The following is a 57,003-nucleotide window of genomic DNA, read 5'->3' on the forward strand; positions in this document are numbered from 1 at the left end:
TCTTTTTCCGAACACCTGGCCTGGTCCAGCCACGGCCCGGTGTTTCTCAACGACTTGCTGCCCCTGGCCTACGACGCCTGCACCCTGGAGCGGGTATGCGAACACGTGGATCAGGTACAGAGCACGCTCAAGCGGCCGATGCTGTTGGAAAACCCCTCCACTTACCTGCAGTTCCAGCGCTCTACCCTGGACGAAACCGACTTCATCAGCCAGATAGTCCGCCGTACCGGTTGCGGCCTGCTGCTCGACGTCAACAACGTCTACGTGTCCTGCATCAATCATCAGCGCGACCCGCTGACCTACATCGATGCCTTGCCATTGCACGCAGTGGGTGAGATTCATCTGGCCGGTTTTGCCGAAGACACCGACAGCCTGGGCGACCGCCTGCTGATTGATGACCACGGCGCGCCGATCGATAACGCCGTGTGGCAGCTTTACGCACAGGTACTGGCGCGGACCGGAGCGGTGGCGACGCTGATCGAGCGGGATAACCAGGTGCCCGCGTTCAGCGTGTTGCAAGCAGAGGCCCGGCAGGCCGAATGGTATTTGTCGCAGGTGGCCCGATGAGCATTCAGCAAACATTCGCCGAGGCTTTACTGGCCCCGCAAGCAGCCTGCCCCGAGGGCGTGTTCAGCAGCAACGGTGCTGAACCGGCGAGCCGCTTTGCGGTGTATCGAAACAATGTCCATAGCGCTTTGATCAATGCTTTGGCAGCCGCCTACCCGGTGGCGCGGCAACTGGTCGGCGATGAGTTTTTCCGCGCCATGGCCGGCCTGTATGCCCAGGCCCACCCGCCCACCAGCCCCTTGATCAATGAGTACGGCGGCACGTTCGCTGACTTTATCCAGGGTTTCGAACCAGCCTGGAGCGTGCCCTACCTGGCCGATGTCGCCCGGCTGGAACGCTTGAGGGTCCGCGCTTATCACGCGGCGGATTGCCAGGTTCTGGATCAGCACAGCGTACTTCGGCAACTGCAAGGTTGCGCGCAACTGGGGCAACTGCGTGTAGGACTGCATCCGTCACTTGCCACGCTGGAATCTTCCTACGCGGTGGTATCGGTTTGGGCGGCGCACCAGGCCGACGGGGCCATCGCCAGCTTGAACCCCTGGCATGCCCAAGGCGGGCTGGTCTTGCGCCAAGGGTTGGTGGTCAAGGTATTCGCCATCGACCGCGGGTCTGTGACCTTTATCAACCGACTCAACCAAGGCGCAGGGCTGGAAATGGCCATAGCTGATGCCCTGAAAGCCTCTGACGAATTCGACTTGCACCTATGTCTCACGCTGTTGATCAGCCACGACGCCATCACCCATTTGCATCTGCAACCAGAGGTATCGCCATGAACTTTCCCGCTCCCTGCCTGGTAAAACGAACCGTCGCACTGTTTGAAAAAATCCCCTACAGCCTGATCGCCTTTATCGCGCGCTTCTCCATTGCTGCGGTGTTCTGGAAGTCTGGCCAGACCAAGGTCGAAGGCTTTGCCATTGACCTGATCAGCGGCACCTTCCAATGGGGTGAGCCCAAACTCGCCGCCTCGACGCTCTTTTTGTTTCGCAGCGAATACCAATTGCCTCTGCTGTCGCCAGAGGTGGCCGCGCACCTGGCAACCTTTGCCGAGCACTTTTTTCCGGTATTGATTCTGCTGGGGTTCGCCACGCGCTTCTCGGCCCTGGCCTTGATAGGCATGACCTTGACCATCCAGCTGTTCGTCTACCCTGACGCCTACCCCACTCACGGCACCTGGCTTGCGCTGTTATTGTTGTTGCTTGCCAAAGGCCCCGGGTGCCTGTCCATCGACCACCTGATTGCCCGTCGTTATCGCTGAAGCCGATCCAGCGCTTCGCCGCTGCGCTTGAACCAGTCCACCAGGTAGTCGGCCAACACCTGGGTACGCCGAGGCAAACCGCCTTGGTAGGGATGCACCAAGTACATCGGCATGCTGCGTGTCTGATAATCGCGCAGCAGCCAGCGCAATCGGCCGTCAGCCAGCTCCGTGGGTAGAACGTAGGACGGCAGGCGGGCAATACCGGCGCCGACCAACGCTGCTTTTTTCAACAGGTTGTAGTGGTTGGAGGCGAAGGTGCCGCTCACCTTTACCCGCAGCAATTCGTGTTGCTGGTGGTACAACCACTCCTCGCGGCCACTGTAATGACTGTTGAGCAAACAGCTGTGCGCCGCCAGGTCCGCTGGGGTCTGCGGCTCGCCATGCTGTTCCAGATAAGCCGGGCTGGCGCAGGTCATCTCATGCCAGGCCAGCAAAGGTTTAGCCACCAAGCGTTCATGTTCGATGGCGCCCGACCGTACCCCCAAGTCAAAACCATCCCGTGCCAAGTCTCGGTAGTTGTTATTGAGCTCCAGCTCGATCTGCACCTGCGGGTATTGCTTGGAGAACTCCATCAGCAAGCCATCGAAGAAGGTTTCACCCAACGACACTGGAACGGTCATACGCACAGGGCCAGCCAAATCATCTTTGAGCCGCGCCAATGCCTGGCGGGCGCGTTCCACCTGCACCACCAATGCTTGTGCCTGGGGCAGCAACGCCGCGCCGGCAGCAGTCAGGCTCAGCTTGCGCGTGGTGCGGTGCAGCAAAACCACGGCAAACTGCGCTTCCAACTGGCTGATGCGCTTGGACAACTGCCCTTTGCTGCAGCCCAATTGTGCGGCCGCCACGGTGAAACTGCCGGCTTCGATCAGCACGGCGAACGCCGCCAGGTCATCCATTTCGCTCATGGACTGTTTCCATTTGAAAACCAAAGGTTGCCTATTAGCACGTTTATCCAATTAAAAAGCCACACTAGACTGAACGCAAATCCCAACCCCTGTAGGAGCGAGCTTGCTCGCGAAGAACGTCAACGATCACGCGGTAAGCCTGACTACACGCCGGCGACCTTGAGTTTTTCGCGAGCACGCTTGCCCCTGCAGGAAATCAGCCCCAGAGGAACTGCACGATGAAAATCCTATTGATCGGTGCCAGCGGCACCATCGGTTCAGCGGTCAAGGCGGAACTGGCCCAGCGCCACGAAGTGATCAGCATCGGCCGCACCAGCGGTGACTTCCAGGTGGATATCAGCGATAGCGCCTCGATCCGTAAGCTGTTCGAGCAGACCGGTAAGTTCGACGCCCTGATCTGCGCGGCAGGCAGCGTCAACTTCGTGCCCCTGGCAGACATGAACGACAGCGATTTCGAACTGGGCCTGCGTGACAAGCTGATGGGCCAGGTCAACCTGCTGTTGATCGGCCGTGAGTACGCCAACGACGGTGCTTCGTTCACGTTCACCAGCGGCATCCTGAACCGTGATCCGATCCGTACCGGCGCTTCGGCGGCCTTGGTCAACGGTGCTCTGGACGCCTTCGTCAAAGCGGCGGCCATTGAATTGCCTCGCGGCCTGCGTATCAACTCGGTCAGCCCGACGGTACTACTGGAAGCCATGGGCAGCTATGCCCCTTATTTCCGTGGCTACAAACCTGCCCCCGCCGCCGATGTAGCGCTGGCTTACGCCAAAAGCGTCGAGGGCCTACAAACTGGTCAGACCTTTATCGTGGGGTGAGGGTGAGTGCTGTAAGAAACGCCTGAAGCTGGCAAGCGGGCTTGTGATGCACGGCCAGCCTGCGTAACGTGGCGGCACTTGCCTGGAGACCCGATAATGCGCGCCGCCCGTACCCTCGTCCTGTTTGCCTTGCTTCCTGTATTCGCCGCCTGCCAATTGTTCGAAAGCGAGCCGGCCAAGCCATCGACTGTCGGGCTGACCCGTATGCAGGGTGAGTTGACCGCGGTGGACGGCAAACTGCTGTTCCAGCCGTGCGGCGACCAGCGTAGCTACGTGGTCAACGACACCGGCGGCACCAGCGTCCTGCAGGAAGCCGCCTCGCTGGCCGGCCAGCAGGGCAAGCTGTTTGCCGACCTGCGCGGCAAGTTTTCCGGGGTCGCCAGCGGCACCCAGGGTTCAGTGGACCTGCAACAGCTGTATCGCGTCGAACGCTCGGCTTCAGCGTGCTCCGACCCGGACTTCAAGCGCATGATACTGCGGGCCAACGGCCATAAACCCGCCTGGGCAATGAATGTCACGGCCAAGGGTATGGTGCTGGAACGCGAAGGCCATCCACCTTTGGCAGTACCCTACGTCGAGGAACAACTGGGCGACGGCCGCTTCAATCTGATGACTGAAGCTAACAACCAGCACATCGAACTGTGGGTGGCGCCCCAGCGCTGCGTCGACAGTGTGAGCGGCAGCCTGCAACACATGAGCGCCGAGTTGCGCGTGAACGGCCAGGTGCAGCGTGGTTGCGCAGCATTCGGCGGCTCGCGGGACGACTGATTAGGCCCTGTGCTGTTTTAACCTGACGGAAACTTGCCATTGGGGCTTATAATCGCCGGTTTGCAAAACAGCCGGCCTCCTTGCCCGCCGCCTACCGGATCCTGTCATGTTACGAATCACCGAACTCAAGCTGCCCATCGACCATCCCGAAGAAGACCTGCGCACTGCCATCGTGCAGCGCCTGGGCATCGCCAGTGATGACCTGCTCGATTTCACCCTGTTCAAGCGCAGCTACGATGCGCGTAAAAAGACCTCTGAGCTGTGCTTCATCTACACCGTCGACCTGAACGTGAAGGGTGAAGCCGCGCTGCTGCTCAAGTTTGCCGACGACCGCAACGTCAACCCGGCACCGGATGTCAGCTACAAGGTGGTGGGCCAGGCGCCGGAAGGCCTGGCTGAGCGGCCAATCGTGGTGGGCTTCGGTCCCTGCGGGATCTTCGCCGGGCTGCTGCTGGCACAGATGGGCTTCAAGCCGATCATCCTCGAGCGCGGCAAGGAAGTGCGCCAACGCACCAAGGACACCTGGGGCCTGTGGCGCAAAAGCGTGCTCAACCCCGAGTCCAACGTGCAATTCGGTGAAGGCGGCGCAGGCACCTTCTCCGACGGCAAGCTGTACAGCCAGATCAAGGACCCGAAATTCCACGGTCGCAAAGTGCTGCACGAGTTCGTCAAGGCCGGCGCGCCGGAAGAAATTCTCTACGTCAGCAAGCCCCACATCGGCACCTTCCGCCTGACCGGCGTGGTGGAAAACATGCGCGAGCAGATCATCGCCCTGGGCGGTGAAGTACGCTTCGAGCAGCGGGTCACCGACGTGTTGATCGAAGACGGCCAGTTGAACGGCGTGGTCATCGACGGCGGCGAGCAGATCCTCTCCAAGCACGTGATTCTTGCCCTGGGCCACAGCGCCCGGGACACCTTCCGCATGCTCCACGACCGTGGCGTGTACATGGAAGCCAAGCCGTTCTCGGTGGGTTTCCGTATCGAACACCCACAGTCGCTGATCGACGCCGCACGCCTGGGTAAATACGCCGGCCACCCGAAGCTGGGTGCTGCGGACTACAAGCTGGTGCACCACGCCAAGAACGGCCGTTCGGTTTACAGCTTCTGCATGTGCCCGGGCGGCACCGTCGTGGCTGCGACCTCGGAGCCCCATCGCGTCGTGACCAACGGCATGAGCCAATACTCGCGTAACGAGCGCAATGCCAACTCTGGCATCGTGGTAGGCATTACCCCCGAGGTGGATTACCCGGGTGGCCCGCTGGCCGGTATCGAGTTGCAGGAGCGCCTGGAGTCCCACGCCTACATCCTCGGCGGCAGCAACTACGAGGCCCCGGCGCAACTGGTGGGCGACTTCATCGCCGGCAAACCCTCCACCGCGCTGGGCAGTGTGGAGCCGTCCTACAAACCCGGTGTGTCGCTGGGTGACCTGGCCCTGGCCCTGCCGGACTTCGCCATCGAAGCCATCCGCGAAGCCTTGCCGGCGTTTGAGAAACAGATCAAAGGTTACTCGCTGCACGATGCGGTGCTGACCGGCATCGAGACCCGCACCTCATCGCCCTTGCGCATTACCCGCAACGAGTCAATGCAGAGCCTGAACGTCAAAGGCTTGTTCCCGGCCGGAGAAGGCGCGGGGTATGCCGGTGGGATTCTGTCGGCGGGTGTCGACGGGATTCGGATCGCCGAGGCGTTGGCGCGGGATATGCTCGGCATCCACGATTGAAGCTTCGAATTGTAAGCTTCAAGCCACAAGCTAAAAACAGGTATGCATCCTGCTTTTCTTGTAGCTTGGAGCTTACAACTTGGCGCTGCTTGTCAGATATTAGCGCGCAGGATGTTAGCGGGTAGCGCCTCACCGCGCTCGACACTCGCCGCAACCGCCGCGATCAACCCTTCCAGCTCATAGCCCTGCCCCGCCAGCCAAGCTTGATCGTAATAGGTCGTGGCATAGCGCTCACCACCATCGCACAAGATCGCAACGATCGACCCCGACTCCCCCGCCGCTTTCATCTGTTGCGCCGCCATCAGCGCACCGATCAGGTTGGTCCCGCTGGACCCGCCAACCCGTCGTCCCAAATGCTCAGCCAGGTAATGCATGGCCGCCAGGGACAATGCATCCGGTACCTTGACCATGGCGTCAATCACCGCCGGCAGAAACGAGGCCTCCACACGTGGGCGACCAATCCCTTCAATCCGTGAGCCACAGTCCAGGCGCAGGCTGGCGTCACCACTCTGGTAGAAGTCGAAGAACACCGAGCGTTCGGCATCGGCACACAACACCCGGGTGCAATGCTGGCGATAACGCACATAGCGGCCCAGGGTCGCGGTGGTGCCGCCGGTGCCAGGGCTGGAAATCAACCAACTCGGCTCCGGGTGCTGTTCAAAGCGCATCTGCTGGAAGATCGATTCGGCGATGTTGTTGTTCGCCCGCCAGTCGGTGGCACGTTCGGCGTAAGTGAACTGGTCCATGAAGTGACCACCGCTTTCCTGGGCCAGGCGTTCGGATTCGGCGTAGATCTGCGTCGGGTCCTGGACCAGATGGCTCTTGCCCCCATAGAAGGCAATCTGGGCGATCTTCTCTTGGGACGTGGTAGCGGGCATGACGGCAATGAACGGCAAGCCGAGCAAGCGCGCGAAGTAGGCTTCCGAGATCGCGGTGGAGCCGCTGGACGCTTCAATAACGGGGGCGCCAGGCTTGAGCCAACCATTGCACAGCGCATACAGGAACAACGAGCGCGCCAGCCGGTGTTTCAGGCTGCCGGTGGGGTGGCTGGACTCATCCTTGAAGTACAACTCGATGCCTGGCAAACCCGGTAATGGCAGCGGGATCAGGTGGGTATCGGCGCTCCGCTGGAAGTCCGCTTCAATGATACGAATGGCTTCGCGGGCCCAGGTACGGTGGTCGCTCATGGTGGCTTCTCTAAAGGTTTTCAGCGGTGATCTTAGGATGTTTCCCACGCTTCACACAGATACAGTGACGACGCAATTGGACACACAATTGCTAGTCTTTAACCCACCGATGTTCCGGCCAACCACTTATAACAAATAAGAATATAACTTTTGTTTTAACAACTAACGGTACGGGTTAGGGTACCCACCTATTGAACCTGGATTGGAGAGCATCCCTTGCCTCTGCGTAGCACTTTCACCCGTTTCTTCCAGCTGGAAGCCGCCAGTGGTCTGTTGTTGATCGCCGCTGCCGCTTTGGCGCTGATTATCAACAACTCACCGTTGTCGCACCTGTACAACGCCTTTCTCGACACGCCGGTGGTGGCTCAGGTTGGCGCGTTGAAAATCGCCAAGCCGGCGCTGCTTTGGATCAACGATGGCCTGATGGCCCTGTTTTTCCTGCTGATCGGCCTGGAGGTCAAGCGTGAGCTGCTGGATGGTCACCTGTCCAAGCCTTCGCAAGTGGTGCTGCCTGGCGCAGCGGCCATCGGCGGCATGGTTGTGCCGGCGCTGATCTACTGGGCGCTTAACAAGGACAACCCGGCCGCCCTGGCCGGCTGGGCGATCCCCATGGCCACCGACATTGCCTTTGCGCTGGGCGTTCTGGCCCTGCTGGGCAAGCGCGTACCAGTGTCGCTGAAGCTGTTCCTGATGACCCTGGCGATCATTGATGACCTTGGCGCCATCATCGTCATTGCCTTGTTCTATTCCGCTGACTTGTCCACGGCATCCCTGGCGGGCGCGGGGGCGTGCTTGATTGCGCTGATTGCGATGAACCGCCTGGGCGTGATCAAGCTGGGGCCGTATATGATCATCGGCCTGATCCTGTGGGTGTGCGTGCTCAAGAGCGGTGTGCATGCGACCTTGGCGGGTGTAACCCTGGCGTTCTGCATTCCACTGCGCACCAAGAATGCCGAAACCTCACCGCTGCTGAGCCTGGAACATGCCCTGCACCCCTGGGTGGCCTACGCCATCCTGCCGCTGTTCGCGTTCGCCAATGCCGGTGTGTCACTCACCGGTGTCAGCCTGGAGAGCTTCACCCACTCCGTGCCCATGGGCATCGCCGCGGGCCTGTTGATCGGCAAGACAGTCGGTGTGTTCGGTCTCACCTGGCTGGCGATCAAGACCGGCATCGCCTCACTGCCCAGCGGCGCCAGTTGGGGCCAGGTACTGGGCGTGGCGATCCTGTGCGGGATCGGCTTCACCATGAGCCTGTTTGTCGGCTCCCTGGCGTTTGTGCCGGGCGCCAGTGAGTTTGCCGGTGAAGATCGCATGGGGATTCTGACCGGGTCGATCCTGGCGGCCTTCATCGGGTATGCGGTGACGGCGATGGCAAGTCGCAAGAAAGCGGCCGTTGAATGATTGAAGTCAGTCAGTTGTAGGAGCGAGCTTGCTTGCGAAAAACTTAGAGGCGCCGCGTTCATTCATTGAGCACGCGTTATCGTTAACGTTTTTCGCGAGCAAGCTCGCTCCTACAAAAAAAACCCCCAACCGGTCACCCGGTTGGGGGTTTTTCTTCGCCTGTAGCTCAAGGCTTAGCGAGTAACGCGGCTGGTACCGTCGACGGTCATTATGCGTACGCGGTCACCAATGCGGAAGATTTCATTTTCCTGCACGGCTTGTACGTAGGCACGCATGCTGCCGTCGTCTTCGCGCACGGTGATTTCCACGCCCTGCGTACGGGTCAGGCCTTCTTCGGTGGCCGAGCCCAGCAGGCCGCCCGCAACTGCGCCGATCACAGCAGTAACGATGCTGCCACGGCCGCCACCGATGGCGCTGCCGCCAACGCCGCCGATGACTGCGCCCGCGGCGCCGCCGATTGGGGTCTTGGTGCCTTCGATCTTCACCGGACGCAGGGATTCGATGGTGCCCATGCGAACGGTCTGTACACGACGCGCCTCATCACGAGAGTACGAGTCGCCGGTCAGACTCGAGGCGCAGCCACCCAACAGCAACGACAGGGTGGTAAAGCAGGCAACTAGTAAAACGGACTTACGCATAGCATCAACTCCAAAGGACAGGTATTCATTAAACGCTGTGGCTTGGCGCGTGTCACGGCGCACCAGGCAGAAACTTGCTTTCATTCAGCCTGAGTACAGACTGCCAGCACCAGAGAACTCGACGAACGGTAACCAAGCCAGGGTACGGAACCATGCCATAACCGGCTCGATCAGTGTAGCCGCACAGCCGAAAGCGTCCGAAGTCTCTTGAACAGAGACTTCGACGCAACGGTGTTGATTCAGGTGGAATGACGAAAGGTGACGCTCAGGGCGCCAGGCGCTCGCGGCACCATTGGCCGTCTTGCAAGCGGTAGTTGAGGCGATCATGCAGGCGGCTGGCGCGGCCTTGCCAGAACTCGATGCGCTCAGGCAGTAAACGGTACCCTCCCCAATGCTCGGGGCAATCGGGCTGGGTATCGCTGAAACGCTCTTCAGTGGCCTTGAGCAGCGCCTGCAGCTCTTCGCGATCACGAATGACTTTGCTCTGCGGAGAGGCCCAGGCGCCCAGGCGGCTGCCCAATGGGCGCACCTGATAATAAGCATCCGACTCTGCAGGCGTGACCTTGGCCACGCGCCCTTCAATGCGTACCTGGCGCTCCAGGGTTGGCCAGAAGAAGGTCATGGCCGCAAACGGCCGCGCCGCGAGTTGTTCACCCTTGGCGCTCTGATAGTTGGTGAAGAAGGTAAAGCCCTGTGCATCCAGGCCCTTGAGCAGCAGGATGCGGCAGTGCGGGCGACCGTCCTGATCCACTGTCGCCAGCGTCATGGCATTGGCCTCCACTGGCGGCTGTTCGGTTTTCACCGCATCAGCAAACCATTGGTGGAACAACGCAAACGGCTCATCCGGGGCCTGGGCCTCGCTCAAACCGTCCCGTGTGTAGTCACGGCGCATATCGGCCAGTGCCTGGGTCATGCGGCTTTATCCTTGTGGTTCAACAGCTCAGTTCTTCGCCTGATCGTTCGAAGCGGGTGCCGCCTTGGCTTTTGCCGTGGCAGGTTTCTTCGCAGCCGGCTTGGCCGCAGCCTTTTTAGCCGCTGGCTTGGCCGCCGCTTTCTTGGCCGTGGCCTTTTTGGCAGGCGCTTTGGCCGCAGGTGCTGGCGCAGGCACATTCTGCACCGCGACCATTTCGGCTACGGGCGGGGTCTTGCCGGAGTTGTACTTGCTCAGCAGTGCCAACATCGTTGTACGCTGAGTGAACATGATTTCCATGCGACGGTTCAGCGCACGCCCCTGATTGCTGTCGTTGGCGGCACGCGGCATAAGGTCGCCCATGCCACGCAGCATCAAGCGATCCTGTTTCAGACCACTCAGGCTGAAAATCGAGGCAATGGACTGCGCACGTTCCTTGCTCAACGCCTGGCTGGCCGGGGCGCTGCCCGTGGCATCAACGTGGCCCAGCACCAGTACGGCGGTCTTCGGGTCAGCTTCAACGGCCTTGGCTACCCGCGTGAACGGGCCCAGGGTCACCGGCAGCAACATGGCCGGACGCTTCGGGTTGTAGGAGCCGTCTACCGGGGCAATCACCACCAGGGTGTTGTCACGGCGCTCCAGTTGCAGGTTGCTGTCCTTGATGGCAGCACGCAGGCGTGGTTCGTATTCGTCCAGCCAGGCTTGGGTGATCTTCGGGTCAGGCATTTGTACATTGGTCACATCGACCTTGGCCAATGGCTTTGGCTTGCTTTCGAACGGCCACCACCAGCGCGGCTCGCTGTCGGTCTTGGCGACGACAGGTGCGGCGTCCGAGGCCGGGGTTGCCGCCTTGAGGTCGGCTTTCAGGTCGGCCTTGGCGTCGGCGGCTTTGTCTTCGGCACTCTTGGTGGAAAACGGCCACCAGCTGTAACCGGTGTCGGCTTTGGCAGCCGGGGCAGCGGCAGCAGCGGTGACAGGCTCAACAGGCTTGGCACCGGCGGCCGGCTTGGCGTCGGGTTTGGCATCCGGCTTGGCGTCGGTCTGGGCCACTGGATCCTTGGTCGCCGTTTTGTCAGATCCAAATGACCACCAATGCCCACCTTCGGCATCATTTTGTGGAGTTTGTGCACAACCCGTAATAGTGAGGCACAGCGCCAGTGCCAAAGACTTGTTCGATAACATGAGATATCCACAAAATGAGAAAAAACCAGAGGGTCGCAGGACCCGTTAAACAGACGCTAAAAGAACATTCAAGTTACAACATGTCGTTCAGCATCTTTTTTATACTTGCCTTTGTAACAAAAAATTGTGAAACAGCAAGGGGTTTATAGACAACCGGCCAATATTCCGACCAACTTCTGTGCCCGCGGGTCCATAAGTACGTAGGGACCCAGGGTATTAGTCACAAAACCGAAGGCTACATCATGTTCAGGGTCGGCAAACCCGACTGAGCCCCCTGCCCCGGGATGCCCGAATGCACGTGGTCCGAGGCCGAACGTGGCATTGGGCAACTGCGGTTGATCCAACATGCAGCCCAGGCCGAAGCGGGTTTGGGTCAATAAGGTTTTATCCAGCCCGATACTGTGCTCGCGGGTCAATTGTTCGAGCATGTCGCTTTCCAGCAAACTACCGTCCAACAAACCACTATAAAACCCGGCCAGGCTGCGCGCATTACCGTGGCCATTCGCCGCAGGCTGCTGCATGCGTCGCCATTCGGGCTTATTAGTGCTGGTCAGAATAGACGGTGGGTTGGCAAAAGCACGGGTAGTCATCGCCGCCGGCTCGCGCATCATTACTTGAAGTAACCGTTGCGCGGCTTCATCCCCCATATTGCCTTTGCTGCGCGCTATATGAGCGACGCGATAAAACTCTTCATCCGCCAGGCCTACATGGAAGTCCAACCCCAATGGCCGTGCCACCCGCGCCACGATCGACTCCCCCGGCCCGCGCCCGTCGGCGCGACGCAACAGTTCGCCAACCAGCCAGCCGTAGGTGATCGCCTCATAGCCGTGGCCCTGGCCCGGTGTCCACCACGGGGCTTCTGCCGCCAGGGTATCGACCATCAATTGCCAGTCGTACAAGGCTTCGGTGGGCAGCATTTCGCGGATGGCCGGCAGCCCGGCCTGGTGGCAGAGCAACTGGCGCAGCGTGATCGCTTCCTTGCCAGCAGCGGCAAACTCCGGCCAGTACTCGGCTACCGGCGCATCGAGCTTGAGCTTGCCTTCGGCCACCAGTTGCAGGGCAGTCACTGCCGCGAAGGTCTTGGTGCAGGAGAACAGGTTGACGATGGTATCGCTGTGCCAGGCCTCGGCACCGTCCTTGTCGGCAGTCCCAGCCCACAGGTCGACGACGGTTTGCCCGCCGATCTGGATGCACAGCCCGGCACCACGCTCCTGAGGATCATCGAACAGGGCGGCGAAGGCTTCGCGCACCGCTTCGAACTGCAGCTCGTAATGACCCTGAATCTGCACCTAAGTCCCCTCGGAAAACACCATGAAAAGTGGTCGCCATTCTTTCAGCCATTGTAGGTTTTGTGAACCCGTCAACGATGAATCAATGACCGTTTCCAGCGTGTCCACCGGCATGCCCAGCGCCCTGCCCCGCGCCTTTGCCGTCGCGCCCCGGCTTGCCGGCGTCACTTTCACGCATCGCTTGGGTGGCCTTGGCTTTTTGCGCCTCACGGCCCAACTGGTCGAGCGCGGCCAGGTTGCTCTTGCGCACCGTCTCGACAAAGCCTTGGAAGGGTACATCGGTGATGCCGACCAGGCCGAAATGGCCGTTTTCACCATCCAGCAGACGCCCGGTTACCGGCTGGTCCAGGTATTGGAACCAATGCACCCCGACAATCGACGGCTCGGCCACTGCCTGCTTGAGGAAGGTGGAGTACGCCGCGCCGCGGTCCTCTTCGCGAGCCAGTTGCGTCACGCCGCCCCAGAACGGGCCGCGGTCGGCGGAGCCAAAGTTGAATTCGGTGATCAGTACCGGTTTGTCCAGCGCACGCAGGGCGGCGAAGTCGTAACCGTCCTGGGGTTTCAAGGTGTACATGTTGAAGCTCAGCACGTCGCAATACTGCGCGCACGAAGCGACGGCCTCGGGCGTGCTCACCGCAAAACGGCCGCCTAGCAACAGCTGGTTGGGTGCGTGCCACTTCAGCGAGTCGGAAATGGTCTTGAAGTAAGCATCGGCGAAGGTCTTCTGGAAATACTTGAAGTCGGCTTCGATTTCCGGGTGTTCAGGGCTGGGCATCGGCGGCTCGAAGCCTGGGTCTTCCATCAGTTCCCAACCAGCCAGTTGAATACCCCAGGCTTTGGAAAGGCCCTCTTCATTGCGATATTTATCGCGCAGTTGCTTGAGGAAGGCGCGCTTGGCCGGCACGTCGGTGGTCATGCGCAGGGTGCCGTACGCCAGGGCGTAGCGAGATTTTGCATCCTCGCCAGGACCGGCCCAGGCCAGTTCGTTGTCGGCAAAGAAACCGATCAGCCAAGGATCGTCACGGTGATCGCGTGCGGCAATAGCCACTGCGCGCTCGGTGGCCATGGCAAAGCGCGGGTCGAACGGATCGGGCATGCCGCCCCACCAGTCGGTGCCGGTGCTGATGCTGGCATAGTCACCGACAATCGACAGCGGCAAGGTGTACGGCACGCGGTCGGCAGTAGCCAGGTCCGGATCGCTCCAGTTGCCGACGGTGTTGAAGCCCCAGGCTTGCAGGCGATCGAGGGTATGGGTCACCCAGCGTGGCTGGTCCAACGCGTCACCGCCGTAAGTGCGCTGCAAGTTGGCCCCATAGAAATCGTACCAACGCCCCGAGCCAAAACCGCGGCCTTCACCGGCGCCGTTGCCGGTGCGGCTGTCGTCGCTGCCGTAGTACTTGTCAAAGGGTTCGCCGGCCTTGGGCAGCGCCGCGAACATCCACTCGCGCCCCGCCACGTAGGTCTGGCTGTTGTCCGGCGCCACGGTGTTCACCCCCAGCGAGTAGAACGGATGCCCCTGCGGCGTCACCAGGTACCAGCGGCCGTCGCGCTTCTGGGTGCGGAAAAAACCGCTGGCATCGAAGGCCGGGCCCTTCTTCCAGCCACCGTATTGATCCAGGGAGGACTTGTCCCGCTCGGCCAGCCAGGTCTTGAGCTGCTGTTTTTCCTTGGCGGCCGATGCCTTGAGTTGCTCGTCACTGCTGACCCTCTCCGGCCAGCGTGCGCGGTTGGATTGGCCATAGGCATCCACCAGTTCAGTGTAGGCAGCCTTCAATACCGGCTCGCTGTCCTGCACGCCAAAGCGCTCCAGCAGGATACTTTGAGCGGCATTGGGCTTGAGCATCGACAGGGTCACCGAGACGACCTGGCTGCGGTCGATTTCTCCGGCGCTGGCGGCCAGCAACACCCGCTGGCCATCCACGGTCATCGGCATCGGCGGGCCGGCCTTCATGCCCTGGCTCAGCGGTGAGTTGGCTTGCAGCGGGACGAGCAGCGTCTGGGCCGGGCCGGCAGGCAGGTCGATGCGGCTGACGAGCGTCTTGCCGTCGGCGCTCTGCACCTTGACGTAAAGGGTCAGTGCCCAGTTCATCGCGCTCTGGATACGCAGGCTCATGGCGCTCGATTGCGACCAGTCCCACGTCCCCGTCTGCGGGCTGAGCACCAGGCTCGGCTCGGCCGCTGGGTTGAAGGTGATGCGGCGCAGCACCTCGCCTTCGGGCGTTTGTTCGGCATTGTATTGCGGCAGGCTGGCGTCCTGGGTCGCCACCTTGACCACATCGGCAGGCCGGACGAAGTTGAACAGCGTTTGTTGCCCCTCGGGCGCCGCCATCAACGGCGCAGCGAACAGCAGGGCAAAAAGAGCGGGCAGCGTGCGAATCATACGAACAAGGTTCTCCCAAACGGCCGATGACTGGCCTGATGATAGTGATGAGATAGACCACAGAGTGGGCGAATCCGCCCACGGTGGCTTAAGAAATTTCGCGCCTGAACGGCGGCAATGCATTGAGGATCGCCTTGCCATAGCGCTGGGTAACCAGGCGACGGTCGAGCAAGGTGATGGTGCCGCGGTCTTCTTCGGTACGCAGCAGACGCCCGCAGGCCTGCACCAGCTTCAGTGAAGCATCCGGCACCGAGATTTCCATGAACGGGTTGCCGCCCCGGGCTTCGATCCATTCGGCCAGTGCGGCCTCGACCGGGTCATCCGGCACCGAGAACGGGATTTTGGCGATCACCACGTGTTCGCAGTAGGCACCGGGCAAGTCCACGCCTTCGGCAAAGCTGGCCAGGCCGAACAACACACTGGAATCCCCACCGTCGACCCGCGCCTTGTGCTTGTTCAGGGTTTCCTGCTTGGACAGGTTGCCCTGGATAAACACCTGCTTGCGCCAGTCGCGGTCGAGGCCGTCGAACACGTCCTGCATCTGTTTGCGCGACGAGAACAGCACCAGGGTGCCGCGGGAGCCTTCCACCAACGACGGCAGATCGCGAATGATCGCCGCCGTGTGTGCCGCAGCGTCCCGTGGGTCGGCCTTGAGGTCTGGCACCCGCAGCACGCCGGCGTCAGCGTGATGAAACGGGCTGGGCACCACGGCGGTAACGGCCTTTTTCGGCAGGCCGGCGCGCATGCGGAAGCGGTCAAAGGTGCCCAGGGCCGTCAGCGTGGCCGAGGTTACCAGGCAGCCGTAGGCGACGTTCCACAGGTTGCGGCGCAGCATTTCAGCGGCGAGGATCGGACTGGCGTTGACCTCGATATCGAACAGCGCACCGCTTTCCGACAACGTCAGCCAACGGGCCATGGGCGGGTTGTCTTCCGGGTCTTCGACGGTGAAGGCGGTCCACAGCTCCCAATTGCCTTGGGAACGAGACAGCAGGCTGCCGAACAAGGGGTACCACTCTTCGGCCTGGTTGCTGGCGATGCCGATATTGACCTCGCCATCCATGCCTTCCTTGAGCAAGTCCGTCAGGCGCGTGAACAGGTCGGTGAGGCGTGAAAAGCCTTTCTTCAGCTCGATGCCCATTTCGCGCATGTGCTCGGGAATCATCCCGCCGACAAAACGGTGACGCGGGCGCTCTCGGCCTTCGACGTCTTCACCGGGCTTGAAGTCCGCCACCTGCTCGCAGGCGCTGAACATGAACTGCTGCTGGGTCTTGATCTCGCGCGCCAGCTCCGGCACTTGCTCGATCAACTTGCCCAGGTCGCCGGGCAACGGGTGCTGGGCCAGTAACTTGGTGAGGTTCTTGGCAGTGGTTTCCAGCCAGTCGGCCGTGGAGCGCAAGCGGGTGTAATGGGCGAAATGGCCAATGGCCTTGTCTGGCAGGTGGTGGCCTTCGTCGAACACATAGAGGGTGTCGCGTGGGTCGGGCAGTACCGCACCGCCACCCAGGGCCAAGTCAGCCAATACCATATCGTGGTTGGTGACGATGACATCTACCTTGCCCATGCCTTCGCGCGCCTTGTAGAAGGCGCACTGGCCGAAGTTGGGGCAATGGCGGTTGGTGCATTGGCTGTGGTCGGTGGTCAGGCGCGCCCAGTCTGAATCTTCCAGGGCGGTGGGCCAACTGTCGCGGTCGCCGTCCCATTTGTTGCCGGCCAGCTTCTCGATCATGCTGGTAAACAGCTTCTGGCTGGCCTCATCCACCTCGATCTTGAAGCCTTCTTCTTCGAACAAGGAGGCAGTGGCGGTTTGGGCGTGGCCTTCCTGCAGCAATACGTCGAGCTTGGACAGGCACATATAGCGGCCACGGCCCTTGGCCAGGGCGAAGGTAAAGCTCAAGCCGCTGTTGCGCATCAGGTCGGGCAAGTCTTTGTAGACAATCTGCTCTTGCAGCGCGACGGTAGCGGTGGCAATCACCAATCGCTTGCCAGCAGCCTTGGCCGTAGGGATCGCGGCCAGGCTGTAGGCCACGGTCTTGCCGGTACCGGTACCGGCCTCGACGGCCACTACCGCAGGCTCACCCTCGCGGCGGCCTTCGTCGTCGGTGTCGATATCCCCGAGGACTTTTGCCACTTCGGCGATCATCAGGCGTTGGCCGTAGCGCGGTTTCAAGCTCTTGGCTTCGAGAAAACGCGAATAGGCGCCCTGGATCGTGGTTTTGAGTTCAGTGCTGATCATGGATAGTCGGGCGCAAAAAACGCTGGATAAATTTTCAGTGGTTCGGATCGGCCGCTATCATACCCCGCTAATTAATCCCGCGCAGAACGGAGTACCACAATGACCGCGTTTAGCCTCGCTTATACCCTGCATGTACTGGCCGCCTTGATCTGGGTCGGCGGCATGTTTTTCGCCTGGATGATCCTGCGCCCCGCCGCCATGGCGGCGCTTGAGGGCCCTGCCCGGCTCAAGCTGTGGGCAAATGTGTTTCAACGTTTTTTTGTGTGGGTGTGGGTGGCGGTGGTGCTTTTACCGATCAGCGGCATCGGTTTGCTGCAACTGCGCTTCAGTGGGTTTGAGACCGCGCCGCGTTATGTGCAGGTGATGATGGGGTTGTATCTGGTGATGACGGCGTTGTTTATCCGAATCCAGGCCTTGAAGTTCCCGGAGCTGAAGGCAGCGGTGGCGGCTGAGGATTGGCCGGCGGGCGCGGCTGCGCTGGGGCAGATTCGCAGGTTGGTGGGGATTAATTTGATCGTGGGGTTGGTGGTGGTGGCGGTGGCTTCGGCTCGGCCGATGTTCTGAGCTGTTGGCTTGCCCTAACGCGTGTAGGAGCGAGCTTGCTCGCGAAAAACTCACAGACGCCGCGTTTATTCAGGAAGCACGCGTTATCGTTGACGTTTTTCGCGAGCAAGCTGGCTCCTACAGCCGCTGGATAGTCACAGACCCCGCAGGCCCAGCCGGCCCCGGTTGCCCCTCCAACCCTGGTCGGCCCTTTTCGCCGCCGTCCGCGCGGTACACCAGGCAGCCCTTGGACTGCCCGCCCTTGCCGGGTTTACCTGCAACACCCGCCAGACCTCCAGCCCCGCCATCGACCCAGACCTTGATCTGTTCGGCCGGGAATTCCTGTGGCAACTCCAGGCGTACCTGGGCGCCCGCTGCCCCTGGCCGGCCATCGCCGCCGTTATCGCCATTAAAGCCGCGCCCGGCTGAACCCCAGGTGCAACCCGGGTCCACGCCGTTGGCACCGTCCAGGCCCGCATATCCTTGGGCTCCAGCGCCACCACGGGCATCCACCGACAGCGCTTCGGCAGTCAGCGAGTTAATGCGCAAGGTCAGATCACGTCCAGCCTTGGCGGGTTTTTCGTGGGTGCCGGGGGCGCCCCGTGAGGTGATCTGGCTACCGTGCTCCAACTGCGCCTCGCGTACCTGCATTTGCAAGGCGGTATTGCCAGGCACAATGGTGATGCGTGCGTCGCGCCCCAAGTGCAGCTCATCCACCGTGACCTGGCTGATGGTGGCCGGAATCAGCAAGGTGCCGTAGTCCGCCACGTCCAGGCGCTCGAGCTGCAACACGCTGGTACTGCTGGGCAAGCGCATCAACGAGTTGGTTTCGACACTGACACTCTGGGCCAGGGCAACGGGGCTGACCAACAGGGCCAACAGAAAAACCTTACGCATCATGGGGCTCCTGAGTGTTTTCAAATTTTTCTTTGAGCGCACAGTAACGACTTCTACCGGCGATTTGCCAGTGAAGGATCAAAAAACTTCAATTCCACCTCGGTGGGTATCGACCGCCGCGCTCTAGGCCCACGCGCCCAGCCGCGCTAGTCTCTACGGTCTTGATGCGAGGATCTGCAATGACCGCTGGAATTTCTGCCCGTACGCCCCAACAAGCCTTGGCGGCCCTGCTGGACCTTCACAGGCCAAAACGCCTGTTGTTAGTGGGCGCCAGCCAATTTCCGGCGCTGGATGCCTTCCGGGCTGCGCACGCGGATACCGAGGTGTTCTATGCCTCGCCAGGGCCGTTGCCGGAAGACCTCGCGGTGCAGCGCTTTGACCTCGCGCTGGTGGTCGACTGCCTGGAGCACCTGTCCAAACCCCAGGGCCTGACCCTGCTCGGAGGCATCCGTAACCTCAACGCCAGCCGCATTGCCGTGCTGGTCGACCTGGGTGCCTGCGACTGGAAGGACACCGACTTTTTCTCCCTGGCCCTGCAAGCCGGCGAACGCTTCCAACGCGATGATCAGGTGCTGACGCTGTTTACCTATGATCTGCTTGACTATAAACAGGTGCCGGACTGGCTCAACGCCCGCTTCTGGGCCAACCCGGAAAACTTCGGAAAGTATTGGTGGTAACCCGATGAGTACATCCATTTGCCCGTGCGGCAGCGGCAATCTGCTGGATGCCTGCTGCGGCCATTATCACGCCGGCCACCCGGCCCCCTGCGCCAGCGCGTTGATGCGCTCGCGCTACAGCGCCTATGTGCTGGGCCTGGTCGATTACCTGGTCGCCACTACGCTGCCTGCGCAACAGGCCGGCCTGGACCGCGACGCCATTGCCGCCTGGAGTGCCCAGAGCACCTGGCTGGGCCTGGAGGTGGAAAGCTCAGAGGTATTCGGCGGCCAGCCTGAGCACGCCTTTGTCACCTTTACCGCGCGCTGGCATGACGCTGCCGGTGAACATAGTCACCGCGAGCAGTCTTCTTTCGTACAGAATGAAGGGCGCTGGTACTTCATCGACCCTACGGTAGAAGTGAAGGCAGGACGTAACGATGCCTGTTTGTGTGGCAGCGGGCAGAAATTCAAGAAGTGCTGTTCCAGCTACTTCTAATCACTCGACGGGGATAGCGCCATGCTTCGGATGTATAGCTTGATGCTGGCGTTGACCCTGGCCCTGACCGGCTGCGCGTCCTGGTTCGAAGACGACGCGCCGCCCCCCCACGTTTCCCTGGTCAAGGTCGAAGTGGTGCGGGCCAAGCTGCTGGAACAGAAATTCAAGCTGTACTTTCGCGTGGACAACCGCGACGACGCCGACCTGACCGTGCGCGGCCTGGTCTACAAGGTCAGCCTGGGCAATCTGGTGTTGACCGAAGGCGAGTCCAACGAGTGGCTGACCGTACCGCCACGCGGTCATAAATTCTTCAAGGTCTCGGTGCGCACCAACCTCTGGCCACAGGTGCGTGAGGTGGTGCAGATGCTGAAAAATCCCGACCGGCCCGTGCCTTATCGTTTAGAGGGCGAACTGAAAACCGGATTATTCATCGGTAATGACGTGCAGGTGGCACACAATGGCGAGATAATCCCCGGCGATTTTATTCCGGAGCAACATCGATGACACAGCAACCCCATGTCCATGGTCCTGACTGCAACCACGATCACGACCACCATGATCATGATCACGACCACGGCCATGTCCACGGCCCGAACTGCGGCCACGCTCATCAAGAGCCGGTGCGCAATGCGTTGAAGGACGTAGGCCGCAACGATCCTTGCCCGTGCGGCAGCGAAAAGAAATTCAAGAAGTGCCACGGTGCTTAAACCGCACGGGTAGGAGCGAGCTTGCTCGCGAAAAACGTCAACGATAGCGCGCGTTTTCTGAGTAAACGCGGCGCCTATGGGTTTCTCGCGAGCAAGCTCGCTCCTACAAAACCTTAAGCCACCTCGATTGGTGGCTGTTTCAAGTTCTCACGCAATTGCCAAAACTCCCGCTTGCGTCGTTTCGCCGCGCTCACTAACGTAGCGCCTTTACTGACGCTACCCCCCCGCAGGAGCTTTGCCATGGCCTCGCCAGCCCTCTTACATTTTCTTCCCCGGTTCGGCGTTGCCGCGGCAGTGGTCAGTGCCTTGGGCCTGGCCGGTTGCCAGCTCCAGAACACCCAGGACACCCTGCCGCCCGTTGCTGGCGTGCAGCCAATCAAGGGCCTGGCACAGAATGTGTCGGTGCGCCGCAATGCCCAAGGCATGCCGCTGATCGAAAGCAACACCTTCCACGACGCACTGTTCAGCCTCGGTTACGTGCACGCCAGCGACCGCATCACCCAGATGGTCACCCTGCGCCTGCTGGCCCAGGGCCGCCTGGCGGAAATGTCGGGGCCGCAAGTGCTGGACGTCGACCGTTTCATGCGGGCGGTCAACCTCAAGAAAAGCGCTGGCGAGTTGTATAGCGCCTCATCGCCGCGCCTCAAACGCTTCTTTGAAGTGTATGCCCGAGGCGTCAACGCCTACCTGTTCCGTTATCGCGACAAGTTGCCGACGGACCTGGCCCAGAGCGGCTACAAGCCCGAGTACTGGAAGCCGGAAGATTCGGCGCTGCTGTTCTGCCTGCTCAATTTCAGCCAGTCGAGCAACTTGCAGGAGGAGCTTTCGTCCCTGGTGCTGGCGCAGAAGGTCGGCGTCGATAAACTGGCCTGGCTCACCCCAAGCGCACCGGACGAACCCGTCCCGCTGGCCGAAGCCGACAAGCTCAAAGGCGTCAACCTGAACCAGATCACCGGCCTCGCCGGGCTGGAGACGGTGGGCCAGCAATTGCGCGACCTCAATGCCCTGGGCGTCACCACCTCAAGCAACTGGGCCATTGGCCCACAACGCAGCCGCAGCGGCAAAAGCCTGTTGGCCAACGATATCGCCGCGCAGCCACAAGCACCGTCGCCGTGGAACTACGTGCAGATTCGTGCGCCCAAATACCAGGCCGTCGGTGCTTCGATTGCCGGCCTGCCGACCCTGCTGGCGGGTTTCAACGGCAAAGTGGCGTGGAGCATGAGCGCGGTCAAGGGCGACACCCAGGACCTGTTCCTGGAGAAGGTCAAACGCCAGGGCAGTGCGCTGTACTACGAGAACAACGGCAAATGGCTGCCGGCCGGCGTGCGCAACGAAACCTTCTTCATCAAGGGCCAGCGCTCGATTCGCGAAGTGGTGTACGAAACCCGCCACGGCGCTCTGCTCAACAGCAGCCAGGCGCTCACCAGCGGTCTTGGCCTGGCCTTGCAAACCGCCGACTTCAAGGACGACAAGAGCCTGGATGCGTTCTTCGACCTGTCCCGCGCACAAAACGCCGGCAAGGCCTCGGATGCTACCCGCGAGATTCGCGCCATCGCCCTGAACATGATCTTCGCCGACGCCAGCAACATCGGCTGGCAGGTCACCGGCCGTTTCCCCAACCGCCGCGAAGGCGAAGGCCTGTTGCCATCGCCGGGCTGGGACACGCGCTTTGACTGGGACGGCTACGCCGACGCGATGCTGCACCCGTACGATCAGGACCCGGCCCAAGGCTGGATCGGCACCGCCAACCAGCGTACCGCTCCGCGTGGCTACGGCATGCAACTGTCCAACGCCTGGGATGCACCGGAGCGCAGCGAGCGCCTGGCGCAACTGGCCAACGCCGGCAAGCATGACAGCCGCAGCCTGATCGCCATGCAATACGACCAGACCACCCTCTTCGCCGCCAAGCTCAAGAACATGTTCCAGGCACCCGGCATGGCCCAGCCGCTCAAGCAGGCCATCGAGGCCCTGCCGACAGCGGAACGTGCCAAGGCCCGCGAAGCACTGGAGCGCCTGATGACCTTCGATGGTCGGCTGGCAACCACCTCGGCTGACGCGGCAATCTACGAACTGTTCCTGCAGGAAAGCGCCCGGCAGATCTTCCTCGACAAACTCGGCCCGGAAAACAGCGCCAGTTGGAAAGCCTTCGTCAGCAACGCCAGCCTGTCCTACTCGGCCATCGCCGACCACCTGCTGGGCCGTGAAGACAGCCCATTCTGGGATGACACGCGTACACCGCAAATAGAAGACAAACCCGCGATCCTGGCTCGCACCCTGGCCGCCGCCATCACCACTGGCGACAGCCAATTGGGCGCCGACCACAAGGCCTGGCAGTGGGGCAAACTGCACAGCACCACATGGAAAAACACCAGCGGCCAGGTCCTCCGCGGCCCCTTTGCCAGCGGTGGCGACCACAACACCTTGAACCCGGCGCCGTATAGCTGGGGCCAGGATTTCAACGCGACCCAGGTGTCGGCGCTGCGCATGATCATCGACTTCGGCCAAGTGGAACCGATGATGGGCCAGGGCGGCATCGGCCAATCCGGCAACCCGGCCAGCCCCAACTATGTCAATGGCATCGACCCGTCGCTGAAGGCGCAATACCTGAGCTTTCCGATGCAGCCGCAGAACTTTGAAAAGGTGTATGGCAAGACAAGGTTGACCCTGACGCCTGGTAAGTAACCGGGCTTCCCTGACGAAACTGGATAACGCTGTGGGAGCTGGCTTGCCTCAATACCAGTCAGTTAAGGGCTTTTTGTAGGAGCGAGCTTGCTCGCGAAAAACTCACAGGCGCCGCTTTCATTCAGCAAGCACGCGTTATCGTTGACGATTTTCGCGAGCAAGCTCGCTCCTACAGTCGGCGATGACCGCTTGACTGACTGGCATTGTGGCTTGCCTGCGATAGCAGCCGACGGTAACCACGATGCGAAGCGAGCCGCTCTTGATCTTGCTCTTGATCTGCTTTTGATCTTGATCTTAGGCGCCCCGTCAAACCACGCTGGCCGGAATTCGACAGTGATTTGGGGGGTAAACCGGCAGGGATGCCGGTTTAGCCGCCCCGCGCCATGGATGGCGCGTGGCGGCGGCCCCCCAAATCACTGGCGAATTACGGGCACACCGAGTCCAAGCGAGGTGCCGAGTGGTGGGGCAAGAGCCTTTTTGGTTACTTTTGGGGCTCTTTTCCAAAAGTGACCCGCTGTAAAAGCGGAACCCTAAGTGGCCGTTACCGCAGAAATGGATATGTACACAGATAACAGCTTCGGCTGTCAGGCCGCCATCGCAGGCAAGCCAGCTCCCACAGTTGGATCGTCGGGTGTCAGGTAGATAGGTGTCGGCTTTCAGACCGTCATCGCAGGCAAGCCAACTCCCACATTTGTACTACCTGCATTCAGATAGAACTTCTGCACCCAGCCCCGCCTCATAACTAACAAGCCCACCGCCCCGGCAACCCCATGGACCTTGTCATCGCCCGCCCCGAAGGCCTCTACTGCCCTGCCGGTGATTTTTATATCGACCCCTGGCGTCCAGTGGAACGTGCGGTCATCACCCACGCCCACGGCGACCACGCCCGCACCGGCAATCAACACTACCTGGCCGCCGCCCCCGGCGAAGGTATCCTGCGCTGGCGCCTGGGCCAGGACATCAACCTGCAAACCCTGGCCTACGGTGAACGGTTGGTGCATCACGGCGTGACTTTGAGTTTCCATCCCGCCGGGCATGTACTGGGCTCGGCCCAGGTACGCCTGGAATACCAGGGCGAGGTCTGGGTGGCGTCCGGCGACTACAAGGTCGAACCCGATGGTACCTGCGCGCCCTTCGAACCGGTGCGTTGCCACACCTTTATCACCGAATCCACCTTCGGCCTGCCGATTTACCGCTGGCAGCCCCAGGCGCAGATTTTTGCCGGGATCAATGACTGGTGGCAGGCCAATATCGCCAGCGGCAAAGCCAGCGTGTTGTTCTGCTACTCCTTCGGCAAGGCCCAACGCATCCTCCATGGGCTGGACGCCAGCATCGGCCCGATCCTCAGCCACGGCGCGGTCGAACCGTTGAACCGGGTGTACCGCGAAGCGGGCATCTACATCCCCGAGACGCTGTATGCCGGCGACTTCAAAAAGACCGACCCACTGCTGCGCCAAGCCCTGATCATCGCCCCGCCCTCCGCTGGAGGCAGTACCTGGATGCGCCGCTTTGGCGACTACAGCGACGCCTTCGCCAGCGGCTGGATGCGCCTGCGCGGTACCAGACGGCGGCGCGGCGTGGACCGTGGCTTCGTGCTCTCGGACCACGCCGACTGGCCGGGCCTGTTATGGGCCATCGAACAAACCGGGGCACAACGGGTGATGGTCACCCATGGCTCGGTCGGTGTGTTGGTACGCCACCTGCGGGAAAAGGGCTTGGATGCCCAAGGCTTCAGCACCGAATACGGCGATGACGAAGAAGAGGCCACGGCATGAAAGCCTTCGCTGAGCTGTACGCCAACCTCGACGCCACCACTTCCAGCAATGCCAAGCTCGCCGCCCTGCAAGCCTACTTTCTGCAGGCGCCGCCAGCAGATGCCGCTTGGGCCGTTTACTTTCTTAGCGGCGGGAGGCCACGACAGCTGGTGCCGACGCGCCTGCTACGGGACATGGCCACCGAAGCGGCAGGTATCGAACCCTGGCTGTTCGAAGAGAGCTACCAGTCCGTAGGTGACTTGGCCGAGACCATCTCACTGCTCCTGCCAGAATCCACCTACACATCCGAAGACGGCCTGGCCGTGTGGCTGGAAGAAAAATTGCTGCCCCTGCGCGGTCTGCCACCCTTGGACCTTGCAGACCGGCTGCCGGCGCTGTGGGCGCAACTGGACCAACCGAGCCTGATGGTGTGCATCAAATTGATCACCGGCAGCTTCCGGGTCGGGGTATCCAAACTGCTGGTGACCCGCGCCCTCGCCGCCATGGCCGATCTCGACAGCAAACGCGTGGCGCAGCGGCTAGTGGGCTACACCGATTTGTCGAACCGTCCCACAGCCGAGGGCTATCTCAAGCTGATCGCCGCCGAATCGTCCGACGAACACGCGCAACGTGGCGGGCAACCCTATCCGTTTTTTCTGGCTCACGGGCTGGCGCAACCGGTGGAGCAATTCGACACGCTGCTCGGTTCACCCGCCGATTGGCAGGTGGAATGGAAGTTTGATGGCATTCGCGCACAACTGGTCAAGCGCGAGGGACGCCTGTGGGTCTGGTCTCGCGGTGAAGAGTTGCTGACTGAACGCTTCCCCGAACTCCATAGCCTGGTCAGTGGCCTGCCCGACGGTACGGTGATCGATGGCGAAATCGTGGTGTGGAAAGACTCGGTGCAACCCTTCGCGCTGCTGCAACAGCGCATTGGCCGCAAGACCCTGAGTAAAAAAGTCCTTGAGGATGCGCCAGTGGCGGTGCTCGCCTACGACTTGCTGGAGTATCAGGGCGACGACTGGCGCAACCACATCCAGGCCGAACGTCGCCCCCAATTGGAACAGGTGATCGCTACGTGCAACCAACCGGTGTTATTGCCTTCGCCCTTGCTGGAAGGCAAAACCTGGGCAGCCTTGGCCGAGCAGCGCGAAGCCTCTCGCAGCCTGGGCGTGGAAGGCATGATGCTCAAGGATCGCAACGGCCTCTACGGCGTGGGCCGCACCAAAGACATGGGCCTGTGGTGGAAGTGGAAGGTCGACCCCTTCAGCGTCGACGCCGTGTTGATCTACGCCCAGCGCGGCCATGGCCGGCGCGCCAGCCTCTACAGCGACTACACCTTCGCGGTATGGGACGGCCCACCGGGAAGCGAGCGCACCCTGGTGCCGTTCGCCAAGGCGTATTCCGGGCTTACCGACGAGGAAATGCGCAAGGTCGACGCCATTGTGCGCAAAACCACGGTGGAGAAGTTCGGCCCGGTCAGCAGCGTGACGCCCAGCATGGTGTTTGAGTTGGGTTTTGAAGGGATTGCCCTGTCCAAGCGGCACAAGAGCGGGATTGCGGTGCGGTTTCCGCGGATGCTGCGCTGGCGCCAGGACAAGGCGGTGGATGAAGCGGACAACCTGGCCACGCTACAAGACTTGCTGACTTGACATAGCCCGCTCCCACATGCCTGGTCTACCTTTGACCCGAAATAGTGCGCTCATTTGCTGACGCCCATTTTTGGGCGCCGCCTACACTTGGAACTGCCTTATCCCACCGTTTAAAAAGCCCATCCGGAACTATGGTGCAGAAATTGCTACTTGTGATGGGTCTGACACCGTTCAGTAACAGTCCTAATCGCGCCACAAGCGCTTATCTTGGTTTTCAGGGATTACCTAATGAAAAAAGCATTGCTGACCCTTTCTGCACTGGCTCTGTGCATGGCTGCTGGTGTTGCTACGGCCAAGGAATACAAGGAATTGCGTTTTGGTGTCGACCCTTCCTACGCACCGTTCGAATCCAAGGCCGCCGACGGCAGCCTGGTGGGCTTCGATATCGACCTGGGCAATGCGATCTGCGCGGAGCTGAAGGTCAAGTGCAAGTGGGTCGAAAGTGACTTCGACGGTATGATCCCGGGCCTGAAAGCCAATAAATTCGATGGCGTGATTTCGTCGATGACCGTGACCCCCGTGCGCGAGAAGGCGATCGACTTCTCCTCCGAGCTGTTCTCCGGCCCGACTTCGCTGGTGTTCAAGAAAGGGGCTGGCTATTCGACGCCAGAATCTCTCAAGGGCAAATCCGTGGGTTACGAGCAAGGCACCATCCAGGAAGCCTACGCCAAGGCCGTACTGGATAAAGCCGGGGTGACCACCAAGGCTTACGCCAACCAGGACCAGGTGTACGCCGACCTGACCTCCGGGCGCCTCGACGCTTCCGTGCAGGACATGCTCCAAGCCGAATTGGGCTTTCTCAAGTCGCCAGCCGGTGCTGGCTATGAAGTGAGCGCCGCTATCGACGACCCGCTGCTGCCATCGAAAACCGCTATCGGTATCAAAAAAGGTAACACTGAACTCAAGGCGCTTTTGGATAAAGGTATCAAAGCGTTACACGATGATGGCACCTACGCCACTATCCAGAAGAAACACTTTGGCGATCTGAACCTGTACAGCGGCAAATAATGCCTGGGGCGCCCTACTTCGGGTGGGGCGCTTTTTTATCGCCATAGGTCCTGATTTATGTTCGAAGATCTGTTGCAAACCCTCGGGCTGAGCGCATTCAGCTTGAAGGGTTTCGGCCCGCTGTTGCTGCAAGGCACCTGGATGACCATCAAGTTGTCGGTGCTGTCCCTGGCCGTCAGCGTATTGCTGGGCCTGCTCGGCGCCAGCGCCAAACTGTCCAGCCTGGCCATTGTGCGTATCCCCGCCCAGCTCTATACCACTCTGATTCGCGGTGTGCCGGACCTGGTGCTGATGCTGTTGATTTTCTACAGCCTGCAAACCTGGCTCAGTGGCTTTACCGACTTTATGGAATGGGAATACATCGAGATCGACCCGTTCAGCGCCGGGGTGATCACCCTGGGCTTTATCTACGGTGCGTATTTCACCGAAACCTTTCGCGGTGCGATCCTCGCCGTGCCCCGCGGCCAACTCGAAGCCGCCACCGCTTACGGGCTCAAGCGCGGGCAGCGGTTTCGCTACGTGACCTTCCCGCAGATGATGCGCTTTGCGCTGCCGGGCATCGGCAATAACTGGATGGTGATGCTCAAGGCCACCGCACTGGTGTCGATCATCGGCCTCGCAGACTTGGTAAAAGCCGCCCAGGACGCTGGCAAGAGCACCTATCAACTGTTTTATTTCCTGGTGCTGGCGGCGCTGATCTACCTGTTGATCACCAGCGCCTCCAACTTTGTCTTGCGCCGACTTGAACGTCGCTACTCCGCAGGCGCCCGGGAGGCAGTGCGATGATTGAGCTATTGCAGGAATACTGGCGCCCTTTTCTTTACAGCGACGGCCAGCACATCACCGGCCTGGCCATGACCTTGTGGCTGCTCAGCGCCTCATTGGTCATCGGTTTTCTGGTGTCGATTCCACTGTCCATCGCCCGCGTTTCGCGCAAGCGCATGGTGCGTTGGCCCGTGCAGTTCTACACCTACCTGTTTCGTGGCACTCCGCTCTATATCCAATTGCTGATCTGCTACACCGGCATCTACAGCCTTGCCGCCGTACGAGCACAACCGGTGCTGGATGCGTTCTTTCGCGACGCGATGAACTGCACCCTGCTCGCCTTCGCCCTCAACACTTGCGCCTACACCACGGAGATTTTCGCCGGGGCAATCCGCAGCATGGCCCACGGCGAAGTCGAGGCGGCCAAGGCTTACGGCCTCAGTGGCTGGAAGCTGTACGCCTACGTGATCATGCCTTCCGCGTTGCGACGCTCGTTGCCCTACTACAGCAACGAAGTGATCCTGATGCTGCATTCGACCACCGTGGCCTTTACCGCGACGATCCCGGACATCCTCAAAGTGGCGCGGGATGCCAACTCTGCCACCTTCATGACCTTCCAGTCATTTGGCATTGCCGCACTGATCTACCTGACGGTGACCTTTGCCCTGGTCGGCCTGTTTCGCCTGGCGGAACGTCGTTGGCTGGCCTTTCTCGGGCCGAGTCACTAAGGAGCTTGCATGCACCATCAGCTACATGACCTGATCGCACCGGTGCCCGGCACGGCGCGGCAGATCCACAGTTTTCACTTCGGCCCGCAGCAGCCCGAAGGCAAGGTGTACATCCAGTCCTCCCTGCATGCCGATGAATTGCCAGGCATGCTGGTGGCCTGGCATTTAAAGGCGCGCCTGGCAGAACTTGAAGCGACCGGGCGCTTGCGCAGCGAAATCGTGCTGGTGCCCGTCGCCAACCCGGTGGGCCTGGAACAGGTATTGATGGATATCCCCTTGGGCCGCTACGAACTGGAAAGCGGGCAGAACTTCAATCGCCTGTTCGTCGACCTCAGCGAAGACGTGGGTAACCAGGTCGAAGACCTGCTGGGCGATGATCCCCAGCGCAATGCCCAATTGATCCGCAGCGCACTGTCCCGCGCCCTGGCCGCGCACACCGCCCAGACCCAGTTGCACTCCCAACGCCTGGTGCTGCAACGCCTGGCCTGTGATGCCGACGTGGTGCTGGACCTGCATTGCGACTTCGAAGCCGTGGCGCACCTGTACACCACGCCCGAAGCCTGGCCACAGGTAGAACCGTTGGCGCGCTACCTGGGCTCGGAGGCCAACTTGTTGGCCACCGATTCCGGTGGGCAGTCTTTTGACGAGTGTTTCACCCTGGTGTGGTGGCAGTTGCAGCAACGCTTCGGCGAACGCTACCCGATCCCCATGGGCAGCTTGTCGGTGACCGTCGAGCTGCGTGGCCAGGGCGATGTCAACCACGGCCTCGCCGCGCTGGACTGCCAGGCCATCATTGATTATTTGATCCACTTCGGCGCCATTCGCGGCAATGCAGCCCCCTTGCCTGCCCTGGCCTACCCGGCTACGCCGTTGGCGGCGGTGGAGCCAGTGACCACTGCAGTGGGTGGCTTGCTCGTGTTCAGCGCCCTGCCGGGGGAATACCTGGAGGCGGGGCAATTGGTCGCTGAAATCATCGATCCCATTACAGACCGCGTGACGCCTGTGCACTGCCAGCACGCCGGGCTGCTTTACGCCCGTTCGCTACGCCGCATGGCCACGGCCGGCATGGTGATCTGCCATGTCGCCGGCACACAGGCCTACCGCAGCGGTTATCTACTTTCGCCTTGAGGATGCATGCCACATGTACAAACTGACCGTTGAAGGCCTGCACAAAAGCTATGGCGACAATCAAGTGCTCAAAGGTGTGTCGCTCAAGGCCAAGACCGGTGATGTGATCAGCCTGATCGGCGCCAGTGGCTCAGGCAAGAGTACCTTCCTGCGCTGTATCAACTTTTTGGAAACCCCCAACGATGGCGCCATGACCCTGGACGGCCAGGCGATCCGCATGGTCAGCGACCGCCATGGCATGCGCGTGGCCGACGACGCCGAGTTGCAACGCTTGCGCACACGGCTGGCGATGGTGTTCCAGCACTTCAACTTGTGGAGCCACATGAGCGTGCTGGAAAACATCACCATGGCCCCGCGCCGCGTGCTGGGTTGCAGTAAAAAGGACGCCGAAGACCGTGCCCGCCGCTACCTGGACAAAGTCGGGCTGCCGGCGCGCGTGGCTGATCAATACCCGGCGTTCCTCTCCGGCGGCCAGCAGCAGCGTGTCGCCATCGCCCGCGCCCTGGCCATGGAGCCGGAGGTGATGCTGTTCGATGAACCCACGTCGGCGCTGGACCCGGAGTTGGTGGGCGAAGTTTTGAAGGTGATCCAGGGCCTGGCCGAGGAAGGCCGCACCATGATTATGGTGACCCACGAGATGAGCTTTGCGCGCAAGGTTTCAAGCCAGGTGCTGTTCCTGCACCAGGGCCTGGTGGAGGAGCAGGGCTTGCCGGAGGATGTGCTGGGCAATCCGAAAAGCGAGCGCCTGCAACAATTTTTGAGCGGCAACTTGAAGTAGGCGCGAGCTTGCTGTGGCGAGGGAGCTTGCTCCCGCTGGGGCGCGAAGCGGCCCCCGCTCTTTGCTCAAAAAGACTGGGACTGCTACGCAGTCCAGCGGGAGCATGCTCCCTCGCCACAGGGCAGCGCTTCTGCTTGACTGAATGGCATTAGGCAGTTGAACGTCGGCGCTGCCTACGGGGTCTTTGAACTAACCCCTCCAGAGCGTCCGCTGCCGCATGGCAAAAACCCACGATTTCGCCAAGCAATGGTTTGCCACCCAAGGCTGGAAGCCATTCGCCTTTCAGAAAGAGGTATGGGCCGCGGTCAAGGCCGGCCAGTCGGGGTTACTGCATGCCAGCACCGGGGCGGGTAAAACCTATGCCTTGTGGTTTGCCGCACTCAACCGTTTCGCCATTACCCGCCCGCCCGCCACAGGCAAACGCAAACCACCTGCCGAGCCGCTGACCGTCCTATGGATCACGCCGATGCGCGCCCTGGCCGCCGACTCCGCACGATCCCTGCAAGCACCGCTGGAGGCCTTGCAGATTCCCTGGAGCGTGGGCCTGCGGACCGGTGACACCAGCAGCAGCGAACGCGCGCGCCAGACCCGTCGCCAACCCACCGCTCTGGTCACCACTCCGGAAAGCCTGACCCTGATGCTGGCCCGTGCCGACAGTGAAACCAGCCTCGCGCACCTGCGCATGGTCATCGTGGATGAATGGCACGAACTGATCGGCAATAAGCGCGGCGTGCAGTTGCAACTGGCACTGGCACGCTTGCGGCGCTGGCATCCTGAGTTGATGGTGTGGGGTATTTCCGCGACGCTGGGTAATCAGGCCCACGCTTTGGAGGTACTGGTTCCACAGGGCGGCGGCATGAATGTACAGGGGCAAACGGCCAAGGCACTGAAAGTCGACACCTTGCTGCCGCCCGTCACCGAGCGCTTTCCCTGGGCCGGGCATATCGGCTTGAAGATGTTGCCGCAAGTGGTCGCCGAGGTAGAGGCCAGCAGCAGTTGCCTGGTATTTACCAACACCCGGGCCCAATCGGAAATCTGGTATCAGGCGATTCTCGACGCCCGACCGGACTGGGCCGGATTAATTGCACTGCACCACGGCTCGCTATCGCGGGAGACCCGGGACTGGGTGGAGCGAGCGTTGAAAGACGGGCAACTCAAGGCGGTGGTGTGCACGTCCAGCCTGGACCTGGGCGTGGACTTCCTGCCGGTGGAACGGGTGCTGCAAATAGGCTCCGCCAAGGGTGTCGCGCGGCTGATGCAACGCGCCGGACGTTCCGGCCACGCGCCAGGGCGGCCCTCACGGGTAACGTTGGTGCCAACCCACAGCCTGGAGCTGGTGGAAGCCGCAGCCGCCCAGGATGCGATCGCCCAACGGCGCATCGAAGCGCGGGAATCACCTTACAAGCCGCTGGATGTGCTGGTACAACACCTGGTCAGCATGGCCTTGGGCGGCGGGTTTACTCCGGCGGCACTGTTGGACGAAGTGCGCGGCGCCTGGGCCTATCGCGACCTCACCGAAGCGGATTGGGCCTGGGCCCTGGGGTTTGTGCGCCATGGTGGCCTGTCACTCACCGCTTATCCGGATTACCGCCGGGTGGAGCCCGATGAGCACGGCATCTGGCGTGTTCCGGATGCCCGCCTGGCACGCCGCCACCGCATGAGCGTCGGCACCATCGTCAGTGATGCCAGTATCCAGCTCAAGTTCTGGAGCAAGGGCGGCGGCGGCAAGAACCTGGGCAGTGTCGAGGAAGGGTTTATTGCAAGGCTCAAGCCGGGGGATGGGTTTCTGTTCGCCGGGCGCTTGCTGGAACTGGTGCGTGTGGAAAACATGACCGCCTATGTGCGCCGCAGCAACGCGAAAAAAGCCGCCGTGCCACGCTGGAATGGCGGGCGCATGCCCCTTTCCAACGAACTGGCCCAGGCGGTGGTCGAGCGTTTTGATACCGCCGCGCATGGGCACTTCGACGGCCCAGAGATGAAGGCGGTGCAACCGTTGCTGCACACCCAATTGCGCTGGTCCGGGCTGCCGACCCGCGAGCATTTGCTGGCTGAAACCCTGCGGTCGCGGGAGGGCTGGCACTTGTTTTTGTATCCGTTCGCTGGCCGCCAAGTACACCTGGGCTTGGCCAGTTTGCTGGCGTGGCGGGTCAGCCAGCAGCAGCCGCTGACCTTTTCGATTGCGGTGAATGATTATGGCCTGGAGCTGTTGAGCGCCACCGAGGTGCAGTGGCCCCAATTGTTGAATACTCGGTTGCTGAGCCCCCAAGGCCTGCTGGCTGACGTAATTGCCAGCCTCAATGCCGGGGAACTGGCCCTGCGCCGCTTTCGCGAGATTGCGCGAATCGCCGGGCTGGTATTTGCCGGCTATCCCGGCGCGCCAAAAAGTACGCGACAAGTGCAGGCTTCCAGTGGTTTGTTCTTTGAAGTGTTCAAGCAATATGACCCACAAAATCTGCTGCTGGCCCAGGCCGGGGAAGAAGTGCTGCGGGACGAGCTAGATATTCGCCGACTGGAACAGACGCTGAATCATCTGTCGACATTGAAGCTAGACCTGCACAGGATCCAGCGGCCCACGCCCCTGGCCTTTCCGCTGCTGGTAGAACGGATGCGCGAAAGCATGAGCTCGGAAAAACTCTCGGAGCGCATCGCGCGGATGGTCAAGGACCTGGAAAAAGTCGCCGATAAAGGGCAAGGCTGATGCATTACCCACTGACGGTTGAAGGCGAAGAACTCTGGCTATTGCCGGACAAGGCCGTGTATTGGCCCGCACGCCGATGCCTGCTGATTGCCGATGCGCATTTTGGCAAGGCTTCGGCCTATCGCAGCCTGGGACAACCGGTGCCACAGGGCACGACTACGGCCAACCTGGAACGCCTGGACAGGCTCGTATCGGCCCTACCGTGCGCGCAGTTGATCTTTCTCGGTGATTTCCTCCACGGTCCCGGCTCTCACGCCAGCGGCACCCTGAACGCAATCAGGGCCTGGCGTGAGCGCAATCGCACATTGGCCTTGACCTTGATTCGCGGCAATCACGACAAAAGCGCCGGCGACCCACCGTTGGATCTGGGCATCGAGGTGATCCCCGAGCCCCTGCTGATGGGCCCTTTCGCCTTGCAACATGAGCCAGACGCCCACGCCAGCCATCATGTACTGGCGGGGCATGTACATCCGGTGTACCACCTGCGCGGCAAAGGGCGCCAGCGGCTACGCCTGCCATGCTTCCAGATCGGCACTCAGGTTAGCCTGCTGCCGGCCTTCGGCGCGTTTACAGGGGGTTATGCCGTGGAGCAGGCCCAGGACCAGCGAATCTTTGTGATTGGCGATCATCAGGTCTGGCCGATTCAATGAATCGACACAGGCCTGCTCAGGTATCAGGCAACGGGTGCGGGTGGCGGCTCGTCCGGTAAGGTCGGCTCACCCGGCTCGGTAGGCTGCGGGTAATCAGGTTCGGGTTGACCTGGGATGCCCCCCGCGTGCGCGGGGTTGGCCATCAAGGACCAGGCCAGAACACCAATCTGGTTGGGTTCAAGCCGGGCGAGTTCTGCGCTGATTCGCGGGTCGATCTTCATAGGGTACTCCTCAAGTATGGCCCGGCGCGTTTCACACGCGCCGAAGCAGTACACCTAGATAGAGTCACTTTCTGCAGACAAATTCCCTTTACCCGTAGGCGCTTTCGATCAAGCGCGTGGGAGAGTGACGCCGCGTTGGCCCTGATACTTGCCCGCACGGTCTTTGTAGGACACTTCACAGGCCTCATCGGACTGCAGGAACAGCATCTGTGCCACGCCTTCGTTGGCGTAGATTTTCGCCGGCAAGGTGGTGGTGTTGGAGAATTCCAGGGTGACGTGGCCTTCCCACTCAGGCTCAAGCGGCGTGACATTGACGATAATGCCGCAGCGGGCATAGGTGCTTTTACCCAGGCAGATGGTCAGCACGTCGCGAGGAATACGGAAGAACTCCACGGTGCGCGCCAGGGCGAAGGAGTTGGGCGGGATGATGCACACGTCGCTCTTGACGTCGACGAAGCTCTTTTCGTCGAAGTTCTTAGGATCGACGATCGCCGAATTGATGTTGGTGAACACCTTGAATTCATCGGCGCAACGCACGTCGTAGCCATAGCTGGAAACGCCGTACGAAATCACGCGCTCGTCGCCTTCGCCACGAATCTGGCGTTCGACGAACGGCTCGATCATGCCGTGTTCCTGCGCCATGCGGCGAATCCACTTGTCCGATTTGATGCTCATGGCGGTGTCCTGAATAGCGAGGCGAAAAAAATCTGTGGGCCATCTTACCGGGGCCGGCGTTGGGGTTCAAAGGCCGCACCGGTTTTCTTGATCAATGCACTGCCAGCTATAAGCCGCAGCCAGCGTGGCCGGGGCCCGGGTGCCCGGCGCCAATGACTGTAAATACCACCGCCAGTCACGAAATTAGAGAAACCTTCGGAAATACCATTGGCACGTTCCTGAAAAAGGGTTAAGGTGGCGCCACTGTGCTGCTTGTGTCACTGAGAATCTCTACACGATATGTTGAATTTCGATCCAACCATCTCCAAGAATTTTTCCTGCTCTTTGCACTCAGTCTCGGCCAGGGCTTTTCCTGAGTCGCAGTTAACTTTGTCCAAGGAGATACACCATGTCTAATCGCCAAACTGGTACCGTTAAGTGGTTCAACGATGAAAAAGGCTTCGGCTTCATCACTCCACAATCCGGTGACGACCTGTTCGTTCACTTCAAAGCTATCCAATCCGACGGCTTCAAAAGCCTGAAAGAAGGCCAACAGGTTTCTTTCATCGCTACCCGCGGTCAGAAAGGCATGCAAGCTGAAGAAGTTCAAGTTATCTAACTTGTACTGACTTAGTCGAAAAAACCCCGCCCTTAAAAGCGGGGTTTTTTTATGCCTGAATTTTGGCTGCTCGTTCCCACGCTCCGCGTGGTAATGCTTTTTGTGACGCTCTGCATCACCCCTGCATGCCCACGCAAAGCGTGGAACGATCAGCACACCGATGTAATGACGGACACAAAAAAATGTGGGAGCGCAGCTGTATGTGGGAGCTGGCTTGCCTGCGATGCTATCGACTCGGTGTACTAGCTATACCGAGTTGATGCTATCGCAGGCAAGCCAGCTCCCACACAAGCCGGCTCCCACATTTTTGTCTTGTGTCGTTTATTGGAACAACGACTCACTCGACAAGCCATTCTTCTCCAGGATCTCGCGCAAGCGCTTGAGGCCCTCTACCTGGATCTGCCGCACCCGCTCACGGGTCAGGCCGATCTCCAGGCCTACATCCTCCAGGGTGCTGCTCTCATGGCCGCGCAGGCCGAAGCGGCGAATCACCACTTCACGCTGCTTGTCCGTGAGCTCTGAGAGCCACTGGTCAATACTTTGGGAAAGATCATCGTCTTGCAGCAGCTCGCAAGGGTCTGTCGGACGATCATCGGTCAGGGTGTCCAGCAGGGTCTTATCCGAATCCGGCCCCAGCGAGACATCGACCGAAGAGACACGCTCGTTAAGGCCCAGCATGCGCTTGACCTCCCCTACCGGTTTTTCCAGGAGGTTGGCGATCTCTTCAGGCGAAGGTTCATGATCGAGTTTTTGCGTCAGCTCACGCGCCGCCCGCAGGTAGACGTTGAGCTCCTTGACCACATGGATCGGCAACCGGATCGTGCGGGTCTGATTCATGATCGCCCGTTCGATGGTCTGGCGAATCCACCAGGTGGCATAGGTGGAGAAACGGAAGCCCCGCTCAGGGTCGAACTTCTCCACAGCCCGGATCAAGCCCAGGTTACCCTCCTCGATCAGGTCCAACAGGGAAAGCCCACGATTGACGTAGCGTCGGGCGATCTTCACCACCAGGCGCAGGTTGCTTTCAATCATGCGCTTACGCCCAGCCGGATCGCCCTTCTGCGACAGACGCGCAAAATGGACTTCTTCTTCGGGGGTCAACAGAGGGGAAAAGCCGATTTCATTGAGGTACAGCTGGGTCGCATCGAGCGCCCGGGTGTAATCAACGTACTTGTGCTGCTTCAACGCAGCAGCATTTTTGGATTTGGTGCGAACTGAAGGTGGTGATACCCCTTCATTATCTGACATCGTTTCCAAATCGATGCCGGTCTCCATAAGGAGAACCTCATCGTCGATGTCAAACTCCGGCACTTCTTTACTGAGAGCCATTGTTATAGTCCTTTGGTGAGTTCGACCTCAAGCTCAAGCGACGCCTCTATCCTTGGCAACGCTGGAGCCTGTTCCTTCTACGTGAGGGAACAGGCTGTGCAACACATCAACGACGGGGCAGGAATTGCAGCGGATCTACAGGCTTCCCTTGGCGGCGAATCTCAAAGTGCAGTTTCACCCGGTCTGTGCCCGTTGACCCCATTTCGGCAATCGTCTGTCCGACCTTGACCTGCTGCCCCTCCCGAACCAACAACCTGCGGTTATGACCGTAGGCACTGACGTAGGTATCGCTGTGTTTGATGATGACCAGCTCGCCGTAGCCCCGCAAACCACTCCCGGCGTACACCACTGTCCCATCAGACGCAGCTAAAACAGGCTGTCCCAAATCCCCGGCGATATCAATGCCTTTATTCAAACTACCGTTTGAAGAGAATTTTCCAATCAACACTCCGTTTGAAGGCCATCCCCATCCGGTCGGCGCAGGCCCGGCAGGTGGCAACGGCGCGGGTGCCGGCTTGCTCGCAACCGTAGGCGTGGCGCTGCCTGCAGGTCGAGTGATGATGGTGGTCTTGCTCGAGGACGATGGCGAAGAACCCGACTTTGTCACAACTGCCGTAGGTGCAGAACCTGAGCGACCATCGAAACGAATGGTTTGCCCGGGATGGATCGTATACGGCACAGGAATGTTGTTACGGGCGGCCAACGCCTTGTAGTCCCAGCCATAACGGAAGGCAATCGAGAACAGTGTGTCGCCTTTGCGCACCACGTATTGGCCGGTGGTGACCGTAGGTCTCTGGGGGGTTGCGCTGGCACGGTCAACGACCCGCGCACCGCCGGATGGCGTGCTCGAGCAGGCTGCCAATAAGGAACTCAAGACAAGGCCAAGCACCAGTCGCTGAAAGCTTGTTTTACTCATTCGCTGCGCAGGACCTGTGAGACTCACCCGCCGCTCCCTTTGTGGTGGCTGAACGTTAACGCCTGTATCAGGCTTGAAATATGACGCAAGTATAACTGGGCATTGGCTTTTTACTGGCACCTGACTGAAAGGAAAAATTCATCATGTTTAATCGTGGCTGCCAGGCATGTTGATTCAATGGACCCCGCCGTAAGACACATCCGCGCTTACAGAATTCACTGCCTGCGAATAAATGATCAGGCCAGCGGGCCGTTGAGCAAGGGTACGAACCGCACGGCACCGAGTACATGCCGGGAAAAACCTTCGTCCTCACGGATAATAAGCATCAACTGTTGCACTTCGCCGGAGCCCACCGGGATGACCAGCCGCCCGCCAGGCGCCAATTGATCCAGCAAGGCTTGCGGCACATCGGTGGCCACGGCGGTGACGATGATACCGTTGTAGGGCGCCAGCGCCGGCCAGCCCTCCCAACCATCGCCCCAGCGGAATACCACGTTGCGCAGGTTCAGCTCCACCAGACGCTCTTTGGCCCGGTCCTGTAGCACCTTGATGCGCTCGACCGAAAACACCCGCTCTACCAATTGCGACAGCACGGCCGTCTGGTAGCCGGAGCCGGTACCAATCTCCAGCACCTTGTCCAACGGCCCCGCCGCCAGCAATAGCTCGCTCATACGCGCAACCATATAGGGCTGAGAAATGGTCTGGTTGTGGCCGATGGGCAACGCTGTGTCTTCATAGGCGCGATGCGCCAGCGCCTCATCGACAAACAGGTGCCGCGGCGTGCGCCGGATCACTTCCAGCACCTGCGCGTTGGACAAGCCTTCTTCATACAGACGCTGGATCAACCGCTCCCGGGTGCGCTGGGAGGTCATCCCGATGCCACGGCGCAACAGGTCGTCTTGTTCACGAGCCATCAACGCAGTCCCTCCAGCCAGCCATCAAGGCCACTGAAGGCATCACTGAAGGTGCGATCAAACAGCAGAGGGGTAACGGAGACATAGCCTTGCATCACCGCATGAAAGTCGGTGCCTTCGCCGCCATCTTCGGCGTCGCCGGCGGCGGCGATCCAATACCCTTCCTTGCCGCGAGGGTCGACCACCTTCAAGGGCGCCGCCGCACGGGCGCGATGACCCAGGCGCGTGAGTTGGATACCGCGAATATGGTCGAGGGGCAAGTTGGGGATATTGACGTTGAGCACCGTACGCGGCGGCAGGTCCAAGGAAGCATGGGCCTCCACCAACTTGCGCGCGTAGTAGGCCGCCGTCGCCAGGTTATCCAGTTGCCGCGAAGCAAAGGAAAAGGCAAAGCCGGTGCGGCCCAGGAAGCGCCCTTCAAGGGCGGCCGCCACGGTGCCGGAATACAGCACGTCATCACCCAGGTTGGCACCCAGGTTGATCCCCGAGACCACCAGGTCTGGCTGGTGCTCCAGCAGACTGTTGATCGCCAGGTGCACGCAGTCGGTGGGGGTGCCGTTAACGCTGATAAAGCCATTGGCCAGGACCCGCGGATGCAGCGGACGGTCGAGCGTCAGCGAACTGCTGGCGCCGCTCTTGTCCTGGTCGGGGGCAACCACCACGCACTCGGCGTAATCCTGCAGCGCAGCATGGAGCGCGGCAAGACCGGGTGCGGTGGCACCGTCATCGTTTGATATCAGAATACGCATGGGCTGTCCGTCTGCCCCACCGGCACCAGATCAACAAGCTCGCGCACCAAGACAGTGGCGAAGCATCCGGCCGGCAGGACGAATTCCAATTGCAGAATGTCAGGCCCGGGATAATGCCACGTCAACCCGCCAATGGGCAGTCGCAGAATGCGACGTTCCTGGCTCATTCCCGCCTTCACCAGCCAATCACGTAGGTCTGCTTCGCCAGCGGCGACAGATTGTTCCAGCTCGTACGTAAGACCTTTCGCCGGCGAGTCGCCTTCGCCCCACTGCGGGCCGGTGGGATGCAGGTCCAGGATCGCCAGGCGCGGGTCACTGCATTCAGCTTCCCCGGCCGGAAAAAAACTGCGACTGTCGGTAAACGCCAGCAGATCGCCAACTTGGGCACGCTGCCATGAACCGTCGGCGACGCGAGCCGCCAACACTTGGTTGAACAGGTAACTGCGAGCCGTGGACAGCAAGCGCGAGCGCACGTTGCGCTGCTCGGGCAGGGCCTTGCGGGCAGCCCACTCGCGAGCATCCACCACATTGCCGCCGTTGTGGCCAAAACGCTGGGTGCCGAAATAATTGGGGATGCCGTGCCGGGCAATCAACTGCAGACGTGCGTCGATGGCAGCGGTGTCGCCGGCCAATTGGGTCAGGCGCAAGGTGAAACCATTGGCCGAATGGGCCCCACGCTGCAACTTGCGCTTGTGACGGGCGGTTTTCAGGATCTTGAGGGTGTCGTTTTCTGCGCCGCTCATGTCCGGGTCGGCCTTGCCGGGCAATTGCACGCTGAACCACTGGCGGGTCAGGGCCTGACGATCCTTGAGCCCGGCATAGCTGACGGTGCGCAATGGCACCCCAGCGGCTTTGGCGATACGCCGTGCGGCTTCCTCAGTGTTCAAGCCGCGCTTTTCCACCCACAGCCACAGGTGCTCGCCATCGCCGGTCAGCGGGATGTCCAGCACCTCATCAACCTGGAAGTCTTCGGCCGTGGCCTTCAGTACCGCGCTGCCCAAGGCCTCGCCATAGGCCCGCGGGCCCAGCAGTTGCAGGTCGTTCATGCGCGCAGCAACAAGGCGACGGAGTGCACCGCAATGCCCTCTTCACGACCGGTAAACCCGAGCTTTTCGGTGGTGGTGGCTTTCACGTTGACTTGATCCAATTCAATTTGCAGGTCTGCGGCGATCACTGCGCGCATCGCTTCAATATGGGGGGCCATTTTCGGCGCCTGGGCGACGATGGTGTTATCGACGTTGCCGACCTTCCAGCCCTTGGCATGGATCAGGCCGACCACATGGCGCAGCAACACACGACTGTCCGCCCCCTTGAAGGTGGGGTCGGTGTCCGGAAAGTGCTTGCCGATATCGCCTAATGCAGCCGCGCCGAGCAAGGCATCGCTCAATGCGTGCAGGACCACGTCGCCGTCGGAATGAGCCAGCAACCCATGGTGGTGTGCAATGCGCACGCCGCCCAGGGTGATGAAATCGCCTTCAGCGAAACGGTGCACATCGTAGCCGTGGCCAATACGCATAAAAAAACGCCCCGATTTAATTCAGGGCGTGATTCTACCTACTTTTGCCTCAGATTAACCGAGCAAAGCACGCCCATGATGACGCAAATGGTCTTCAATGAAGCTGGCGATGAAAAAGTAGCTGTGGTCGTAGCCAGGCTGCAGGCGCAGTTCCAGCGGATGGTTGGCTGCCTTGGCCGCCTGCAGCAGGGCTTCGGGCTTGAGCTGAACGGCGAGGAAATCGTCGCGATCGCCCTGGTCCACCAACAGCGGCAGCTTTTCCGAGGCTTCGCTGATCAGCACGCACGCATCCCATTCACGCCACTTAGAGCGCTCTTCACCCAAATAACGGGAAAAGGCTTTCTGACCCCATGGGCAGTCCATCGGGTTGTTGATCGGCGAAAACGCCGACACCGACAGGTAACGTCCAGGGTTGCGCAGCGCGCAGACCAGCGCACCGTGACCGCCCATGGAGTGGCCGCTGATGCCGCGCTTATCCGACGCAGGGAAATGCGCTTCCACCAAGGCCGGTAACTCCTGTACCACGTAGTCATGCATCCGATAGTGCTTGGCCCAGGGTTCCTGGGTGGCATTGAGGTAGAAGCCGGCGCCGAGGCCAAAATCCCAGGCGTTGTCCGGATCGTCCGGCACACCGGGGCCACGGGGGCTGGTGTCCGGTGCAACGATGATCAAGCCCAACTCGGCGGCCATGCGCTGGGCGCCGGCTTTCTGCATGAAGTTCTCATCGGTACAGGTCAGACCGGACAGCCAATACAGCACCGGTAATTTACCGCCCTGCTCTGCTTGCGGCGGCAGATAGACCGCGAAGGTCATGTCGCAACCGAGCACATCCGAATGATGCTTGTAGCGTTTATGCCAGCCGCCGAAGCTCTTCTGGCATGACAGGTTTTCCAGACTCATGGCCGACCTCAGAAGTGAATGACGGTACGAATGCTCTTGCCTTCATGCATCAGGTCAAACGCTTTGTTGATATCTTCCAGGCCCATGGTGTGGGTGATGAAGGTGTCCAGCGGGATTTCACCGGTCTGGGCCATTTCCACGTAGCTTGGCAATTCGGTACGACCGCGCACGCCACCAAACGCCGACCCACGCCAGACGCGCCCGGTGACCAGTTGGAATGGGCGAGTGGCAATTTCCTGGCCAGCACCGGCCACACCGATGATCACCGACTCGCCCCAGCCTTTGTGGCAGCACTCAAGAGCCGCACGCATCAGTTGTACGTTGCCGATGCACTCGAAGGAAAAGTCCACGCCGCCGTCGGTCAAATCCACGATCACATCCTGGATTGGGCGGTCGTAGTCTTTCGGGTTGACGCAGTCGGTAGCACCCAGTTGCTTGGCGATTTCGAACTTGGCTGGGTTGATATCAATGGCGATGATGCGCCCGGCCTTGGCCTTGACTGCACCGATAATCGCCGACAGACCAATGCCGCCCAGACCGAAGACGGCCACGGTGTCGCCCGGTTTGACCTTGGCCGTATTGATCACCGCACCGATACCGGTAGTGACACCGCAACCGAGCAGGCAGACTTTTTCCAACGGCGCTTCTTTAGGAATCTTGGCCACGGAGATTTCCGGCAGCACGGTGTACTCGGAGAACGTCGAGGTGCCCATGTAGTGGAAAATCGGCTGGCCCTTGTAGGAGAAACGCGTGGTGCCATCCGGCATCAAGCCCTTGCCCTGCGTGGCGCGAATGGCCTGGCACAGGTTGGTCTTGCCACTCAGACAGAACTTGCACTTGCCGCATTCCGGGGTGTACAGCGGGATCACGTGATCGCCCACAGCCACCGAAGTTACGCCCTCGCCGATGGCTTCCACCACTGCGCCGCCTTCATGGCCGAGGATCGAAGGGAAGATGCCTTCCGGGTCAGCCCCCGACAAGGTGTAGGCGTCGGTGTGGCACACGCCGGACGCGACCACCCGCAGCAGCACCTCGCCAGCCTTGGGCATGGCGACATCCACTTCAACAATCTCAAGGGGCTTCTTGGCCTCGAAGGCTACGGCGGCACGGGACTTGATCATCCGGGTTTCTCCATCGGGTTAAAAACTGAGACGGTGAGTGTAAATCATCACCTATTGATGAATAATCCGGACTAAAGCAAAACATTATTGCTGTACAGGGACAATCACCATGCTGGAGAACCGCTGGGAAGGCATTGACGAGTTTGTCGCGGTGGCCGAATGCAGCCAGTTCACGGCGGCGGCCGAACGGTTGGGGGTGTCTTCATCCCATGTCAGCCGGCAAGTGGCGCGCCTTGAAGAACGCCTGCAAACCCGATTGCTGTACCGCAGTACGCGCAAGGTGACTTTGACCGAAGCCGGTCAGACCTTCCTGCAGCACTGCCAACGCCTGCAGGACGGTCGCGAGGAAGCGTTGCGGGCGGTGGGCGACCTGACCAGCGAACCCAAGGGCATGTTGCGCATGACCTGCGCCGTTGCCTATGGCGAACGCTTTATCGTGCCGCTGGTGACACGATTCATGGCGCACTATCCGCAACTGCGCGTGGACATCGAGTTGACCAACCGCTCGCTGGACCTGGTGCATGAAGGCCTCGACCTAGCCATCCGCCTGGGACGCCTGCAAGACTCGCGCATGGTTGCCAGCCGCCTGGCACCTCGACGCATGTACCTGTGCGCGTCGCCCTCCTACCTCGAACGGTACGGTCGGCCACACAGTTTGTCGGAGTTGAGCCGGCATAACTGCCTGATTGGCAGCTCGGATATCTGGCAAATGGCCCAGGATGGGCGGGAATTTTCCCAGCGCGTGCAAGGCAATTGGCGCTGCAACAGCGGGCAAGCGGTGCTGGATGCGGCGTTACAAGGCATGGGCTTGTGCCAGTTGCCGGATTACTACGTGCTGGAGCATCTGCACAGCGGGGCGTTGGTGTCGTTGCTGGAGGCTCATCAACCGCCAAATACTGCGGTGTGGGCGTTGTATCCGCAGCAGCGGCATTTGTCGCCGAAGGTGAGGAAGCTGGTGGACTTTTTGAAGGTGGGGTTGGCGCAGAGGCCCGAGTACAAGCATTGAATTGAGGTGGTCTGCACCGGCCTCATCGCGGGCAAACCCGGCTCCCACAGTTGGACGTGTTGTTTGATGTGGCAGCGATCAAATGTGGGAGCTGGCTTGCCTGCGATGAAGCAGACCCGGTCTGACAGGTTACCGCCGGTTAGCCCAGCGCAACTTCAACCACTCCAGGTCTTCCGGCCGAGTCACCTTGATATTGTCCGAACGCCCTTCGATCAGGCGCGGCGCCTGCCCGGACCATTCCATGGCCGACGCTTCATCGGTGATCACCGCATCGGCCACCAGGCTGTCGGCCAAGGCGCGATGCAAGGCGCCCAGGCGGAACATCTGCGGCGTGTAAGCCTGCCAGATCAGGCTGCGATCAACGGTATCCACCACACGGCCATGCTTGTCGACACGCTTGAGGGTGTCGCGCGCCGGCACCGCCAGCAGGCCGCCTACCGGATCGTCAGCCAGTTCCGCCAACAATTTGTCGAGGTCATCACGGCTCAGGTTAGGCCGCGCAGCGTCGTGCACCAACACCCAGTCGTCATCACTGGCACCCAGGGCGTTGAGTTGCAGCAGCGCATTGAGTACCGAGCCGGAACGTTCCGAGCCCCCGTCGGCACGCTGTATACGCGGGTCAGTGGCGCATGCCAAGGTGGGCCAATAAGGATCGTCAATTGCAAGACTGACCACCAGGCCCTTGAGGCGTGGGTGGTCGAGAAAACAGCCGAGGCTGTGTTCGAGAATAGTGCGCCCGCCCAGTTGCAGGTACTGCTTGGGACGGTCTGCGGCCATACGGGCACCGACGCCCGCGGCAGGAATCACGGCCCAGAAGGCCGGTAAATCGTAGCTCATTGGGCCAACTGGTAGAGGGTCTCGCCCTCCTTGACCATGCCCAACTCATGACGAGCCCGCTCTTCAACGGTCTCCGTACCTTTTTTCAGCTCAAGCACTTCAGCGTCCAGGACACGGTTGCGCTCCAGCAGGCGTTCGTTTTCGGCACGCTGGTCGGCAATTTGCTGGGTCAGCTCTTCCACCTGCGCAAAGCTGCCATTACCGACCCATAGGCGGTACTGCAGGCCAGCCAGCAACAAGAGTAAGACGAGGAACAACCAATTGGGACTGCGCATCGAAATCCGGGTATCCAGTGAAAAAAGACAGTCATGCAAACCTTTTGCAGCAACTGATAGCACAAAGCCTGGAAAAACCAGGCTTGCGCTTGTCAGTCAGCAGATTAGCGCCGAAATTCACACTGACGTGAGATTTCTGACGCAATCCGCCGACTTTTTACCATTTACTGCTTAGCCGCGAAACTCGCCGCGACCGTTGTACTTGGCTTTACCTGCCAATTGCTCTTCGATGCGCAGCAATTGGTTGTACTTGGACACGCGATCGGAACGGCACAGGGAACCGGTCTTGATCTGGCCCGCCGAAGTACCCACGGCCAGGTCGGCAATGGTGGAATCTTCGGTTTCGCCGGAGCGATGGGAGATCACGGCGGTGTAGCCCGCGGCCTTGGCCATCTGGATGGCTTCCAGGGTTTCGGTCAGGGTGCCGATCTGGTTGAACTTGATCAGGATCGAGTTGGCGATCTTCTTGTCGATACCTTCTTTCAGGATCTTGGTGTTGGTCACGAACAGGTCGTCACCCACCAGCTGGATTTTTTCGCCGATCTTGTCGGTGAGGATTTTCCAGCCATCCCAGTCGGACTCGTCCAGGCCGTCTTCGATCGAGATGATCGGGTAGCGCTGGGTCAGGCCCTTGAGGTATTCAGCGAAGCCTTCGGAGTTGAACACCTGGCCTTCGCCGGACAGGTTGTACTTGCCGTCTTCATAGAATTCGCTGGCGGCGCAGTCCAGGGCCAGGGTCACGTCGGTGCCCAGCTTGTAGCCAGCGTTGGCCACGGCTTCGGAGATGACTTTCAGTGCATCTTCGTTGGAGGCCAGGTTCGGCGCGAAACCACCTTCGTCACCAACGGCAGTGCTCAGGCCACGAGCCTTCAGTACAGCCTTGAGGTGATGGAAAATCTCGGTACCCATGCGCAGGCCTTCGGAGAAGGACTTGGCGCCAACCGGCTGTACCATGAATTCCTGGATGTCGACGTTGTTATCTGCGTGCTCGCCACCGTTGATGATGTTCATCATCGGCACCGGCATCGAGTAGACGCCCGGGGTGCCATTCAGATTGGCAATGTGTGCGTACAACGGCAGGTCCTGGTCCTGCGCAGCCGCCTTGGCAGCTGCCAGGGACACCGCGAGGATGGCGTTGGCGCCGAGGCTGCCTTTGTTTTCAGTGCCGTCAAGCTTGATCATCGCGTGGTCCAGGGCTTTCTGGTCCAGCGGGTCCTTGCCCAGCAACAGGTCGCGAATCGGACCGTTGATGTTGGCTACAGCCTTGAGTACACCCTTGCCCAGGTAACGGCTCTTGTCGCCATCACGCAGTTCCAGCGCTTCGCGCGAACCGGTGGAAGCACCGGACGGCGCGCAGGCGCTGCCGATGATGCCGTTATCGAGAAGCACGTCGGCTTCGACGGTGGGGTTGCCACGGGAGTCGAGAACTTCACGACCTTTGATGTCGACGATTTTTGCCATTGTTGTAAACACTCCAAAGTTGACGAAAACGACGCAGCTGAAGGAAATCTTTTGACCGACCGCAAGGGTGGAACAACGGGGCAGGCTTGCAGACGACAAGGCTCAGGCCCGGGGGCCTGAGCGTAAAGCGTGGGAAATTCTACCGGAGAAATGCCAGTTACGCGGTCTCTACCGTCGGAAAACTCTTGACCAGTTCGTCCAACTGCTTGAGTTGGGCCAGGAATGGCTCCAGCTTGTCCAGGCGCAGGGCGCATGGGCCATCACATTTGGCGTTGTCCGGGTCTGGGTGGGCTTCAAGGAACAGGCCCGCCAGGGACTGGCTCATGCCCGCCTTGGCCAGGTCCGTCACCTGGGCACGTCGCCCGCCAGCGGAGTCCGAGCGACCACCGGGCATTTGCAGCGCGTGGGTCACGTCGAAGAACACTGGGTATTCGAACTGTTTCATGATGCCGAAACCGAGCATGTCCACCACGAGGTTGTTATAGCCGAAGCTCGAACCCCGCTCGCAAAGGATCAACTGGTCGTTACCGGCTTCCACGCATTTGCTCAGGATGTGTTTCATCTCCTGAGGAGCGAGGAATTGGGCTTTCTTGATGTTGATCACCGCGCCGGTCTTGGCCATGGCGACTACGAGGTCGGTCTGGCGCGACAGGAAGGCCGGCAACTGGATGATGTCGCACACCTCGGCGACCACGGCAGCCTGCTCAGGCTCGTGGACGTCGGTTATGATCGGCACGCCGAAGGCTTGCTTGATGTCCTGGAAGATCCGCATGCCTTCTTCAAGGCCCGGGCCGCGATAGGAGGTCACGGACGAACGGTTGGCCTTGTCGAAGCTGGCCTTGAAGACGTAAGGGATACCCAGTTTCTGGGTGACCCGCACGTACTCCTCACACACCTGCATCGCCATGTCACGGCTTTCCAGCACGTTCATGCCGCCGAACAGCACCATGGGCTTGTCGTTGGCAATCTCGATGTCGCCTACGCGAATGATCTTCTGGGCCATCAGGTTTACGCCTTCTTCTGATGTTGCGTCAGTGCTGCTTTGACGAAACCACTGAACAACGGGTGACCGTCGCGCGGCGTCGAGGTGAACTCCGGGTGGAACTGGCAAGCCACGAACCACGGATGATCCGGTGCCTCGACCACTTCAACCAGCTTGCCATCACCGGAGCGGCCGGAGATTTTCAGGCCAGCTTCTTTGATCTGCGGCAGCAGGTTGTTGTTCACTTCATAGCGGTGGCGGTGACGCTCGACGATCACATCCTTGCCGTAGCAGTCGTGTACCAGCGAGCCAGCTTCCAGCAGGCAATCCTGTGCACCCAGGCGCATGGTGCCGCCCAGGTCGGACGTTTCGGTACGGGTTTCAACGGCGCCAGTGGCGTCTTCCCACTCGGTGATCAGACCCACGACCGGATGGCCGCTGCTGTGATCGAACTCAGTGGAGTTGGCGTCTTTCCAGCCCAGCACGTTACGGGCGAACTCGATAACGGCCACTTGCATGCCCAGGCAGATACCCAGGTACGGCACCTTGTTTTCACGGGCGTACTGCACGGCAGTGATCTTGCCTTCCACACCACGCAGGCCGAAACCGCCGGGAACGAGGATAGCGTCAACACCTTCGAGCAGCGCGGTGCCCTGGTTCTCGATGTCTTCGGAGTCGATGTAGCGCAGGTTGACCTTGGTACGGTTGCTGATACCGGCGTGGCTCATGGCTTCGATCAGCGACTTGTACGCGTCCAGCAGTTCCATGTATTTGCCGACCATGGCGATGGTGACTTCATGCTCTGGGTTGAGCTTGGCGTCGACAACCGCTTCCCACTCGGACAGGTCTGCACCGCCGCACTGCAAGCCGAAACGCTCGACCACAAAATCATCCAGCCCCTGGGAATGCAGGATGCCCGGGATCTTGTAGATGGTGTCGGCGTCTTCCAGGGCAATCACCGCACGCTCTTCAACGTTGGTGAACTGCGCAATCTTGCGACGCGAGGAAATGTCGATCGGGTGATCGGAGCGGCATACCAGCACATCCGGCTGCAGGCCGATGGAACGCAGTTCCTTGACCGAGTGCTGGGTAGGCTTGGTTTTGGTTTCGCCGGCAGTGGCGATGTACGGCACCAATGTCAGGTGCATCAGCATCGCGCGCTTGGCGCCGACTTCGAAACGCAACTGGCGGATGGCCTCGAGGAACGGTTGGGACTCGATGTCACCCACGGTGCCACCGATCTCGACCATGGCCACGTCGGCATCGCCTGCACCCTTGATGATGCGGCGCTTGATTTCGTCGGTGATGTGCGGGATCACCTGGATGGTTGCACCCAGGTAGTCACCACGGCGCTCCTTGCGCAGCACGTGCTCGTAGACACGGCCGGTGGTGAAGTTGTTGTTCTGGGTCATGGTCGTGCGGATGAACCGCTCGTAGTGGCCCAGGTCCAGGTCGGTCTCGGCGCCGTCGTGGGTGACGAACACTTCACCGTGCTGGAACGGGCTCATGGTGCCCGGGTCGACGTTGATGTACGGGTCCAGCTTGAGCATGGTGACCTTAAGTCCCCGCGCCTCCAGGATGGCCGCCAATGAAGCGGAGGCAATGCCTTTCCCCAATGAAGAAACAACACCGCCCGTGACGAATATGTAGCGCGTCATGAAAAACCCTAGAAGTCTGCGTTAAAGCGGTCCGAGCCGCCGGGGAAAGCGAAGGAAGGCCGAAGCCCCCGATCACCTGCATTAATCACAGTGCACCTTTCAAAAAAACCGCCGCGTTGTGACAGACCAGCAATGAAGCACCGGTACGTTGATCGCTACACATTTTTTGGAATCGCCCAGCAAAGACTGCTTGGTAATCGGCAACGACTGCGATTCAGGCGAATCCACAGAAGTTGTATCAAGAAGGGAGCGTAGTCTACCGGAAAGGCGCTATCAGCTCAAACCTTGATCGCAGGTCTGTGGCAACCAATCCAATTGCACCTCACCCACCGACCTGGACCATGCCCCCGCAACACTTGGCACAGCCAGCAATTGCTCGCCCCGATAGACCAGCGGCAATCTGCCACGGGCGAAGCCCGGCATGCCGCTTTCATTCAGCAGACGCTTGAGATCCCGCCGGCCTCGGCCCGCTACGTCGATGATTTCGCCACCCTGGCGATAACGCACCTGCAGCGGGCCTTCGGGGGCCTTGCCGATAAACCTCAGTTGACCATTGCCCGTTAACTCTAGTGGATCTTGCGGATCGGGCCAGCTCACCGATGCGTCGGAAAACTCCGACCAGGTCGAGGGCAACCACCAGATGCGTTCACCGCTACGCTGCATTTGGCCGTCGGCCAGGCGCCACAGAGGCTGTGCGTCGCTCTTGGCATCGCGCAGGGCATGCCAACCGGCCCAGTGGTCGCTGTCGGGTAAACGGGTCAGTGGCGTGAGCCAATGCCGCAGGGCGTTACGCTGGCGGGCATCGGATAGCTCGCGCAATGGTTCAAGCGCCAGGGACGGCAGAGGCAACCAGGGAAACGCAGAAGGCTGATCGGCGCGCTGCAGGTCCATCATCGCCAATTCGTCGAGCAGCCCTTGCGCCTCAGCCATGTGTTCAGCCGTGCGAGCCAAGTGGGTGATCGCCTGTGGCCAGCGTTTCGTCAGCGTGGGAAGTACGTGGTGACGCAGGTAATTGCGGGAAAACCGTGGATCAACGTTGGAGGGGTCGTCGATCCACTGCAACTGATGCTGATGGGCGTAGGCTTCCAGGTCGCTACGGGAAAATGCCAGCAACGGCCGCACCAAGCACCCCTGCGCCAAGGGGCGATGCTCAGGCATAGCCGCCAGCCCTCTTACACCGGCGCCACGCAGCAGGCGAAACAGCAGGGTTTCGGCTTGATCGTCGCGATGCTGGCCAGTGAAAAGCACCTCCCCCACCCCTAGGACCTGCATGAACGCTTGGTAGCGCGCCTCGCGGGCCGCACGTTCAAGGCTCGCACCCTGACCGACCTGCACGCGCATGACGCGCAAAGGTACGCCCAGGCTGTCGCAGACCGATTGGCAATGAGAGGGCCAAGCATCGGCAGCAGCTTGCAGGCCATGGTGGACATGGACGGCGCTGACAGGAGGCAGATTTTCGATTTTGGCCAATGAGGCCAGGAGGTGCAGCAGAACGGTGGAGTCGAGACCGCCGGAGAATGCGATATGCCAGGCCGGCGCGTTGCGCCAGTCGGCCAGGGTGTGCAGGAGTGTGGCCGGCAGGGTTGGTTTCATCACACGTCACCGCCGCAAAGCTTGAATACGTCCGTCAGCATACACAAAACAAATGTGGGAGCCGGGCTTGCCCGCGATGCAGGCACCTCGAGGTATCAGTGATACCAAGGTGATGCTATCGCCGGCAAGCCAGCTCCCACACAAGCCGGCTCCCGCATTGGGTACAGCGTCGGCTTAGAGGCCGTAGCTCATCAGGCGCTCATAACGACGAGCCAGCAGCGCTTCGTTATCCAGCTTCTTGAGCATCGCCAGTTGCGACCCCAACTCGGCACGGATGGTCGCAGCAGCGGCAGCCGGGTCACGGTGGGCGCCGCCCAGTGGCTCGGCGATGACCTTGTCCACGATACCCAGGCCTTTGAGGCGATCGGCGGTGATACCCATGGCTTCGGCAGCGTCCGGCGCCTTTTCGGCGGTTTTCCACAGGATCGAGGCACAACCTTCCGGCGAGATCACCGCGTAGGTCGAGTACTGCAACATGTTCAGTTGGTCGCAGACACCAATGGCCAGGGCACCGCCGGAACCACCTTCACCAATCACAGTGGCGATGATCGGGGTTTTCAGGCGCGCCATGACGCGCAGGTTCCAGGCAATCGCTTCGCTCTGGTTGCGCTCTTCGGCGTCGATACCCGGGTAGGCACCCGGCGTGTCGATGAAGGTCAGGATCGGCATCTTGAAGCGCTCGGCCATTTCCATCAGGCGGCACGCCTTGCGATAGCCTTCCGGGCGCGGCATACCGAAGTTGCGGCGTACTTTCTCGCGCACTTCACGGCCCTTCTGGTGACCGATCACCATCACCGGCTGGTCGTCCAGGCGAGCGATGCCGCCCACGATGGCTGCGTCGTCGGAGAAGTGACGGTCGCCGTGCAACTCGTCGAACTCGGTGAAGATGTGTTCGATGTAGTCCAGGGTGTAGGGACGGCGCGGATGGCGAGCCAGGCGCGCGATCTGCCAGCTGGTCAGCTTGCCGAAGATGTCTTCGGTGAGCGTGCTGCTCTTGTCTTGCAGGCGAGCGATTTCATCACCGATGTTCAGCGAATTGTCATTGCCGACCAGGCGCAGCTCTTCGATCTTGGCTTGCAGGTCAGCGATCGGCTGTTCGAAATCAAGAAAATTCGGGTTCATAAGCGTCCGTCTTGGGTCAACGGCCAAGGGGTGCCTGGCCAGCCGGTTGTCTATTCGCGCCCTACCTTAAGGGAGAGGCGCGTTTAGGTCGAGATTAAATGTTTAGTCGAGATCAGATCTATATGACCGTCAACGGTATTGGAGGAAGACGTTGTCTCGCCCGAACTGGTCACGCAAAGCTTGAATCAAGCCATCAGCGGGATCAATTCGCCACGTCTCACCAAACTGCAACATGGCCTTGGCATCGCTGCCGGTGTACTCCATGGTCACCGGGCATGCGCCACGATGGCGTTTTAGCAGGTCACCCAACCAGCGTAGCTGATCACCTTTAAGCGCTTCGGTCTTGACCTTCAGGCGCAGGCTTTCGGCCAGGTTGGTGCGGGCGTCTTCCATGCTCATCACGCGCTTGATGCGCAGGCGCAGGCCACCGGAGAAGTCATCATTGCTGACCTCCCCTTCCACCACCACCATGGCGTCGGTCTGCAACAGCGATTGGGCGGAGTGAAACGCGTCGGCAAACAATGACGCTTCGATGCGGCCCGAGCGGTCATCGAGGGTGATGAAGCCCATCTTGTCGCCCTTCTTATTTTTCATCACCCGCAGGGCGATGATCATACCGGCGACGGTCTGGGTATCCCGCGCCGGTTTCAGGTCGATGATGCGCTGGCGGGCAAAACGGCGGATTTCGCCTTCGTACTCGTCAATCGGGTGGCCAGTGAGGTACAGGCCCAAGGTGTCTTTTTCACCCTTGAGGCGCTCCTTCAGAGTCAGCTCCTTGGCCTTGCGGTGATTCGCGTAGACATCCGCATCTTCTTCGACGAACAGCCCGCCAAACAGGTCGGCGTGGCCGCTGTCATGGGTACGGGCGGTCTGTTCGGCGGCCTTGATCGCCTCTTCCATGGCGGTCAGCAGCACCGCACGGTTGCGGTCGATATTGGCCTGGTAAGCCTTCGGCTCATCATGAAAATACGGGCCAAGACGGTCGAGTGCGCCGCTGCGGATCAGGCCATCGAGGGTACGCTTGTTGATGCGCTTGAGGTCAACGCGTGCGCAAAAGTCGAACAGGTCCTTGAACGGCCCGTCCTGACGCGCTTCGGTAATGGCCTCGACCGGGCCTTCGCCCACGCCTTTGATCGCGCCAAGGCCATAGATGATGCGGCCTTCGTCGTTCACCGTGAACTTGAACTCCGAAGCGTTCACGTCCGGCGCGTCGAGGCGCAGCTTCATGGTGCGCACTTCCTCGATCAAGGTCACGACCTTGTCGGTGTTGTGCATATCCGCCGAAAGTACCGCCGCCATGAACGGTGCCGGGTAGTGGGCTTTCAGCCAGGCGGTCTGGTACGACACCAGGCCATAGGCGGCGGAGTGGGATTTGTTGAAGCCATAACCGGCGAACTTTTCTACCAGGTCGAAGATGTTACCGGCCAGGTCGGCATCAATATTGTTGGTGGCGCAACCTTCAATGAAACCGCCGCGCTGCTTGGCCATTTCCTCGGGCTTTTTCTTACCCATGGCGCGACGCAGCATGTCCGCACCGCCGAGGGTGTAGCCGGCCATCACCTGGGCGATCTGCATCACCTGTTCCTGGTACAGGATGATGCCGTAGGTCGGCGCCAGTACGGGCTTGAGGCCTTCATACTGATAGTCGGAATGCGGGTAAGCCAGCTCGGCCCGGCCGTGTTTACGGTTGATGAAGTCATCCACCATGCCCGATTGCAGCGGGCCCGGACGGAACAGGGCCACCAGTGCGATCAAGTCTTCCAGGCAGTCGGGCTTGAGCTTTTTGATCAGCTCCTTCATGCCCCGGGATTCAAGCTGGAACACTGCGGTGGTTTCGGCTTTTTGCAGCAGGCTGTACGTCGGCTTGTCGTCCAGCGGGATAAACGCGATATCCAGCGGCTCTTCGCCGACCTTGGCACGGTCGCGGTTGATGGTCTTGAGTGCCCAGTCGATGATCGTCAGGGTCCGCAGGCCGAGGAAGTCGAACTTCACCAGGCCGGCGGCCTCCACGTCGTCCTTGTCGAACTGGGTGACCAGGCCGTCGCCTTCTTCATCGCAATAGATCGGCGAAAAGTCGGTGAGCTTGGTCGGCGCAATAACCACACCACCGGCGTGTTTACCGACGTTACGCACCACGCCTTCGAGCTTGCGCGCCATGTCCCAGATTTCGGCGGCTTCTTCATCGACCTTGATGAAGTCGCGCAGGATTTCTTCCTGCTCGTAGGCTTTTTCCAGGGTCATGCCGACTTCGAACGGGATCATCTTCGACAGGCGGTCCGCCAAACCGTAGGATTTGCCCTGCACCCGCGCCACGTCGCGGATTACCGCTTTGGCGGCCATGGAGCCGAAGGTGATGATCTGACTTACCGCGTTGCGACCGTATTTTTCGGCCACGTACTCAATCACGCGGTCACGGCCATCCATGCAGAAGTCGACGTCGAAGTCGGGCATGGAAACCCGTTCCGGGTTCAGGAACCGTTCGAACAGCAGGTCATATTCAAGCGGGTCAAGGTCGGTGATCTTCTGTACGTAGGCCACCAGCGAGCCAGCACCTGACCCCCGGCCAGGGCCTACCGGCACACCGTTGTTTTTGGCCCACTGGATAAAGTCCATTACGATCAGGAAGTAACCGGGGAACCCCATCTGGATAATGATATCCAGCTCGAAATTCAACCGATCGACATACACCTGGCGCTTGGCTTCGTAGTCCTCGGTGGTGTCCTTGGGCAGCAGGACGCTGAGGCGTTCCTCCAGGCCATCGAACGACACTTTGCGAAAGTATTCGTCGATGGTCATGCCATCGGGAATCGGGAAGTTGGGCAGGAAGTGTTTGCCCAGCTTCACTTCGATGTTGCAGCGCTTGGCGATCTCGACGGAGTTTTCCAGGGCCTCGGGCAAGTCGCTGAACAGCTCCGCCATTTCCTCGGCGCTTTTGAGGTACTGCTCTTCGCTGTAGTTCTTCGAGCGGCGCGGGTCATCCAAGGCACGGCCTTCGCCGATGCACACGCGGGTCTCGTGGGCTTCGAAATCTTCTTTCTTGATAAAGCGCACATCATTGGTCGCCACCAGCGGCGCACCCAGCTTATCGGCCAGGGCTACGGCAGCGTGCAGATGCTCTTCATCGTTGGGGCGGTTGGTGCGCTGGACTTCCAGGTAGAACCGGCCTGGGAACACCTGCATCCACTCACGCGCCAGCACTTCGGCTTCCTGAGGGTTGCCGCCCAGCAGCGCGATACCGATTTCGCCCTCTTTGGCCGCCGAGAGCATGATCAGACCTTCGCTGGCTTCGGCCACCCACTCGCGCTCGATGATGATCGAGCCGTTGCGCTGACCATCGATAAAGCCACGGGAGATCAGTTCGGTGAGGTTGCGATAACCCACGCCGTTCATCGCCAGCAGGCTGATGCGGCTCAGGGGGTTATCCGGGTCTTTGTTGGACAGCCACAGATCGGCGCCGCAGATCGGCTTGATGCCGGCGCCCATGGCGTTCTTGTAGAACTTGACCAGGGAACACATGTTGTTCTGGTCGGTAACCGCAACCGCAGGCATGTTCATGCCCACCAGGGTTTTGACCAGCGGTTTGATCCGTACCAGGCCGTCGACCAGGGAGTACTCAGTGTGCAGGCGTAGATGAACGAATGAAGCCGGCATAGTGATCCTGTCTTGATACATGAAAACAACAAGGCCCGGATTGTACCGGGCCTGGGTAAAAACATCAGCCTTGCTGCTATACCTCGATCAGACTTTCACGGGCCTCATAAGCCTGGCGCACCGGGGCAAACGAGCGGCGATGGATCGGGGTGGGGCCGAGCCGAGCCAGGGCTTCCAGATGAACGGGGGTCGGGTAGCCTTTATGGCCACCAATGCCGTAGCCGGGATAGATCAATTCGAACGCGGCCATTTCACGGTCGCGGCTGACCTTGGCCAGGATCGAGGCGGCGGCAATGGCGGGAACCTTGCTATCGCCCTTTACCACCGCTTCGGACGGCATTGTCAGTTTGGGGCAGCGGTTACCGTCGATCATCGCCATTTTCGGGGTGATGTGCAGCCCTTCCACAGCGCGCTGCATCGCCAGCATGGTGGCGTGCAGGATATTCAGCTCGTCGATTTCTTCGACTTCAGCCCGGGCGATATGCCAGCTCAGGGCTTTCTCACAGATCTCGTCATAGAGCTTTTCGCGACGGGCTTCGGTGAGCTTCTTCGAATCGTTGAGCCCCAGGATCGGGCGGTTCGGATCAAGGATCACCGCCGCCGTGACCACTGCGCCACACAGCGGGCCGCGCCCGACTTCGTCAACACCCGCCACCAGTTCGTGGGCTTGGGCGACGAGACTGAAATCCAGGCCCATTTGCATGGTCATAAGGCTTCCTGTTTATGGCCGATCAGGGTCAACACGGCGTCGGCCGCCTGGTTCGAGGCATCACGGCGTAACGTGCGGTGAATATCGTCGAAACCACGGGTCTGCTCTTCGCCGCCGTCAATCAAGGGTAGTAGGGTTTGCGCAAGCGCTTCGGGCGTTGCATCGTCCTGCAACAACTCCGGCACCAGCAGGCGCTGGGCCAGCAGGTTGGGCAAGGAAATGTAAGGGCTCTTGACCATGCGCTTGAGGATCCAGAAGGTCAGTGGCGCCAGGCGATAGGCCACGACCATCGGCCGCTTGTACAGCAGGGCCTCAAGTGTGGCAGTGCCCGAGGCGATCAACACCGCATCGCAGGCTGCCAGGGCCAGGTGGGAC

53 protein-coding genes (2 of these 53 cut by a window edge) are annotated in these 57,003 nt (G+C 60.6%); 24 read left to right on the top strand and 29 right to left on the bottom strand.

What is annotated here, in order from left to right; all coding sequences use genetic code 11:
* The 3 genes in view from FXO12_RS11090 to FXO12_RS11100 are tightly spaced (each overlapping or abutting the next) and all read left to right on the top strand, a layout consistent with a single transcriptional unit that may run on beyond the window.
* Positions 1-567, top strand: partial view of a DUF692 domain-containing protein gene (locus FXO12_RS11090; protein ID WP_057975626.1) — the 3' portion only. The gene continues 312 nt to the left of window position 1, outside the view; the window shows 567 of its 879 coding nt (coding positions 313-879); its start codon lies beyond the left edge, outside the window; the stop codon is at positions 565-567.
* A complete protein-coding gene (locus FXO12_RS11095; RefSeq protein ID WP_057975625.1) occupies positions 564-1,340 on the top strand; it encodes a DUF2063 domain-containing protein in 777 nt (258 codons plus the stop codon). The genes FXO12_RS11090 and FXO12_RS11095 overlap by 4 nt, the downstream gene beginning before the upstream one ends.
* A complete protein-coding gene (locus tag FXO12_RS11100; RefSeq protein ID WP_034125950.1) occupies positions 1,337-1,822 on the top strand; it encodes a DoxX family protein in 486 nt (161 codons plus the stop codon). The genes FXO12_RS11095 and FXO12_RS11100 overlap by 4 nt, the downstream gene beginning before the upstream one ends.
* Here the strand turns inward: FXO12_RS11100 and FXO12_RS11105 are convergent.
* On the bottom strand, positions 1,813-2,727 hold the full coding sequence (locus FXO12_RS11105; protein ID WP_054898403.1) for a LysR family transcriptional regulator: 915 nt from the start codon (positions 2,725-2,727) through the stop codon (positions 1,813-1,815). The genes FXO12_RS11100 and FXO12_RS11105 overlap by 10 nt on opposite strands.
* A gap of 218 nt (positions 2,728-2,945) precedes the next feature.
* Here FXO12_RS11105 and FXO12_RS11110 point away from each other — a divergent pair, with 218 nt between their 5' ends.
* The 3 genes from FXO12_RS11110 to FXO12_RS11120 all read left to right on the top strand — a co-directional run bounded on the left by FXO12_RS11110 (position 2,946) and on the right by FXO12_RS11120 (position 6,033).
* On the top strand, positions 2,946-3,545 hold the full coding sequence (locus tag FXO12_RS11110; protein ID WP_034125948.1) for a short chain dehydrogenase: 600 nt from the start codon (positions 2,946-2,948) through the stop codon (positions 3,543-3,545).
* A 96-nt stretch (positions 3,546-3,641) separates the two neighbouring features.
* On the top strand, positions 3,642-4,313 hold the full coding sequence (locus tag FXO12_RS11115) for a COG3650 family protein (protein ID WP_057975624.1): 672 nt from the start codon (positions 3,642-3,644) through the stop codon (positions 4,311-4,313).
* 106 nt (positions 4,314-4,419) lie between these two features.
* The gene (locus FXO12_RS11120) at positions 4,420-6,033 is read left to right on the top strand and encodes an NAD(P)/FAD-dependent oxidoreductase (RefSeq protein ID WP_057975623.1); all 1,614 of its coding nucleotides are present in this window, start codon (positions 4,420-4,422) and stop codon (positions 6,031-6,033) included.
* A gap of 92 nt (positions 6,034-6,125) precedes the next feature.
* Here FXO12_RS11120 and FXO12_RS11125 read toward each other — a convergent pair whose 3' ends face one another.
* On the bottom strand, positions 6,126-7,220 hold the full coding sequence (locus FXO12_RS11125; protein ID WP_034125945.1) for a PLP-dependent cysteine synthase family protein: 1,095 nt from the start codon (positions 7,218-7,220) through the stop codon (positions 6,126-6,128).
* A 216-nt stretch (positions 7,221-7,436) separates the two neighbouring features.
* On the opposite strand from FXO12_RS11125, the gene nhaA reads away from it, so the two are divergent.
* Positions 7,437-8,621, top strand: coding sequence for a Na+/H+ antiporter NhaA (nhaA, locus tag FXO12_RS11130; RefSeq protein WP_057975622.1), 1,185 nt, complete (start codon positions 7,437-7,439; stop codon positions 8,619-8,621).
* Positions 8,622-8,794: 173 nt separating this feature from the next.
* Here the strand turns inward: nhaA and FXO12_RS11135 are convergent, their stop codons facing one another.
* From FXO12_RS11135 to dinG, 6 genes are all read right to left on the bottom strand, one after another.
* Positions 8,795-9,259 carry a glycine zipper 2TM domain-containing protein gene (locus FXO12_RS11135; protein WP_003189251.1) on the bottom strand — a complete coding sequence of 155 codons (465 nt, stop codon included), beginning with the start codon at positions 9,257-9,259 and terminating at the stop codon, positions 8,795-8,797.
* A 265-nt stretch (positions 9,260-9,524) separates the two neighbouring features.
* Complete coding sequence (gene pdxH, locus FXO12_RS11140; RefSeq protein ID WP_057975621.1) at positions 9,525-10,172, bottom strand: pyridoxamine 5'-phosphate oxidase; 648 nt, start codon at positions 10,170-10,172, stop codon at positions 9,525-9,527.
* 27 nt (positions 10,173-10,199) lie between these two features.
* Entirely contained in the window at positions 10,200-11,351 is a 1,152-nt protein-coding gene (locus FXO12_RS11145) for an OmpA family protein (RefSeq protein ID WP_072446883.1), read from the bottom strand.
* A 143-nt stretch (positions 11,352-11,494) separates the two neighbouring features.
* On the bottom strand, positions 11,495-12,640 hold the full coding sequence (locus tag FXO12_RS11150) for a serine hydrolase domain-containing protein (protein ID WP_057975619.1): 1,146 nt from the start codon (positions 12,638-12,640) through the stop codon (positions 11,495-11,497).
* A gap of 82 nt (positions 12,641-12,722) precedes the next feature.
* Positions 12,723-15,020 (bottom strand): beta-galactosidase, encoded by a 2,298-nt coding sequence (locus tag FXO12_RS11155; protein WP_057975618.1) that lies wholly within the window; start codon positions 15,018-15,020, stop codon positions 12,723-12,725.
* A gap of 88 nt (positions 15,021-15,108) precedes the next feature.
* The gene (dinG, locus tag FXO12_RS11160; RefSeq protein ID WP_014717263.1) at positions 15,109-17,253 is read right to left on the bottom strand and encodes an ATP-dependent DNA helicase DinG; all 2,145 of its coding nucleotides are present in this window, start codon (positions 17,251-17,253) and stop codon (positions 15,109-15,111) included.
* Between the two features lie 99 nt (positions 17,254-17,352).
* Here dinG and FXO12_RS11165 point away from each other — a divergent pair, with 99 nt between their 5' ends.
* Positions 17,353-17,817: a CopD family protein gene (locus FXO12_RS11165; protein WP_019817847.1), complete on the top strand. Its 465-nt coding sequence runs from the start codon at positions 17,353-17,355 to the stop codon at positions 17,815-17,817.
* Positions 17,818-17,934: 117 nt separating this feature from the next.
* On the opposite strand, the gene FXO12_RS11170 is transcribed toward FXO12_RS11165, so the two are convergent.
* Positions 17,935-18,693, bottom strand: a complete 759-nt coding sequence (locus FXO12_RS11170) for a hypothetical protein (RefSeq protein WP_034125938.1) — start codon at positions 18,691-18,693, stop codon at positions 17,935-17,937.
* A 179-nt stretch (positions 18,694-18,872) separates the two neighbouring features.
* On the opposite strand from FXO12_RS11170, the gene FXO12_RS11175 reads away from it, so the two are divergent.
* From FXO12_RS11175 to pdeM, 14 genes are all read left to right on the top strand, one after another.
* The gene (locus FXO12_RS11175; protein ID WP_057975617.1) at positions 18,873-19,370 is read left to right on the top strand and encodes a DUF6231 family protein; all 498 of its coding nucleotides are present in this window, start codon (positions 18,873-18,875) and stop codon (positions 19,368-19,370) included.
* Between the two features lie 4 nt (positions 19,371-19,374).
* Positions 19,375-19,845: a YchJ family protein gene (locus FXO12_RS11180; RefSeq protein WP_034125936.1), complete on the top strand. Its 471-nt coding sequence runs from the start codon at positions 19,375-19,377 to the stop codon at positions 19,843-19,845.
* Between the two features lie 21 nt (positions 19,846-19,866).
* The gene (locus FXO12_RS11185) at positions 19,867-20,349 is read left to right on the top strand and encodes an LEA type 2 family protein (RefSeq protein WP_057975616.1); all 483 of its coding nucleotides are present in this window, start codon (positions 19,867-19,869) and stop codon (positions 20,347-20,349) included.
* Positions 20,346-20,552, top strand: a complete 207-nt coding sequence (locus FXO12_RS11190; RefSeq protein WP_057975615.1) for an SEC-C metal-binding domain-containing protein — start codon at positions 20,346-20,348, stop codon at positions 20,550-20,552. Before FXO12_RS11185 ends, FXO12_RS11190 begins: the two co-directional genes overlap by 4 nt.
* Positions 20,553-20,792: 240 nt before the next feature.
* On the top strand, positions 20,793-23,234 hold the full coding sequence (locus FXO12_RS11195; protein WP_057975614.1) for a penicillin acylase family protein: 2,442 nt from the start codon (positions 20,793-20,795) through the stop codon (positions 23,232-23,234).
* 770 nt (positions 23,235-24,004) lie between these two features.
* The gene (locus FXO12_RS11200; RefSeq protein ID WP_054897985.1) at positions 24,005-25,009 is read left to right on the top strand and encodes a ligase-associated DNA damage response exonuclease; all 1,005 of its coding nucleotides are present in this window, start codon (positions 24,005-24,007) and stop codon (positions 25,007-25,009) included.
* Positions 25,006-26,640 (top strand): ATP-dependent DNA ligase, encoded by a 1,635-nt coding sequence (locus tag FXO12_RS11205; protein ID WP_057975612.1) that lies wholly within the window; start codon positions 25,006-25,008, stop codon positions 26,638-26,640. Before FXO12_RS11200 ends, FXO12_RS11205 begins: the two co-directional genes overlap by 4 nt.
* 228 nt (positions 26,641-26,868) lie before the next feature.
* A complete protein-coding gene (locus FXO12_RS11210) occupies positions 26,869-27,648 on the top strand; it encodes a transporter substrate-binding domain-containing protein (protein WP_014717255.1) in 780 nt (259 codons plus the stop codon).
* Positions 27,649-27,705: 57 nt separating this feature from the next.
* Positions 27,706-28,434 carry an ABC transporter permease gene (locus tag FXO12_RS11215; protein ID WP_003189227.1) on the top strand — a complete coding sequence of 243 codons (729 nt, stop codon included), beginning with the start codon at positions 27,706-27,708 and terminating at the stop codon, positions 28,432-28,434.
* The gene (locus FXO12_RS11220) at positions 28,431-29,141 is read left to right on the top strand and encodes an ABC transporter permease (RefSeq protein WP_054917884.1); all 711 of its coding nucleotides are present in this window, start codon (positions 28,431-28,433) and stop codon (positions 29,139-29,141) included. Before FXO12_RS11215 ends, FXO12_RS11220 begins: the two co-directional genes overlap by 4 nt.
* Positions 29,142-29,150: 9 nt before the next feature.
* Positions 29,151-30,269, top strand: coding sequence for a succinylglutamate desuccinylase/aspartoacylase family protein (locus FXO12_RS11225; RefSeq protein ID WP_057975611.1), 1,119 nt, complete (start codon positions 29,151-29,153; stop codon positions 30,267-30,269).
* Positions 30,270-30,282: 13 nt separating this feature from the next.
* Positions 30,283-31,047, top strand: coding sequence for an ABC transporter ATP-binding protein (locus FXO12_RS11230; protein ID WP_034126849.1), 765 nt, complete (start codon positions 30,283-30,285; stop codon positions 31,045-31,047).
* 217 nt (positions 31,048-31,264) lie between these two features.
* Entirely contained in the window at positions 31,265-33,745 is a 2,481-nt protein-coding gene (locus FXO12_RS11235; protein WP_057975610.1) for a ligase-associated DNA damage response DEXH box helicase, read from the top strand.
* Entirely contained in the window at positions 33,745-34,395 is a 651-nt protein-coding gene (gene pdeM / locus FXO12_RS11240) for a ligase-associated DNA damage response endonuclease PdeM (protein ID WP_054897989.1), read from the top strand. The genes FXO12_RS11235 and pdeM overlap by 1 nt, the downstream gene beginning before the upstream one ends.
* Before the next feature lie 23 nt (positions 34,396-34,418).
* Here the strand turns inward: pdeM and FXO12_RS11245 are convergent, their stop codons facing one another.
* Both FXO12_RS11245 and dcd read right to left on the bottom strand, forming a co-directional pair.
* A complete protein-coding gene (locus FXO12_RS11245; RefSeq protein WP_005785769.1) occupies positions 34,419-34,616 on the bottom strand; it encodes a hypothetical protein in 198 nt (65 codons plus the stop codon).
* 108 nt (positions 34,617-34,724) lie between these two features.
* On the bottom strand, positions 34,725-35,291 hold the full coding sequence (gene dcd / locus FXO12_RS11250) for a dCTP deaminase (protein ID WP_003189215.1): 567 nt from the start codon (positions 35,289-35,291) through the stop codon (positions 34,725-34,727).
* Positions 35,292-35,679: 388 nt separating this feature from the next.
* Between dcd and FXO12_RS11255 the strand changes: the two genes are divergently transcribed.
* Positions 35,680-35,889 carry a cold-shock protein gene (locus tag FXO12_RS11255; RefSeq protein WP_002554837.1) on the top strand — a complete coding sequence of 70 codons (210 nt, stop codon included), beginning with the start codon at positions 35,680-35,682 and terminating at the stop codon, positions 35,887-35,889.
* Positions 35,890-36,210: 321 nt separating this feature from the next.
* On the opposite strand, the gene rpoS is transcribed toward FXO12_RS11255, so the two are convergent.
* The 8 genes from rpoS to FXO12_RS11295 form a co-directional block, all read right to left on the bottom strand.
* Positions 36,211-37,218, bottom strand: coding sequence for an RNA polymerase sigma factor RpoS (rpoS, locus tag FXO12_RS11260; protein WP_034126846.1), 1,008 nt, complete (start codon positions 37,216-37,218; stop codon positions 36,211-36,213).
* Positions 37,219-37,324: 106 nt separating this feature from the next.
* Entirely contained in the window at positions 37,325-38,161 is an 837-nt protein-coding gene (locus FXO12_RS11265) for a peptidoglycan DD-metalloendopeptidase family protein (protein WP_057975609.1), read from the bottom strand.
* A 209-nt stretch (positions 38,162-38,370) separates the two neighbouring features.
* On the bottom strand, positions 38,371-39,006 hold the full coding sequence (locus tag FXO12_RS11270) for a protein-L-isoaspartate(D-aspartate) O-methyltransferase (protein WP_169850588.1): 636 nt from the start codon (positions 39,004-39,006) through the stop codon (positions 38,371-38,373).
* Positions 39,007-39,047: 41 nt separating this feature from the next.
* Entirely contained in the window at positions 39,048-39,797 is a 750-nt protein-coding gene (surE, locus tag FXO12_RS11275) for a 5'/3'-nucleotidase SurE (RefSeq protein ID WP_003189210.1), read from the bottom strand.
* Positions 39,785-40,843: a tRNA pseudouridine(13) synthase TruD gene (gene truD, locus FXO12_RS11280; RefSeq protein WP_034126844.1), complete on the bottom strand. Its 1,059-nt coding sequence runs from the start codon at positions 40,841-40,843 to the stop codon at positions 39,785-39,787. Before truD ends, surE begins: the two co-directional genes overlap by 13 nt.
* Positions 40,840-41,313, bottom strand: coding sequence for a 2-C-methyl-D-erythritol 2,4-cyclodiphosphate synthase (gene ispF / locus FXO12_RS11285; RefSeq protein WP_034126843.1), 474 nt, complete (start codon positions 41,311-41,313; stop codon positions 40,840-40,842). Before ispF ends, truD begins: the two co-directional genes overlap by 4 nt.
* Before the next feature lie 54 nt (positions 41,314-41,367).
* Positions 41,368-42,213, bottom strand: coding sequence for an S-formylglutathione hydrolase (fghA, locus tag FXO12_RS11290; protein ID WP_054897990.1), 846 nt, complete (start codon positions 42,211-42,213; stop codon positions 41,368-41,370).
* A gap of 8 nt (positions 42,214-42,221) precedes the next feature.
* Positions 42,222-43,334, bottom strand: coding sequence for an S-(hydroxymethyl)glutathione dehydrogenase/class III alcohol dehydrogenase (locus tag FXO12_RS11295; protein ID WP_057975608.1), 1,113 nt, complete (start codon positions 43,332-43,334; stop codon positions 42,222-42,224).
* 109 nt (positions 43,335-43,443) lie between these two features.
* On the opposite strand from FXO12_RS11295, the gene FXO12_RS11300 reads away from it, so the two are divergent.
* The gene (locus FXO12_RS11300; protein ID WP_019817856.1) at positions 43,444-44,340 is read left to right on the top strand and encodes a LysR substrate-binding domain-containing protein; all 897 of its coding nucleotides are present in this window, start codon (positions 43,444-43,446) and stop codon (positions 44,338-44,340) included.
* Between the two features lie 129 nt (positions 44,341-44,469).
* Here the strand turns inward: FXO12_RS11300 and ispD are convergent, their stop codons facing one another.
* The 10 genes from ispD to lpxB form a co-directional block, all read right to left on the bottom strand.
* Entirely contained in the window at positions 44,470-45,177 is a 708-nt protein-coding gene (gene ispD / locus FXO12_RS11305; protein WP_057975607.1) for a 2-C-methyl-D-erythritol 4-phosphate cytidylyltransferase, read from the bottom strand.
* Complete coding sequence (ftsB, locus tag FXO12_RS11310) at positions 45,174-45,452, bottom strand: cell division protein FtsB (RefSeq protein ID WP_003189195.1); 279 nt, start codon at positions 45,450-45,452, stop codon at positions 45,174-45,176. The genes ispD and ftsB overlap by 4 nt, the downstream gene beginning before the upstream one ends.
* A gap of 171 nt (positions 45,453-45,623) precedes the next feature.
* Complete coding sequence (gene eno / locus FXO12_RS11315; protein ID WP_003189193.1) at positions 45,624-46,913, bottom strand: phosphopyruvate hydratase; 1,290 nt, start codon at positions 46,911-46,913, stop codon at positions 45,624-45,626.
* A gap of 157 nt (positions 46,914-47,070) precedes the next feature.
* Positions 47,071-47,916: a 3-deoxy-8-phosphooctulonate synthase gene (gene kdsA, locus FXO12_RS11320; protein WP_003189190.1), complete on the bottom strand. Its 846-nt coding sequence runs from the start codon at positions 47,914-47,916 to the stop codon at positions 47,071-47,073.
* A 5-nt stretch (positions 47,917-47,921) separates the two neighbouring features.
* Positions 47,922-49,553 carry a CTP synthase gene (locus FXO12_RS11325; RefSeq protein ID WP_003189189.1) on the bottom strand — a complete coding sequence of 544 codons (1,632 nt, stop codon included), beginning with the start codon at positions 49,551-49,553 and terminating at the stop codon, positions 47,922-47,924.
* 273 nt (positions 49,554-49,826) lie between these two features.
* Positions 49,827-51,146, bottom strand: coding sequence for a tRNA lysidine(34) synthetase TilS (gene tilS, locus FXO12_RS11330; protein ID WP_057975606.1), 1,320 nt, complete (start codon positions 51,144-51,146; stop codon positions 49,827-49,829).
* Positions 51,147-51,320: 174 nt separating this feature from the next.
* Entirely contained in the window at positions 51,321-52,268 is a 948-nt protein-coding gene (locus FXO12_RS11335) for an acetyl-CoA carboxylase carboxyltransferase subunit alpha (RefSeq protein ID WP_003189182.1), read from the bottom strand.
* A gap of 129 nt (positions 52,269-52,397) precedes the next feature.
* Positions 52,398-55,919 carry a DNA polymerase III subunit alpha gene (gene dnaE / locus FXO12_RS11340; protein WP_003189180.1) on the bottom strand — a complete coding sequence of 1,174 codons (3,522 nt, stop codon included), beginning with the start codon at positions 55,917-55,919 and terminating at the stop codon, positions 52,398-52,400.
* Between the two features lie 76 nt (positions 55,920-55,995).
* On the bottom strand, positions 55,996-56,622 hold the full coding sequence (rnhB, locus tag FXO12_RS11345; RefSeq protein ID WP_161793220.1) for a ribonuclease HII: 627 nt from the start codon (positions 56,620-56,622) through the stop codon (positions 55,996-55,998).
* A gap of 2 nt (positions 56,623-56,624) precedes the next feature.
* Positions 56,625-57,003: the 3' end of a lipid-A-disaccharide synthase gene (gene lpxB / locus FXO12_RS11350; RefSeq protein ID WP_034126836.1), read on the bottom strand. It continues 761 nt past the right edge of the window; only the last 379 of its 1,140 coding nucleotides appear in the window; the start codon falls outside the window, past its right edge — the gene reads right to left on this strand; its stop codon occupies positions 56,625-56,627.

Origin of the sequence: Pseudomonas sp. J380 (assembly GCF_009827115.1) — a bacterium.
Lineage (GTDB): Bacteria > Pseudomonadota > Gammaproteobacteria > Pseudomonadales > Pseudomonadaceae > Aquipseudomonas > Aquipseudomonas paracarnis.

Bases quoted from the DNA above. Each gene is read 5' to 3' on its own strand.
- FXO12_RS11095 (WP_057975625.1), top strand. From the start codon at position 564: ATGAGCATTCAGCAAACATTCGCCGAGGCTTTACTGGCCCCGCAAGCA.
- FXO12_RS11100 (WP_034125950.1), top strand. From the start codon at position 1,337: ATGAACTTTCCCGCTCCCTGCCTGGTAAAACGAACCGTCGCACTGTTT.
- FXO12_RS11105 (WP_054898403.1), bottom strand. From the start codon at position 2,727: ATGAGCGAAATGGATGACCTGGCGGCGTTCGCCGTGCTGATCGAAGCC.
- FXO12_RS11110 (WP_034125948.1), top strand. From the start codon at position 2,946: ATGAAAATCCTATTGATCGGTGCCAGCGGCACCATCGGTTCAGCGGTC.
- FXO12_RS11115 (WP_057975624.1), top strand. From the start codon at position 3,642: ATGCGCGCCGCCCGTACCCTCGTCCTGTTTGCCTTGCTTCCTGTATTC.
- FXO12_RS11120 (WP_057975623.1), top strand. From the start codon at position 4,420: ATGTTACGAATCACCGAACTCAAGCTGCCCATCGACCATCCCGAAGAA.
- FXO12_RS11125 (WP_034125945.1), bottom strand. From the start codon at position 7,220: ATGAGCGACCACCGTACCTGGGCCCGCGAAGCCATTCGTATCATTGAA.
- FXO12_RS11135 (WP_003189251.1), bottom strand. From the start codon at position 9,259: ATGCGTAAGTCCGTTTTACTAGTTGCCTGCTTTACCACCCTGTCGTTG.
- pdxH (WP_057975621.1), bottom strand. From the start codon at position 10,172: ATGACCCAGGCACTGGCCGATATGCGCCGTGACTACACACGGGACGGT.
- FXO12_RS11145 (WP_072446883.1), bottom strand. From the start codon at position 11,351: ATGTTATCGAACAAGTCTTTGGCACTGGCGCTGTGCCTCACTATTACG.
- FXO12_RS11155 (WP_057975618.1), bottom strand. From the start codon at position 15,020: ATGATTCGCACGCTGCCCGCTCTTTTTGCCCTGCTGTTCGCTGCGCCG.
- dinG (WP_014717263.1), bottom strand. From the start codon at position 17,253: ATGATCAGCACTGAACTCAAAACCACGATCCAGGGCGCCTATTCGCGT.
- FXO12_RS11165 (WP_019817847.1), top strand. From the start codon at position 17,353: ATGACCGCGTTTAGCCTCGCTTATACCCTGCATGTACTGGCCGCCTTG.
- FXO12_RS11170 (WP_034125938.1), bottom strand. From the start codon at position 18,693: ATGCGTAAGGTTTTTCTGTTGGCCCTGTTGGTCAGCCCCGTTGCCCTG.
- FXO12_RS11175 (WP_057975617.1), top strand. From the start codon at position 18,873: ATGACCGCTGGAATTTCTGCCCGTACGCCCCAACAAGCCTTGGCGGCC.
- FXO12_RS11180 (WP_034125936.1), top strand. From the start codon at position 19,375: ATGAGTACATCCATTTGCCCGTGCGGCAGCGGCAATCTGCTGGATGCC.
- FXO12_RS11185 (WP_057975616.1), top strand. From the start codon at position 19,867: ATGCTTCGGATGTATAGCTTGATGCTGGCGTTGACCCTGGCCCTGACC.
- FXO12_RS11190 (WP_057975615.1), top strand. From the start codon at position 20,346: ATGACACAGCAACCCCATGTCCATGGTCCTGACTGCAACCACGATCAC.
- FXO12_RS11195 (WP_057975614.1), top strand. From the start codon at position 20,793: ATGGCCTCGCCAGCCCTCTTACATTTTCTTCCCCGGTTCGGCGTTGCC.
- FXO12_RS11200 (WP_054897985.1), top strand. From the start codon at position 24,005: ATGGACCTTGTCATCGCCCGCCCCGAAGGCCTCTACTGCCCTGCCGGT.
- FXO12_RS11205 (WP_057975612.1), top strand. From the start codon at position 25,006: ATGAAAGCCTTCGCTGAGCTGTACGCCAACCTCGACGCCACCACTTCC.
- FXO12_RS11210 (WP_014717255.1), top strand. From the start codon at position 26,869: ATGAAAAAAGCATTGCTGACCCTTTCTGCACTGGCTCTGTGCATGGCT.
- FXO12_RS11215 (WP_003189227.1), top strand. From the start codon at position 27,706: ATGTTCGAAGATCTGTTGCAAACCCTCGGGCTGAGCGCATTCAGCTTG.
- FXO12_RS11220 (WP_054917884.1), top strand. From the start codon at position 28,431: ATGATTGAGCTATTGCAGGAATACTGGCGCCCTTTTCTTTACAGCGAC.
- FXO12_RS11225 (WP_057975611.1), top strand. From the start codon at position 29,151: ATGCACCATCAGCTACATGACCTGATCGCACCGGTGCCCGGCACGGCG.
- FXO12_RS11230 (WP_034126849.1), top strand. From the start codon at position 30,283: ATGTACAAACTGACCGTTGAAGGCCTGCACAAAAGCTATGGCGACAAT.
- FXO12_RS11235 (WP_057975610.1), top strand. From the start codon at position 31,265: ATGGCAAAAACCCACGATTTCGCCAAGCAATGGTTTGCCACCCAAGGC.
- pdeM (WP_054897989.1), top strand. From the start codon at position 33,745: ATGCATTACCCACTGACGGTTGAAGGCGAAGAACTCTGGCTATTGCCG.
- FXO12_RS11245 (WP_005785769.1), bottom strand. From the start codon at position 34,616: ATGAAGATCGACCCGCGAATCAGCGCAGAACTCGCCCGGCTTGAACCC.
- dcd (WP_003189215.1), bottom strand. From the start codon at position 35,291: ATGAGCATCAAATCGGACAAGTGGATTCGCCGCATGGCGCAGGAACAC.
- FXO12_RS11255 (WP_002554837.1), top strand. From the start codon at position 35,680: ATGTCTAATCGCCAAACTGGTACCGTTAAGTGGTTCAACGATGAAAAA.
- rpoS (WP_034126846.1), bottom strand. From the start codon at position 37,218: ATGGCTCTCAGTAAAGAAGTGCCGGAGTTTGACATCGACGATGAGGTT.
- FXO12_RS11270 (WP_169850588.1), bottom strand. From the start codon at position 39,006: ATGACCTCCCAGCGCACCCGGGAGCGGTTGATCCAGCGTCTGTATGAA.
- surE (WP_003189210.1), bottom strand. From the start codon at position 39,797: ATGCGTATTCTGATATCAAACGATGACGGTGCCACCGCACCCGGTCTT.
- truD (WP_034126844.1), bottom strand. From the start codon at position 40,843: ATGAACGACCTGCAACTGCTGGGCCCGCGGGCCTATGGCGAGGCCTTG.
- ispF (WP_034126843.1), bottom strand. From the start codon at position 41,313: ATGCGTATTGGCCACGGCTACGATGTGCACCGTTTCGCTGAAGGCGAT.
- fghA (WP_054897990.1), bottom strand. From the start codon at position 42,213: ATGAGTCTGGAAAACCTGTCATGCCAGAAGAGCTTCGGCGGCTGGCAT.
- FXO12_RS11295 (WP_057975608.1), bottom strand. From the start codon at position 43,334: ATGATCAAGTCCCGTGCCGCCGTAGCCTTCGAGGCCAAGAAGCCCCTT.
- FXO12_RS11300 (WP_019817856.1), top strand. From the start codon at position 43,444: ATGCTGGAGAACCGCTGGGAAGGCATTGACGAGTTTGTCGCGGTGGCC.
- ispD (WP_057975607.1), bottom strand. From the start codon at position 45,177: ATGAGCTACGATTTACCGGCCTTCTGGGCCGTGATTCCTGCCGCGGGC.
- ftsB (WP_003189195.1), bottom strand. From the start codon at position 45,452: ATGCGCAGTCCCAATTGGTTGTTCCTCGTCTTACTCTTGTTGCTGGCT.
- eno (WP_003189193.1), bottom strand. From the start codon at position 46,913: ATGGCAAAAATCGTCGACATCAAAGGTCGTGAAGTTCTCGACTCCCGT.
- kdsA (WP_003189190.1), bottom strand. From the start codon at position 47,916: ATGGCCCAGAAGATCATTCGCGTAGGCGACATCGAGATTGCCAACGAC.
- FXO12_RS11325 (WP_003189189.1), bottom strand. From the start codon at position 49,553: ATGACGCGCTACATATTCGTCACGGGCGGTGTTGTTTCTTCATTGGGG.
- tilS (WP_057975606.1), bottom strand. From the start codon at position 51,146: ATGAAACCAACCCTGCCGGCCACACTCCTGCACACCCTGGCCGACTGG.
- FXO12_RS11335 (WP_003189182.1), bottom strand. From the start codon at position 52,268: ATGAACCCGAATTTTCTTGATTTCGAACAGCCGATCGCTGACCTGCAA.
- dnaE (WP_003189180.1), bottom strand. From the start codon at position 55,919: ATGCCGGCTTCATTCGTTCATCTACGCCTGCACACTGAGTACTCCCTG.
- rnhB (WP_161793220.1), bottom strand. From the start codon at position 56,622: ATGCAAATGGGCCTGGATTTCAGTCTCGTCGCCCAAGCCCACGAACTG.